At 27.6% G+C, this 57,671-nt stretch carries 55 protein-coding genes, 7 tRNA genes and 2 pseudogenes (2 of these 64 running past the window's edge); 16 read left to right on the forward strand and 48 right to left on the reverse strand.

The window, feature by feature from the left end:
• The 4 genes in view from kdsB to ACD570_RS04990 are tightly spaced (each overlapping or abutting the next) and all read right to left on the reverse strand, a layout consistent with a single transcriptional unit that may run on beyond the window.
• Positions 1–459: the 5' portion of a 3-deoxy-manno-octulosonate cytidylyltransferase gene (gene kdsB, locus ACD570_RS04975; RefSeq protein ID WP_337206475.1), read on the reverse strand. It extends 273 nt beyond the left edge of the window; only the first 459 of its 732 coding nucleotides appear in the window; it begins with the start codon at positions 457–459; its stop codon lies beyond the left edge, outside the window.
• Positions 456–1,865 (reverse strand): threonine synthase, encoded by a 1,410-nt coding sequence (thrC, locus tag ACD570_RS04980; protein ID WP_417904189.1) that lies wholly within the window; start codon positions 1,863–1,865, stop codon positions 456–458. The genes kdsB and thrC overlap by 4 nt, the downstream gene beginning before the upstream one ends.
• On the reverse strand, positions 1,862–2,785 hold the full coding sequence (locus ACD570_RS04985) for a tetraacyldisaccharide 4'-kinase (protein ID WP_200282137.1): 924 nt from the start codon (positions 2,783–2,785) through the stop codon (positions 1,862–1,864). The genes thrC and ACD570_RS04985 overlap by 4 nt, the downstream gene beginning before the upstream one ends.
• On the reverse strand, positions 2,782–3,534 hold the full coding sequence (locus tag ACD570_RS04990) for an NAD+ synthase (RefSeq protein WP_337210176.1): 753 nt from the start codon (positions 3,532–3,534) through the stop codon (positions 2,782–2,784). Before ACD570_RS04990 ends, ACD570_RS04985 begins: the two co-directional genes overlap by 4 nt.
• A 64-nt stretch (positions 3,535–3,598) precedes the next feature.
• Between ACD570_RS04990 and ACD570_RS04995 the strand changes: the two genes are divergently transcribed.
• A complete protein-coding gene (locus ACD570_RS04995) occupies positions 3,599–4,195 on the forward strand; it encodes an MBL fold metallo-hydrolase (protein ID WP_417904190.1) in 597 nt (198 codons plus the stop codon).
• A gap of 9 nt (positions 4,196–4,204) precedes the next feature.
• Positions 4,205–4,513, forward strand: coding sequence for a hypothetical protein (locus ACD570_RS05000; protein ID WP_239820648.1), 309 nt, complete (start codon positions 4,205–4,207; stop codon positions 4,511–4,513).
• Between the two features lie 28 nt (positions 4,514–4,541).
• Here ACD570_RS05000 and ACD570_RS05005 read toward each other — a convergent pair whose 3' ends face one another.
• From ACD570_RS05005 to murJ, 8 genes and pseudogenes are all read right to left on the reverse strand, one after another.
• Positions 4,542–4,712, reverse strand: a complete 171-nt coding sequence (locus tag ACD570_RS05005; RefSeq protein WP_417904191.1) for a hypothetical protein — start codon at positions 4,710–4,712, stop codon at positions 4,542–4,544.
• A gap of 99 nt (positions 4,713–4,811) precedes the next feature.
• Positions 4,812–5,591: an enoyl-ACP reductase gene (locus ACD570_RS05010; RefSeq protein WP_200279171.1), complete on the reverse strand. Its 780-nt coding sequence runs from the start codon at positions 5,589–5,591 to the stop codon at positions 4,812–4,814.
• The gene (gene dapA, locus ACD570_RS05015) at positions 5,591–6,487 is read right to left on the reverse strand and encodes a 4-hydroxy-tetrahydrodipicolinate synthase (RefSeq protein WP_239820646.1); all 897 of its coding nucleotides are present in this window, start codon (positions 6,485–6,487) and stop codon (positions 5,591–5,593) included. The genes ACD570_RS05010 and dapA overlap by 1 nt, the downstream gene beginning before the upstream one ends.
• Positions 6,488–7,729: a pitrilysin family protein gene (locus ACD570_RS05020; RefSeq protein WP_337196555.1), complete on the reverse strand. Its 1,242-nt coding sequence runs from the start codon at positions 7,727–7,729 to the stop codon at positions 6,488–6,490.
• Positions 7,726–8,775 carry a quinone-dependent dihydroorotate dehydrogenase gene (locus tag ACD570_RS05025; protein ID WP_417904192.1) on the reverse strand — a complete coding sequence of 350 codons (1,050 nt, stop codon included), beginning with the start codon at positions 8,773–8,775 and terminating at the stop codon, positions 7,726–7,728. The genes ACD570_RS05020 and ACD570_RS05025 overlap by 4 nt, the downstream gene beginning before the upstream one ends.
• A 58-nt stretch (positions 8,776–8,833) precedes the next feature.
• Positions 8,834–10,570, reverse strand: a complete 1,737-nt coding sequence (locus tag ACD570_RS05030) for an ABC transporter ATP-binding protein (RefSeq protein WP_337199651.1) — start codon at positions 10,568–10,570, stop codon at positions 8,834–8,836.
• Positions 10,563–11,945 carry a cysteine--tRNA ligase gene (gene cysS, locus ACD570_RS05035; protein ID WP_337209035.1) on the reverse strand — a complete coding sequence of 461 codons (1,383 nt, stop codon included), beginning with the start codon at positions 11,943–11,945 and terminating at the stop codon, positions 10,563–10,565. Before cysS ends, ACD570_RS05030 begins: the two co-directional genes overlap by 8 nt.
• Positions 11,929–13,396 (reverse strand): annotated as a pseudogene (gene murJ / locus ACD570_RS05040) (murein biosynthesis integral membrane protein MurJ). The gene cysS and the pseudogene murJ overlap by 17 nt, the downstream one beginning before the upstream one ends.
• 115 nt (positions 13,397–13,511) lie before the next feature.
• On the opposite strand from murJ, the gene ACD570_RS05045 reads away from it, so the two are divergent.
• From ACD570_RS05045 to ACD570_RS05070, 6 genes are all read left to right on the forward strand, one after another.
• Positions 13,512–15,374, forward strand: coding sequence for a flagellar assembly protein A (locus tag ACD570_RS05045; RefSeq protein ID WP_337205287.1), 1,863 nt, complete (start codon positions 13,512–13,514; stop codon positions 15,372–15,374).
• On the forward strand, positions 15,347–15,898 hold the full coding sequence (ruvA, locus tag ACD570_RS05050) for a Holliday junction branch migration protein RuvA (RefSeq protein WP_200279195.1): 552 nt from the start codon (positions 15,347–15,349) through the stop codon (positions 15,896–15,898). Before ACD570_RS05045 ends, ruvA begins: the two co-directional genes overlap by 28 nt.
• 14 nt (positions 15,899–15,912) lie before the next feature.
• Positions 15,913–16,953, forward strand: a complete 1,041-nt coding sequence (locus ACD570_RS05055) for a D-alanine--D-alanine ligase (protein ID WP_337199647.1) — start codon at positions 15,913–15,915, stop codon at positions 16,951–16,953.
• A 62-nt stretch (positions 16,954–17,015) separates the two neighbouring features.
• A complete protein-coding gene (locus ACD570_RS05060; RefSeq protein ID WP_200279201.1) occupies positions 17,016–17,231 on the forward strand; it encodes a type II toxin-antitoxin system Phd/YefM family antitoxin in 216 nt (71 codons plus the stop codon).
• A gap of 1 nt (position 17,232) precedes the next feature.
• Positions 17,233–17,955 (forward strand): alpha/beta hydrolase, encoded by a 723-nt coding sequence (locus ACD570_RS05065; protein WP_337198317.1) that lies wholly within the window; start codon positions 17,233–17,235, stop codon positions 17,953–17,955.
• A 2-nt stretch (positions 17,956–17,957) separates the two neighbouring features.
• On the forward strand, positions 17,958–19,379 hold the full coding sequence (locus tag ACD570_RS05070) for a UDP-N-acetylmuramoyl-tripeptide--D-alanyl-D-alanine ligase (RefSeq protein ID WP_337205286.1): 1,422 nt from the start codon (positions 17,958–17,960) through the stop codon (positions 19,377–19,379).
• Positions 19,380–19,382: 3 nt separating this feature from the next.
• Here the strand turns inward: ACD570_RS05070 and ACD570_RS05075 are convergent, their stop codons facing one another.
• Together ACD570_RS05075 and ACD570_RS05080 are read right to left on the reverse strand one after the other, a co-directional pair.
• The gene (locus ACD570_RS05075) at positions 19,383–20,402 is read right to left on the reverse strand and encodes a sensor histidine kinase (RefSeq protein ID WP_200279212.1); all 1,020 of its coding nucleotides are present in this window, start codon (positions 20,400–20,402) and stop codon (positions 19,383–19,385) included.
• Positions 20,402–21,175, reverse strand: coding sequence for a DUF234 domain-containing protein (locus ACD570_RS05080; protein ID WP_337202031.1), 774 nt, complete (start codon positions 21,173–21,175; stop codon positions 20,402–20,404). Before ACD570_RS05080 ends, ACD570_RS05075 begins: the two co-directional genes overlap by 1 nt.
• Positions 21,176–21,323: 148 nt before the next feature.
• Between ACD570_RS05080 and ACD570_RS05085 the strand changes: the two genes are divergently transcribed.
• A complete protein-coding gene (locus tag ACD570_RS05085) occupies positions 21,324–22,592 on the forward strand; it encodes an aminotransferase class V-fold PLP-dependent enzyme (RefSeq protein WP_337202032.1) in 1,269 nt (422 codons plus the stop codon).
• 15 nt (positions 22,593–22,607) lie between these two features.
• Here the strand turns inward: ACD570_RS05085 and ACD570_RS05090 are convergent.
• The 8 genes from ACD570_RS05090 to ACD570_RS05125 form a co-directional block, all read right to left on the reverse strand.
• Positions 22,608–22,684: transfer RNA gene (locus ACD570_RS05090), tRNA-Asp, on the reverse strand.
• A gap of 9 nt (positions 22,685–22,693) precedes the next feature.
• Positions 22,694–22,769 (reverse strand) — tRNA-Val (locus ACD570_RS05095).
• Positions 22,770–22,777: 8 nt separating this feature from the next.
• A tRNA-Arg gene (locus ACD570_RS05100) sits at positions 22,778–22,853 on the reverse strand.
• Positions 22,854–22,868: 15 nt separating this feature from the next.
• Positions 22,869–22,944 (reverse strand) — tRNA-Lys (locus tag ACD570_RS05105).
• 5 nt (positions 22,945–22,949) lie between these two features.
• Positions 22,950–23,026: transfer RNA gene (locus ACD570_RS05110), tRNA-Asp, on the reverse strand.
• 17 nt (positions 23,027–23,043) lie between these two features.
• Positions 23,044–23,119: transfer RNA gene (locus ACD570_RS05115), tRNA-Val, on the reverse strand.
• A gap of 4 nt (positions 23,120–23,123) precedes the next feature.
• Positions 23,124–23,199 (reverse strand) — tRNA-Lys (locus ACD570_RS05120).
• A 61-nt stretch (positions 23,200–23,260) separates the two neighbouring features.
• Complete coding sequence (locus ACD570_RS05125; protein ID WP_337196563.1) at positions 23,261–24,040, reverse strand: amino acid ABC transporter permease; 780 nt, start codon at positions 24,038–24,040, stop codon at positions 23,261–23,263.
• 111 nt (positions 24,041–24,151) lie between these two features.
• Between ACD570_RS05125 and ACD570_RS05130 the strand changes: the two genes are divergently transcribed.
• From ACD570_RS05130 to ACD570_RS05140, 3 genes and pseudogenes are all read left to right on the forward strand, one after another.
• Positions 24,152–24,526, forward strand: coding sequence for a hypothetical protein (locus tag ACD570_RS05130; protein ID WP_417904193.1), 375 nt, complete (start codon positions 24,152–24,154; stop codon positions 24,524–24,526).
• 154 nt (positions 24,527–24,680) lie between these two features.
• Positions 24,681–25,535, forward strand: a pseudogene (locus ACD570_RS05135) (hypothetical protein).
• Positions 25,520–26,116, forward strand: a complete 597-nt coding sequence (locus tag ACD570_RS05140) for a C39 family peptidase (protein ID WP_417904194.1) — start codon at positions 25,520–25,522, stop codon at positions 26,114–26,116. The pseudogene ACD570_RS05135 and the gene ACD570_RS05140 overlap by 16 nt, the downstream one beginning before the upstream one ends.
• Before the next feature lie 259 nt (positions 26,117–26,375).
• Here the strand turns inward: ACD570_RS05140 and ACD570_RS05145 are convergent, their stop codons facing one another.
• The 6 genes from ACD570_RS05145 to secA form a co-directional block, all read right to left on the reverse strand.
• Entirely contained in the window at positions 26,376–26,951 is a 576-nt protein-coding gene (locus tag ACD570_RS05145) for a hypothetical protein (RefSeq protein ID WP_337204185.1), read from the reverse strand.
• Positions 26,952–27,071: 120 nt separating this feature from the next.
• The gene (locus tag ACD570_RS05150) at positions 27,072–27,659 is read right to left on the reverse strand and encodes a Cj0814 family flagellar-dependent secreted protein (RefSeq protein ID WP_337199210.1); all 588 of its coding nucleotides are present in this window, start codon (positions 27,657–27,659) and stop codon (positions 27,072–27,074) included.
• 319 nt (positions 27,660–27,978) lie between these two features.
• Positions 27,979–28,425 (reverse strand): hypothetical protein, encoded by a 447-nt coding sequence (locus tag ACD570_RS05155; RefSeq protein WP_337199211.1) that lies wholly within the window; start codon positions 28,423–28,425, stop codon positions 27,979–27,981.
• Positions 28,426–28,430: 5 nt separating this feature from the next.
• Entirely contained in the window at positions 28,431–28,919 is a 489-nt protein-coding gene (locus ACD570_RS05160) for a bacteriocin (protein ID WP_417904443.1), read from the reverse strand.
• A gap of 332 nt (positions 28,920–29,251) precedes the next feature.
• Positions 29,252–30,457: an ABC transporter permease gene (locus ACD570_RS05165; protein WP_337199639.1), complete on the reverse strand. Its 1,206-nt coding sequence runs from the start codon at positions 30,455–30,457 to the stop codon at positions 29,252–29,254.
• Positions 30,454–33,042, reverse strand: a complete 2,589-nt coding sequence (secA, locus tag ACD570_RS05170) for a preprotein translocase subunit SecA (RefSeq protein ID WP_417904195.1) — start codon at positions 33,040–33,042, stop codon at positions 30,454–30,456. Before secA ends, ACD570_RS05165 begins: the two co-directional genes overlap by 4 nt.
• A gap of 92 nt (positions 33,043–33,134) precedes the next feature.
• On the opposite strand from secA, the gene lolA reads away from it, so the two are divergent.
• A complete protein-coding gene (gene lolA / locus ACD570_RS05175) occupies positions 33,135–33,644 on the forward strand; it encodes a LolA-like outer membrane lipoprotein chaperone (protein WP_337199214.1) in 510 nt (169 codons plus the stop codon).
• Positions 33,645–33,648: 4 nt separating this feature from the next.
• On the opposite strand, the gene ACD570_RS05180 is transcribed toward lolA, so the two are convergent.
• Both ACD570_RS05180 and ACD570_RS05185 read right to left on the reverse strand, forming a co-directional pair.
• The gene (locus ACD570_RS05180) at positions 33,649–34,389 is read right to left on the reverse strand and encodes a hypothetical protein (protein ID WP_200279250.1); all 741 of its coding nucleotides are present in this window, start codon (positions 34,387–34,389) and stop codon (positions 33,649–33,651) included.
• Positions 34,390–34,398: 9 nt separating this feature from the next.
• Positions 34,399–35,736, reverse strand: coding sequence for a DEAD/DEAH box helicase (locus ACD570_RS05185; protein ID WP_337202040.1), 1,338 nt, complete (start codon positions 35,734–35,736; stop codon positions 34,399–34,401).
• Positions 35,737–35,785: 49 nt separating this feature from the next.
• Here ACD570_RS05185 and ACD570_RS05190 point away from each other — a divergent pair, with 49 nt between their 5' ends.
• Complete coding sequence (locus tag ACD570_RS05190; protein WP_337209047.1) at positions 35,786–37,123, forward strand: SH3 domain-containing C40 family peptidase; 1,338 nt, start codon at positions 35,786–35,788, stop codon at positions 37,121–37,123.
• Here ACD570_RS05190 and ACD570_RS05195 read toward each other — a convergent pair.
• The 14 genes from ACD570_RS05195 to rpmH all read right to left on the reverse strand — a co-directional run bounded on the left by ACD570_RS05195 (position 37,113) and on the right by rpmH (position 51,134).
• Entirely contained in the window at positions 37,113–37,985 is an 873-nt protein-coding gene (locus ACD570_RS05195; protein WP_200279259.1) for an N-carbamoylputrescine amidohydrolase, read from the reverse strand. The two genes, ACD570_RS05190 and ACD570_RS05195, sit on opposite strands and share 11 nt — an antisense overlap.
• Positions 37,982–38,869 (reverse strand): cation diffusion facilitator family transporter, encoded by an 888-nt coding sequence (locus ACD570_RS05200; protein ID WP_337199216.1) that lies wholly within the window; start codon positions 38,867–38,869, stop codon positions 37,982–37,984. Before ACD570_RS05200 ends, ACD570_RS05195 begins: the two co-directional genes overlap by 4 nt.
• Positions 38,866–39,843, reverse strand: a complete 978-nt coding sequence (locus ACD570_RS05205) for an agmatine deiminase family protein (protein WP_200279264.1) — start codon at positions 39,841–39,843, stop codon at positions 38,866–38,868. Before ACD570_RS05205 ends, ACD570_RS05200 begins: the two co-directional genes overlap by 4 nt.
• Positions 39,844–39,922: 79 nt before the next feature.
• Positions 39,923–40,354 (reverse strand): META domain-containing protein, encoded by a 432-nt coding sequence (locus tag ACD570_RS05210; RefSeq protein ID WP_417904196.1) that lies wholly within the window; start codon positions 40,352–40,354, stop codon positions 39,923–39,925.
• Between the two features lie 10 nt (positions 40,355–40,364).
• A complete protein-coding gene (locus tag ACD570_RS05215) occupies positions 40,365–41,957 on the reverse strand; it encodes a methyl-accepting chemotaxis protein (protein ID WP_417904197.1) in 1,593 nt (530 codons plus the stop codon).
• 93 nt (positions 41,958–42,050) lie between these two features.
• Positions 42,051–43,583 carry a bifunctional phosphoribosylaminoimidazolecarboxamide formyltransferase/IMP cyclohydrolase gene (purH, locus tag ACD570_RS05220; RefSeq protein ID WP_417904198.1) on the reverse strand — a complete coding sequence of 511 codons (1,533 nt, stop codon included), beginning with the start codon at positions 43,581–43,583 and terminating at the stop codon, positions 42,051–42,053.
• Positions 43,584–43,647: 64 nt separating this feature from the next.
• Positions 43,648–44,418, reverse strand: a complete 771-nt coding sequence (locus ACD570_RS05225; protein ID WP_337207025.1) for a DnaJ domain-containing protein — start codon at positions 44,416–44,418, stop codon at positions 43,648–43,650.
• A complete protein-coding gene (gene purL / locus ACD570_RS05230) occupies positions 44,415–46,601 on the reverse strand; it encodes a phosphoribosylformylglycinamidine synthase subunit PurL (RefSeq protein ID WP_417904199.1) in 2,187 nt (728 codons plus the stop codon). Before purL ends, ACD570_RS05225 begins: the two co-directional genes overlap by 4 nt.
• Positions 46,602–46,615: 14 nt before the next feature.
• The gene (mnmE, locus tag ACD570_RS05235) at positions 46,616–47,944 is read right to left on the reverse strand and encodes a tRNA uridine-5-carboxymethylaminomethyl(34) synthesis GTPase MnmE (protein WP_417904200.1); all 1,329 of its coding nucleotides are present in this window, start codon (positions 47,942–47,944) and stop codon (positions 46,616–46,618) included.
• Positions 47,937–48,761, reverse strand: coding sequence for a Jag N-terminal domain-containing protein (locus ACD570_RS05240; RefSeq protein WP_200279292.1), 825 nt, complete (start codon positions 48,759–48,761; stop codon positions 47,937–47,939). Before ACD570_RS05240 ends, mnmE begins: the two co-directional genes overlap by 8 nt.
• Before the next feature lie 15 nt (positions 48,762–48,776).
• Entirely contained in the window at positions 48,777–50,342 is a 1,566-nt protein-coding gene (gene yidC / locus ACD570_RS05245) for a membrane protein insertase YidC (RefSeq protein ID WP_337198337.1), read from the reverse strand.
• A complete protein-coding gene (gene yidD / locus ACD570_RS05250; protein WP_337204695.1) occupies positions 50,339–50,689 on the reverse strand; it encodes a membrane protein insertion efficiency factor YidD in 351 nt (116 codons plus the stop codon). Before yidD ends, yidC begins: the two co-directional genes overlap by 4 nt.
• Positions 50,677–51,003, reverse strand: a complete 327-nt coding sequence (gene rnpA / locus ACD570_RS05255) for a ribonuclease P protein component (RefSeq protein ID WP_200279301.1) — start codon at positions 51,001–51,003, stop codon at positions 50,677–50,679. The genes yidD and rnpA overlap by 13 nt, the downstream gene beginning before the upstream one ends.
• Positions 51,000–51,134, reverse strand: coding sequence for a 50S ribosomal protein L34 (gene rpmH, locus ACD570_RS05260; RefSeq protein WP_087723277.1), 135 nt, complete (start codon positions 51,132–51,134; stop codon positions 51,000–51,002). The genes rnpA and rpmH overlap by 4 nt, the downstream gene beginning before the upstream one ends.
• A 164-nt stretch (positions 51,135–51,298) precedes the next feature.
• On the opposite strand from rpmH, the gene ACD570_RS05265 reads away from it, so the two are divergent.
• Complete coding sequence (locus ACD570_RS05265; protein WP_200279304.1) at positions 51,299–51,910, forward strand: uracil-DNA glycosylase family protein; 612 nt, start codon at positions 51,299–51,301, stop codon at positions 51,908–51,910.
• Positions 51,907–53,103 (forward strand): hypothetical protein, encoded by a 1,197-nt coding sequence (locus ACD570_RS05270; RefSeq protein ID WP_337204692.1) that lies wholly within the window; start codon positions 51,907–51,909, stop codon positions 53,101–53,103. The genes ACD570_RS05265 and ACD570_RS05270 overlap by 4 nt, the downstream gene beginning before the upstream one ends.
• Here ACD570_RS05270 and ACD570_RS05275 read toward each other — a convergent pair.
• The 4 genes from ACD570_RS05275 to ACD570_RS05290 form a co-directional block, all read right to left on the reverse strand.
• Complete coding sequence (locus ACD570_RS05275) at positions 53,095–53,469, reverse strand: YbgC/FadM family acyl-CoA thioesterase (protein WP_337198340.1); 375 nt, start codon at positions 53,467–53,469, stop codon at positions 53,095–53,097. The genes ACD570_RS05270 and ACD570_RS05275 overlap by 9 nt on opposite strands.
• Positions 53,470–54,130: 661 nt before the next feature.
• On the reverse strand, positions 54,131–56,074 hold the full coding sequence (gene abc-f / locus ACD570_RS05280) for a ribosomal protection-like ABC-F family protein (RefSeq protein ID WP_417904201.1): 1,944 nt from the start codon (positions 56,072–56,074) through the stop codon (positions 54,131–54,133).
• A 40-nt stretch (positions 56,075–56,114) separates the two neighbouring features.
• Positions 56,115–56,609 (reverse strand): hypothetical protein, encoded by a 495-nt coding sequence (locus tag ACD570_RS05285; RefSeq protein ID WP_239820615.1) that lies wholly within the window; start codon positions 56,607–56,609, stop codon positions 56,115–56,117.
• A protein-coding gene (locus ACD570_RS05290) for a 30S ribosomal protein S1 (protein WP_200279316.1) crosses the window boundary here: on the reverse strand, positions 56,609–57,671 show its 3' portion. It continues 611 nt past the right edge of the window; 1,063 of the gene's 1,674 nt are visible here — the last part of the coding sequence; the start codon falls outside the window, past its right edge; its stop codon occupies positions 56,609–56,611. The genes ACD570_RS05285 and ACD570_RS05290 overlap by 1 nt, the downstream gene beginning before the upstream one ends.

A 57,671-nucleotide genomic window follows, 5' to 3' on the forward strand; every position in this document is an offset into this window, starting at 1 on the left:
TGAAAAATATAGAGCAAAATCGTCTTTATCGCAAACCACTTTAACCAAATTAGAATCATTAGCTTGTTTTTGATCAATGATCTTATAACAACTCGCCATAAAAGCTTTTTCACCCAGACAAGAATGTGCAAATTCTTTAAATAAAAATAAATTCTTGCTTTCTATAAAAGGTTCATCTGCTTGCACATTGATAACAATTTCATCTTCTTTTAAAGCAAGTTTTTGACAAGCTTCATTGATTCTATCTGTACCACTCTCATGATCTTTTCTGGTTAAAACAGCTTTAAAATGATACTTTTTAGCAAGCTCTAAAATTTCTTCATCATCGACTGCTATACAAACTTCATCAATATCTTGTACTTGCTTAGCAGTCGCAATAAACATAGGAACACCACCTATATCACAAAGAATTTTTTTAGGAAAACGTGTTGAATTTAATCTTGTAGGTATTATAATCATTTTTTTATCCATTCTAAAATTTCATTTTCGATTTCTTCATTTTTATAAACTTTTTTATTTTTTAAATTTAAATCAAACAGTTTAGAAATTTCTTCCTTGATCTCTAAATTAAAATTTTTAGCCAAAAGTTTAAAATCTTCTTTTTCATCTTTGCAATCTCTATTAAAAATTGCCTTAATCATGCTTGGAGTAAATTTTGTCCATTCGGCCGTTGAAGTAATAATGCTCGGTTTTGAAATATCTAGCATTTTAAAACAAGTAGCAGTATGTGGATCGATTAAAGTTTTACTCTCTTTTATAAATTTCATGCACTCATTATCTTCACAAAAATCAGCTTCAAAATCTTCTTGCAAACTTTGTAATTCTTTTTGTTCAAGAATAAAATAATTTTGATTTTTAAGCAAATTCATCAATTCATTGGTTCTTAAATCACCAAATTTATCAAAAAGTAGTCTTTCTATATTAGAAGAAATAAGAATATCCATAGCCGGAGATATAGTTTTTTTAAGAATTTTATCACGCAAATCATAAATACCTTTGTTAAAAAATTCACTTAAAATATTATTTGCATTAGATGCAATTTTTATTTTTGCAATTTTAGCACCCATTTTTTTTGCATAATAAGCCCCTAAAGCATTTCCAAAATTTCCGCTAGGGATGATAATTTCAACTTTTTCTTTAAATTCATCCCATAGTTTTAAGCTTGCATAATAATGATAAATAATTTGAAATAAAATACGTCCAAAATTAACGGAATTTGCAGCACAAAGCTCATAATCTTGTATTTTTAAACTTTTTCTAAATTCTTTCTTTGCAAGTAAATTTTTTAAAATACGTTGAGTATCATCAAAATTTCCTTTAACGGCTAAAACTTTTAAATTACCTTTATCTAAAGCTCTCATTTGAAGTTCTTGCAAAGAACTTGTTCCACCATTTGGATACATACAAATAACTTTAATATTTTCCAAATTTTCGAAGCTTTTAAGCGTCGCAGGACCTGTATCTCCACTTGTAGCACACATAATTAAAATTTTTTTATCTTTTGAAAAATCATTTAAAAGCACTCCAAAAGGTTGTAAAGCCATATCTTTAAAAGCCCTTGTAGGCCCATGCCAAAGCTCATTAATATAAACTTTATCTTCAATTTTCTTTAAATTTATTGCGCAACTATGATCAAATTTTTCATAGCTTTTAAGAGCTTTTTTAAATAATTCTTCATAACCAAATTCAAAGCTTTCTATTAACTTTAAAGCAAATTCATTATAAGAAAATTGGCTATATTTTTCTCCATCAAAATAAGGTAAATTTAAAGGTGAATAAAGTCCACCTTCTGGTGCGCTTGGATTAATTAATGCTTCTTTAAAATCTGTTTTATTGTTTATATTTCTACTTTCAACTAAAATCAATCAAAACTCCTTACATATTGATGTAATTTTTCTTTAAAATTTTCTTTTAATTCTATATTTAATTCTATAATTTGACACTTAAAACCAAAATCTTTTACTTTAACATAATCTTTAAAAGTAAGCATCAAGGTATCGCAATTATGTTTTTTAAGTAAATTTTCAAGTTCATCTTTTTTAAATTCGTAATGATCTTTAAAAAAATAACAAGCCCTAGCCTTTATAAAATGCTCATAAAGTCTAAAAGGCTTTGCAATTGCTGTTATTAATATAGCTTTAGGATTTTCTTTAGTATAAGAATAGCGGATGAAATCTCTATTTTCAAGTGCCAAAAAATCAGCTTTTTTATTGTAAAATTTTGGCAAACGATATGCCCCGCTAGGCAAAGTAAAATTAAAATAAGGCCTTACTTCACTCTCTAATAAAATGTTAAATTTTTGAATATAAAATTTTGAAAAAGCATCGTCTAATAAAACTATCTTTGCGCCTAAATCAAAAGCTTTTTTGATCCCCTCTACCCTATTTTCACTGACAATCACACCTGAAATTTTATCCTCAAAAGCATATTCCATAGCTTCATCACCACTTTGCAAAACATCTGTTAAAATTTCATGCTTGTATTTAATTACAATCAAGCCTTTACTCTTTCTTTTATAGCCTCTAAGTACGATAAAAACATCTTCAAATTCTCTCGCTATTGCTTTGCAAAGAGGTGTTTTTCCATTACCTCCAAAACTTAAATTTCCAACGCTGATTACAGGTCTTTTGAAGTCTATTTTTTTAAAAAACCAAGTATTTACAATCGCTAATAAAGCATAAATAAAACTCAAAGGCAACAATAAATACGCTAAACATTTTTGAAAAAAATTAGGTTTAAAAAAATAGTGATCTAACCAAAGTTGATATTTTTTATCTTCACTCACTTAAAATCCATTAAATTTGCGATTTTAGGCATAGATCTTTTAAAGGCATTGTTTTTAATACGAGTTTTTAGCATTTTGAGTAAATTTTCATCTAATTTATCCATAGTTTGCTTATCATTATTTTCTATTGCTTTTAAACCTAAGTCTATTTGCTCATAAGTAAAACCTAATTCTTTTTCATCACTTTGATTTTCCCAAAGATCTGCACTCGGACTTTTTTTAATAAAATTTTCATGCATCTTTAAAAATTTAGCCATTTCATACACTTGCGTTTTATAAAGATCACCTATAGGATTAAAAGCACAAGCTAAGTCCCCATAAATTGTTCCATAACCTAAAAGCAATTCGCTTTTATTTGAAGTGCCAATCACAAGAGCATTTTTAAGCACAGAATAATCATAAAGCAAAGCCATTCTAATACGTGCTGCATAATTACCTATACGAATTTTATCTATATTTTGACTTTGTTCAATAAAGGTATTAAGAATTGTCTCAATAGAAATAATTTTATAATCTATATTTAAATCATGGCAAAGCATCAAAGCATCATTTAAATGTTCTTTGTTTGAATATTGCGTAGGCATTAAAAGTGCAAAAACATTTTTATCTAAAGCTTTTTTACAAAGTGTAGCTACTAAAGCAGAATCAACACCTCCACTAAGTCCTAAAATAACATTATTTTTACCACTTTTTAAAAGTTCCTCTTTTATAAAAATACACAAATTTTCTAAAATTTGTTTACAATTCATAACTTACCTTTACAATAATTCGCTAATATAATTATATATAAAAATTCAAAAAAAAGGCTAAAAAATGCAAATAACTCAACAAGCTTGTGGCCCTTATATGACCAATTGTTATATTCTATCAACGCAAAAAGGTGAAATCATCATAGATCCAGGTTTTGAGGCTTTAAAATTTATCAAAGAACATGTTAAAAATCCTTTGGCAATTTTAAATACTCATGGGCATTGTGATCACGTATGGGATAATGCAAAAGTTAAAAGAGAATATAATATCCCTATTTACATACATAAAAATGATGAATTTATGCTAGATGATCCTATGGATAGAGGATTTGAACCAAGTAAAGCAGATTTTTTAGTCGAAGATGAAAATATTCTTAATATTAACGGAACTGAATTTAAATTCCATTTTCTACCTGGACATACACCAGGATGCACCATGATAGAAGTTATAGGGCAAAATTTAATGTTTAGTGGAGATTTTTTATTTTATAGAAGTATAGGAAGATGGGATTTTCCTTTTTCCAATCCAGAGCTTATGAAAGAAAGTTTACAAAAAGTATTAAAATATGAAAATGATTTTAGACTTTTACCTGGACATGGAAAAGAAACAACATTAAAAGCTGAGCAAATACACATTCCTTCTTGGTTAAGATATTTTTAGGAATAAATTTTGGACGATTTAGATCTATTTTTAGTTTATCTTTTTATATTTTTAAATATTTTTGCTCTATTAGGCTTGTTTTTTAGAAAAGGTAAAAAAAATCAATTTAATGAAAAAAAATTTTCTAGAATTTGTCCTTGTAAAAAAATGGCAGAAAATGGTTCGCTAAGCACAATTTGTATTTATTGTGCTGTAGGTGGGCTTTTTTATAGTGTTCTTTCTATTGGGTTTATAGGATTTCAAAATTGGGCTTTAGATCTTATTTTAGCCCTTTCCCTCTTAATGGCATTTTTAGGTTGGAAATTAAAAATTGACTAAATATATACTAAATTTTGTTTCATTATTTTCATTGCTCACCGATAAACTGCCTTTGAATTTTTTCAATAATCACTTTACTCATATATAAGCCTATATCTGTTCCTATATTAGCATGCTTACTGCTGATATAGGGTTCAAAAATTTTTTCTATTTTTATAAAACTAAAAGAACTTTCTAGTAACTTTAAAGTTTTATTCAAAAACTCATCTATATATAAAAACCCAATAAGACCAAATTTAAGCGATTTTGTTATAGGATCTAATGCAAGACAAGCATTTATAGCAAAAATAGAAAAAATTTATTTAAAAGTAGTCCCGCCGTCAACAATGAAGGTATGTCCAGTTACCCAACTTGCTTTTGAAGAACAAAGAAAAAGACAGGCACCGGCTAAGTCTTCAGGCTGCCCCATACGATTAAGCGGACTTAAATTAATTGTAGCTTGTTTAACTTCTTCGTAGTTTGTAAAAGCCCTTAAAGCATCAGTTTCAATAGGACCACCACTAACTACATTAACACGGATATTTTTTTCTCCAAGCTCAGTTGCTGCATACCTAGCCATAGCCTCAACTGCTGCTTTTGCTGTACCATGTCCTGCATAATTTTCTATGTAAACTAAATTTCCAGTAGAGGAAATAGAAATAATACTTCCTCCACCGACCTTCTCCATTCTTTTAGCTGCTTCTTGAGCGCCAACGACAAAAGCATTAACTGTCGCTGTAAAGATATTATTAATCCCTTTAGGTTTTAATTTCATAAATTTAGTATATCCACCAACAACTGCACGACCTGAAATAATTGCATTAGAAATAAAATAATCTATACGATCAAAATCTTGATCAATCTTTTCAAAAAGTTCTTTATAGGTTTCAGGTTCTAAAATATTAAACTCGTAAGCCTTTGCTTTAATTTTATAAGTTGTTTCTAAATCTTTTATCATTTCTTCTGCGATTTGTGCATTAGAATTATATGTAAAAGCTATATTTGCACCTACTTTTGCAAATTCATACACAATAGCCTTACCAATTCCACGCGTTCCACCGCTAATCACTAAAGTTTTTCCTTGAAATTCTTGATTCATTAAAATCCTTTAATATTATATTGCTTCATTACTTCTTGTATTTTAGCATAGTTTTCTTTACCAGGAGGACAAAGAGGAAGTCTAAATTCTAAATTTTCTATCAAACCAGCTATATGCATTGCTGTTTTTATAGGGATTGGATTACTTTCGCAAAATAAAATTTTATTAATATTATAAAGTTCATCATTGATTTGTTTTGCTTCTTTATAGTTTTCTTCCAAAGCTTTGTGAGTTAACATACTAATTCTATCTGGTAATAAATTTGAAGTTACCGAAATCACGCCTTTTCCGCCATTTGAAAGTATAGGATAATTAATAGCATCTTCTCCGCTGATTAAAACCATATTAGGTTCATGTGCAAGCAAATCTACACATTTATCAATGCTTCCACTTGCCTCTTTAATTCCATAAATATTATCACAAGTTCTAAAAAGTTTAATAGCAGTTTCTGTGGCAATATCACAACCTGTTCTTCCTGGAACATTATATAAAAGAACAGGGATATCTACACTCGTTGCAATCGCTTTATAATGTTCATAAAGTCCTTTTTGCATTGGCTTATTATAATATGGAGCCACACTTAAAATACCATCGGCTCCACAATCTCTTGCAAATTGTGCTAAATCTACCGCTTCATGCGTTGCATTACTTCCAGCTCCTGCCAAAACCTTAACTTTTGTATTTTTACAAACCCCTACTGCAATTTCAATACAAGCTTTATGTTCATTATGAGTTAAAGTGGCACTTTCTCCAGTTGTACCTACAGGTACTATGGCATCAATTCCATTATCAATTTGTCTTTGGATAAGTTTTGCATAACATTGTTCATCAATTTTATTATTTTTAAAAGGAGTAATGAGTGCAGTCATTGCTCCAATGATGATATTTTTATCCATTTAATCCTTCCTTAAAATTAAAGTCGTGGAATTTTCTTCACTAAAATATTTTTTAGCACATTTTTTCAAATCTAACAGAGTTAATTTTTCAATTTTTTCTTCATAATTTAATAATGGTCTTAAATCACCTCTTGCCAAATAAGAACCATAAATATTAGAAACTGCACTCGCTGTATCAAGTGAAAAAATAAAATCACTTTTAATATTATTTTTCACTTTTTGCAAATCTTTTTCTAAGAATTCACCTTTTTTAATTTTTTCTAATATTTTCCAAAGTTCTTTTTCAACCTCTTCAGCTTTAATTCCTATATTACAGTTGCAAATAAAAATAAATAAATTTTCATCAATGCAATCATTAGCAAACGCATAAAAATCATTAATTAAATGAAGTTTATCTATCAAAATTTCATTTATAATTGAACTTTTTCCACTTCCTAAAAGCTCTGATAGAGCATTTAAAGTAGGTATATCTTTATGTTTAAAATTTGGAATTTTAAATCCTATGGCAAGAATTTGAGTTTGAGTTTCTTTTTTTATAATAATTCTCTTTGCACCGTCTTGTTTAGGCTCTTGTGTATGAAGTTGTGGAATGGTTTTTGTATTTTTAATATTTTCAAAATATTTTCTAGAAAGATTGAAAACTTCTTGATGCTCTATGTCGCCACTAACAACCAAAATAGCATTTTGTGGTTGATAATATGTGCTATGAAATTCCCTAATATCCTCAATAGTCCAATTTTCTATATCTTTATAAAACCCTATTGGGGTCCAGTGATAAGAATGATACATAAAGGCATGATTAAAAAGTCTAAAATACAGATAACCAAGCGGATTATTATCTGTTCTCCATCTACGTTCCTCTAAAACAACATTTCTTTCAGGCTGAAATTCTTCATCTTTTAAATTTAAATTGGCCATCAACTCAGCAAAGAGTTCTAAAGCTTTATTTAAATTTTTTTTAGCACATTTTATGTAATAATGCGTATAATCAAATCCTGTACTTGCATTATCCAATCCTCCAAAACTTTTAACAATTTCATCAAATTCTCCAGCTTTGAGATTTTTTGTACTTTTGAAATTTAAATGTTCAAGCATATGGGCAATTCCACTTTTACCCATTGTCTCATTTCTTGAGCCAACTTTATAAAAAATATCAACACTAATTACATCACTATTTTTATTAACAGGAAAAGTATAAACTTCAAGTTTATTTTTTAAACGAATTTTTTCAAAATGAATCATTTAAGATTAGCTCCTACAGCTTCACTAATATGCATAAAATCATCTTGCCTTAATAAAGAAATTAATTCTTGATTAATATTTTTAACTATACTTGGACCTTTAAAAATTAAAGCGGTATAAATTTGAATCAAATTAGCTCCATTTTTTATACGTTCATACGCTTCTTTTCCACTGTCAATACCTCCACAAGAAATTAAAAGAGTATGCGAGAAAAGTTCTTTAGCCAATTCTTTAAAAAAGAGACCATTTTTCTTTTGAATAAGCTTTCCGCTAATGCCCCCAAAAGTTCGTCCATTATCAATTAAAGAATAATCTGTACTAGTATTAGCAATGATAAAACCATTTGCGCCTTTTTCTATGGCTTTTTGACAAAGAGCTATAGCTATAGAAATATCTAAATCAGGTGCTATTTTTATAAAAATAGGCTTTGAGGTGATTTTTTTTGCTTCTATTAATAAATCACTCAAGAAATGATCATTTTGCAAATCTCTTAAATTTTTAGTATTTGGAGATGAAATATTAATAGCAAAATAATCACATAAATCTTTAAATTCTTTTAATAAAATAAAATAATCCTCTAAGGCATTTTGACTGTCTTTATTTTTACCTATATTTGCACCTAAAGGCAAGGCAAAAGGATAAACTTTTGATACATGCGAACGAACTTCATATGATCCTTTATTATTAAAACCCATAGCATTTTGTATACTCTCTTGTTTTACTAAACGAAATACTCTTGGTTTTTCATTTCCTTCTTGAGGTTTAGGAGTGAAAGTGCCATATTCTAAAAAACCAAAACCTAAAGCACTTAAAGGCTTAATCATGGTTCCATTTTTATCAAAACCACCTGCTATGCCCACTGGGGAATGAAAATCAAGTCCTAATAAATTTTGTTTCAAGCTTGCATCATTTACAACAAATTTCTTAGCCATTAAACCTAATGCAGCTGGAAAAATAGCATTAAGCCCCCTTAAAGAATGCTCTACTAAATAATGAGCTGATTCTGGTTGAAGTTTAAAAAGTAAAGGCTTTATTTGTTCATACATTGTTTTTCCTTAGAAATAAAAAAAATAATATAAAAATTTTAACAAAATTAAAATAAAGTTAAGCTTTCATTTCTTTTTCTTTATTTTTAAATTTACGATAAAGTTCGCAAGTTTTTAAAAGCTCTTCATCTTTTCCAATAGCTAGAACTTTTCCTTTATCAATAATAACAATTTTATCAGCATTTTCAACCGTACTTAATCGATGCGCAATCATTAAAATCAATCTTTCTTTTTTTAAACTTTCTATAGTTTGCATTATAGCCTTTTCACTTTCATTATCAAGAGCTGAAGTTGCCTCATCAAAAATCAATAAATCAGGATTTTTATACAAAGCTCTAGCAATGGCAATGCGTTGTTTTTGCCCTCCGCTTAAATTTTTGCCATGCTCTTTTATTTCGGCATAGATTCCACCCATTGATTCTACAAATTCATAGGCATTAGCAAGCTTTAAGGCTTCAATCACTCTTTTTTCATCTAAATTTTCACTATATGCTACATTTTCAGCAAAACTATCATTAAAAAGATAAATATTTTGAGTAACAAGTCCAATTTTATCTCTTAAGCTTTTAATATTAAAATGATGAATATCTAAATCATTAAATAAAATTTCACCTTTATTTTTTTCATAAAAATACATTATAAGATTGATAATAGAAGATTTTCCACCACCACTCATTCCTACGAGTGCGAGTGTTTCTCCTTTACTAAATTCAAAATCAATTCCGTTTAAAACTTTTTTAGAAAAATCATCATAGGCAAATTCTACTTCTTTAAATTTTATATTTTTTATACTTTTTAATTCTTTATCTCCACCTTTTATTTTAGGCTCTAAATCCAATAAATAAAAAGTCCTTTCGCTCGCTGCTATAGCCCCTTGGATACTTCCATATAAATTTGAAAGTCTTTTTATAGGCGTATAAGCCCAAAAAAGTGCTGAAATAAAAGAAAAGAAACTTCCAACGCTCATATTTCCTTTAATCACCTCACGTCCACCGACTATAATCACAACAGCAACACCGATAGAACCTATAATCTCCATTAGAGGGCTCGTTAAGGATCCTATTCTTGTACTTTTTAAAATAATTTTACAAAAAAATTTATTTTCTTGATCAAATTTTTGTCTTTCTTTTTCTTGTGCATTATTGGCTTTAACTAATTCTATATTTGAAAAGATTTCTCCCAAACGAGATAAAAGATCGGAATTTTTTTCTTGAATATTTCTTGCATAAAGTTTTAGTTTTTTAACAAGATAAAATAAAGGAATAATAGCAATTGGTAAAACAATCAAAGCAAAAAAAGCTAATCTTGGACTTTGAATCACAACCACGCTTAAAAGGCCTATAGCTGTAATTAGTTGAGTTAAAAAATCTGGAATAATATTAGAAACTATACTTTGTAAAGCACCTATATCATTAGTGCAACGACTTATCAATTCTCCGCTTCTATGCTGTTTAAAAAAATCCATATCTAAACGTAAGATATTTTTTAATACCTTAGAACGCAAAACTCTTAACATATCTGTACCAATATAAGAGATATAATAAGTTTGCAAATAAGAACCAGCATTTTTAAGAAAATAAACCAAAATAAATAAAAAAGGGACAATATAAAGCATTGTTTCCTTTTTTTCTATAAAAATTTGATCTAAAATAGGTTTTATCATATAAGCAGTTGCTGAAGTACCACCACTTGCTAAAAGCATACCTATACCAACAATAACAAATTGTCTCCAATATCTTTTATAAAATGGCTTAAAGCGAATTAAAACCTCTTTTAAATTCATTTCTTTATGCATTTTCATACTCCCAAATCGTTCCACTTGGTGTATCTTGTAGTAAGATACCTTCTTTGGCTAGATTTTCTCTTATTTCATCAGCTTTTTTAAAATCTTTTTCTTTTTTTGCTTCATTTCTTTTTAAAATTTCATTTTCAATAAAAGCTTTTTTATCTTCACTTACTCCCCATTGAAAATATTCTTTTACACCCATAAAACCGAAACCAAAAATTTTAGCTAATTCATTTAAAGAATTTTCAATATCTTGTTTTAAAGTTTTATTTTTTTTATCTAATTCTAAATTAGCATTATTAATAAAATCATCCAAACAAGCCAAAGCTTTAGAAATATTTAAATCATCATTTAAGATTTCTAAAATTTTTTGCGCAATATCACTTTTAAACGCTATGTTTTGTGTTGTATTAAAATCTAAAATACTATCAATATTTAATCTTTTTTTAAGTCGATAAAATTTATCTAAGCGTTTTTTAGCAGCATATAAATCTTCTAAAGAGTAATTAAAATGTGCTCTATAATGTGAATTTAAGAGATAAAATCTCAATACTTCTCCCATAAAATCTTTAAGTGCATCTTTTATAAAAAAGCTATTATTAAGACTTTTACTCATTTTTTCACCATTTATTTTCACAAAACCATTGTGAAGCCATATTTTTGCTAAAGATCTTTCGCAACCACAGCGACACTGTGCAGATTCATTTTCATGATGAGGAAAAAATAAATCAATCCCTCCTGCATGAATGTCGAGTGTATCTTTAAAAATAGAATCAATCATAGCCACGCATTCTGTGTGCCAACCTGGACGACCTTTGCCAAATTTACTCTCATAAAAATTTTCATCAAATTTCCAAAGCACAAAATCACTTTCATTCTTTTTCTTAATATCATTATTAAGACGAGAAATATTTTCATCTAGTCCTCGATTGGAAAGACTTAAATAATCTTTATCCTTGCTTGTATCAAAATATAAACCATCCTCCAGAGTATAAACAAAACCTTTTTTATCTAATTGCGAAATCAAATCTATCATTTCTTGTATAAAATGAGTTGCCCTAGGCTTTAAATTAGGATCCAAGACATTTAATTTTCTCATATCATCTTCATAACTTTGTATATAAAATTCAGTAAATTCTTCAATGCTTTTTCCATTTTCGGATATTTTTTTCAAAATCTTATCATCAATATCTGTATAATTTCGAACAAAATTTACTTCACAACCCTGCGCAATCAAAACCCTACGTAATAAATCAAAACAAACACTACTTCTAGCATGCCCTAAATGTGCATTATCATATACAGTAGGACCGCACAAATAGATATTAATTTTTTTTTGATTTAAATGAATTTTTTCTTTTTTAACGCTATCCATTAGTTTCATCAAATATCCCCTTAAATCCTATTGTAAATCCAAATAAATATATTTAAAATATAAGGCTTTGTTAAATAAAGCATTGTAGTAAAAATTACTAAAGCAATTATGATTAAAAAGCAAATTTTAAATGATATTAAACCAAAAAATTTCTTAAAACCAAATTCTTTAATATTAGCTCCAAGCAAATAAAAAGCACTTAAAGAACTTGAAAAAGCTACCCCTATAACTTTTAAATTTTCATCTTTAATAAAAAATATAAAAGCAACTGAACATAAAAGACTTATAAATAAAGCTTTAAAAGCTATAAAAGCAGCAATTTTTTGTTTAAATTTAGCATAGAGCCATAATGAAAGAAGCTTTTGTAAGCCAAATGGAAGAAGTCCTATAAGATAAGCTATTAAAACATAAGCTGTTGTGATACTATCTGAATGAGTAAAATTACCCCTTTGAAATAAAAGTTGACAAATCTCTAAAGAATAAACAGAGCCTATAATACTTGAAATAAGCAACAAAACACTTAAAAATATCATTGCCCTTTGCATAAATTTTAAAGCTAGATTTTCTTGTTCGCTTTTTAAATGTTTTAAAATTTTAGGAAAAGAAACTTGAGTTAAAGCTATAGCAAAAAGCGCCAAAGGAAGTTGAAAAACTCGATTGGCATAATACAAATAAGAAATACTCCCGCTAATTAAAAAACTCGCTATTGTAGTATCTAAAAGAGAACTGATTTGAGTTGCAGAAGAACCTAAAACTCCATGAAAAAAATTTCCATAAAATGATTTCATTTTTGTTTTAGCTTTTTTTAGTCTTATGCTTAATATCATTGCCTTAATAACAGGATTATTTTTTAAAATGATTAAATGTAAAATCAATTGCGCTAAACCACTTAAAACCGTTGCATAAGAAAAATAATAAAGTGTTTTTAAAGGTTCATTTTTATCAACAAAAAATGCGGCAATAACTATGCTTAAATTAAATAACGCTGCGCTAAATGAAGTAATAAAAAATTTTTGCTTATAATTTAAAATTGCACCGAAAAAAGTAACTAAAAAAATAAAAAATAAATACCAAAAATTAATCGCTACCAAAGGAGATGCAATATCAATAGTTTTTTGATCAAAACCAAAGGCAAAAATTTTAGTAAAAAAGGAAGAAAAAAAACTTACCAAAAGACAGCATAAAAAAACAATGGAGCTAAATTGAATCATGATACTAACACAAAATGCTCCTTTTTTTGGAGCTTTTACAAAATTTGGTAAAAAACTTTGCCCAAAGGCCCCTTCTGCAAAAATTCTTCTAAAAAAAGCAGGCATTTTTAAGGCTACAAAAAAAATATCGCTATAAAGTCCAGCTCCTAAAAAAAGAGCGATTAAGATATCTCTAACTAATCCTAAAATACGGGAACACAAAATTCCCAAAGCATTGATAATAAAATTTTTAAATACTAAATTTTTCATTGTTTTTTTGAAAATTTTTCATTGTTTTTAAAATATAAAGATTTTATTTTAACTAAAATTGATTAAAAATTGACTATAATTTCGCTTTAAAATGATTTAATTACAAGGAAAAATTTTGGGATTAGAAGAAAAAATTATTTCTTATACTGAAGATCCAAATCAAGAACTTTTAGAAGTATCATCTAGAACAAATATTGATTTAAATGAACTTGATTTTAATCTTTTGGCATTTTCAACTCAATATTGTTTTAACGATAATCAATGGGAAAAAATTTCAGAAAAAGATTTAAATCTTTTTGAAAAAGATGAAATATTTTTAAAAAATGATTTAAAAATAAAACAAGAATATAAAATAGAAATTTTTCATCGAACAAATGAAGATAAATTAGCGCATGCGATAAAACTTATTGCTAATAAAAATCTTACAAAAATAGTCGCCCAAATTGATTTTAGCTCTTTAAAATTTCACGAAAAATTAGCCCTCGAGCTTTTGCAAAATATCTATAAAAAGATGCTTAAGCTTAAATTTTTAATAGGAATTCGTATTTTTGATTTTAAAAAAGAACTTCTTAGTGTTTGTAATAAACATAAATCAAATACTTTAAATCAAATTGTGCAAATTAACATAGCTAGGGGTATTGATCCTATTCAAAGTCAGGATGAAAAATTGATTTTGCTTTACAAAGAAAAAGCTAAGAATTATACCGTTGATGAAAAAAGATCGGGCATTATAGCTGTAGATGAAAATGAAGTGGTATTAAAACACACCAAATTTAAACAAGGAAAAGAAGGTAAAGATCTAAACTTAAGAGTATTAAAAGTTTTAAGTACCAATGAAAATAAAATCAAATTCACCTGTTCTTCTGCCTTTAAAGCGGTTGAGCATGAAGATTTTACAGATTATATCGCTTTAAAAAAAGGTTTTGTAAGTGAAGAATCTGATCGTTTTGATATTAATAATTTATTAGAATTTAATGGAGTTGATTTTAAAAATATAGGTATTATACGTGCTGGACTTGATAAAAATGTAAAAATTAATATAAAATTTATCTCTGATATGCAAGATGCTGTTAATTCTGGAGTTGGAATAGAATGCGAAGAACTAAATATAACTGGAAGTGTAGGCAGTAATACCCACTTAAAAGCTACAAAAATGAAGATTGAAGGAATTACTCATTCTAAAGCCTATATTAATGCAAAAGAAGGTTATATTAAAACTCATAGAGGATTTGTAGAAGGTGAAATTTTAAATATAGATTTACTTGAAGGTGGCACAGTTAAAGCTAAAGAGGTGAGAATAAAAAAAAGTTTAGGTGGAACAATACAAGCAGAAAAAGTTTATATAGAAAGCTTAGAAAATAATAATACTTGTATTTTTTATAATTGTGCTGTAGTTGAAAATATGAAAGGCCAAAATAATAAATTTAATATTAAAGTAAAAACACTTGATAAAGATTATGATAAAGAACTTTTTGATATTAAAAACAAAATATCTACACTTAATCTTAAAATTAGCAAATTAAAACAATTTATTTCATCCAATAAAAATAGCATTTTAAGCATAGAAAAGAAAGTAATGCAACTTAAAAATCAAGGACAAAACATACCTTCTCAATATGAAAAAGCTTTAAAAGAATTTTCTTTCCAAAACCGTGAATTAAATAAAATAATAAATGAAGAAAAGGATCTCTTAGAGCTTAAAAAACAACTGCATTCTGAATTAGCAGTGCTTGAGCAAAGTCTATTTGAAGCTAAATTTATAAACAAAAGCGGAAAATGGAATGATATGAATGAAATAAAATTTTCATTGATAGAGCCTAAAAAAGATATCTTATATTCCTCTTTTAGTAACGAAAGTGCTAAATTTATAGGTTTAGAAAAAAAGACAGAAAATAATCAAGAATTTATAGAAATTCATAAAAAACTCGATTACGATAAAAAGGATACGGAATGGTTGTTGCCATCGAAGGAATCATAACAAAAAAAGAACCAACTTTTGTAGTATTAAAATGCTCTAGCGGGCTTAGTTATGGGATTTTTATATCTCTTTTTTGTTCAACTAAACTCCAAAATAATGAAAAATGTGAGCTTTTAATCACACAAATTATTAAGGAAGATTCTAATAAATTTTATGGTTTTTTAGATAAAAATGAACAAAAAATGTTTGAAATGCTTTTAAAGGTTAATGGTGTTGGAGCAAATACCGCTATGGCAGTTTGCTCAAGTTTAGATGTAAATTCTTTTTACCAAGCTTTAAATATGTGTGATGAAACTTTATTAAAAAAAGTTCCAGGAATTGGAGCAAAAACCGCAAAGAGGATTATAGTCGAATTAAGCGATAATAAAAAGAATCTTGAAAATATTAGCAACGAGAAAAATGAAGCACTTGCGGCTTTAATTTCTTTAGGTTTTAAACAAGATAAAATTCTAAATATTTTACGTGATTGCACTGGAACAAATACTAGTGATCTTATCAAAGAAGCACTTAAAAAACTAGCATAAGGAGAAAAAAATAAATGAATTTTGCAATACTTTTTGGTGGAAATTCATATGAACACGAAATTAGCATCGTAAGTGCTATAGTCTTGAAAAAAGTTCTTAAAACAAATTTAACTTTTATTTTCTGTGATGAAGATAGAAAATTTTATCTCATTCCAAATGATAAAATGCATTCAAAAACTTTTAGCACAAGATCTTATATCAAAGAAAAAGAATTATTTTTAAAGCAAAAAGGATTTTATGTTAAAAATTTTATAGGTGAAAAAAAAATTGAAACAGAATGCGTTATTAATCTTATTCATGGAAAAGATGGAGAAGATGGAAAAATAGCTTCTTTGTTAGAATTTTTTGATATTAATTTTATTGGACCAAGACTTGAGGCAAGCGTTTTATCTTTCAATAAAGAATTAACTAAACTTTATGCGAAAAATATAGGTGTTAAAACGCTTGATTATTTTATGCTTAGAAAAAATTCCAATAATAATTTTATTCCAAAATTTCCTTTAATTTTAAAACCATCAAGACTAGGTAGCAGTATAGGTATAAGTATAGTTAATAATGAAAAAGAATTTGAATACGCAAAAGATGTAGCTTTTGAATTTGATACAGACATTCTAATAGAAGAATTTAAAAGTAATATTAAAGAATATAATCTTGCTGGTTGCATGATTGATGATGATTTTGTTTTTTCTATTATAGAAGAGCCTAAGAAAAAAGAATTTTTAGATTTTGAGCAAAAATATCTTAGCTTTTCTGGCAATAACGAACTTATTGAAGCTGATATAAATGAAGAATTAAAAACAAAACTTAAAGATAATTTTAAAAGAATTTATAATCCATTATTTAAAGGTGCCTTAATTCGATGTGATTTTTTCATTTTAAACAATGAAGTTTATCTAAATGAAATCAATCCAAATCCTGGCTCATTAGCTAATTATCTTTTTAAAGATTTCAACGCTCTTTTAATGAAACTTGCCAAAAATGTTAAAAATGAAAATAAGATTAAAATAAATTATAATTTTCTTCACTCAATTAATGGACAAAAGGGCAAATTATAAACTTTTAAGTCAAAATACGTTAAATTTTACATAAAATTTAACGTATTTATTAGGAATATGGTATGCTCACCTTTCAAAAAGATGAAATTTACACAGCTACAGAAGTTGTTAGAAATTTTAGCCCTATTATGGAAAAACTCAAAAAAAGTCAAACGGGAAAAATTGTTATTTTAAAAAACAATAAATTTGAAGCTGTAATGCTTAGTATGACAGAATATGAACGTTTGCAAAATGCCATACAACTTTTAGAGAATATTTATAAAAATCAAAAGGTTTAAAATGGCATTAACTCAAATTATTTATGAAAAAAATACTTATGATTTAAGTTATGAAATTATCCATCCTAGTCAAAAAAAAACCTTGCTTATTCTTCATGGATGGGGAGCTAATAAAGAATTAATGAAGCAAGCTTTTGCTAAAGAATTTCCAGATTTTTGTCATTTGTATCTTGATTTGCCTGGTTTTGGAAAATCTAATATCATAAAAGCTTTTCAAAGTAAAGACTATGTTAATATTATAAAAAAATTTTTAAAAGAAAAAAAAATCCATGTTGATATTTATATGGGTCATTCTTTTGGTGGAAAAATAGCTGCCTTACTTGCTTTAGAATTTAAAAATTCAAAATTAATCTTGCTTTCTAATTCTGGAATTCTTGCTCCAAAGTCCTTAAAAATTCGCTTAAAAATTATTATTTTTAAATTTTTAAAAATTTTTGGATTAGGTAAATTGTATCGCTATTTTGCAAGCAAAGATGCTGCAAATTTAAATACTATAATGTATCAAACTTTTAAAAATGTAGTAGATGAAGACTTAAAAGATGTTTTTTCAAAAATTGAAACAAAAACTTATATTTTTTGGGGTATTGATGATCAAGCCACCCCATTATCAAGTGGAGAAAAAATGCATCAAATTATTAAAAATAGTCAATTTTATCCTTTAGAAGGAGATCATTTTTTCTTTTTAAGACATTCTGCTTTTATAGCTAAACAAATACAAGGATAAAAATGCTTAACTCTCTTTATTTTATTAATTCATTATTGTTTAATTTTTGCGTTTCTTTTTATCTTATTAGTGCTTTACAATGGTATTCTTATAAATTAAATCGCATTGTTTTTCATTATCATAAACCTTTATGGCATTTATATTTTTTACTTTGCCCTTATTTGATGTTTTTAGTTTTTCCTTTATATTCTTTAATTTATTTTATTATTCTTGCTCCGATTTTATATTTTTGGAATAAAAGTATCGATAAAAAACTTATCTTTACTAATAAGGTAAAATGGTTTTTTGTTTTTGTTTTTATTTACAATACTCTTTTTGCTATCTTGGCTCTAAGATTTTCATTTCTTTTCAATCTTTGCACCCTTATTTTGGCACTTTTAAGTCTAAAAATTTACGATCTATTTTCAAAAATATATTATAAAAAGCAAGCCAAATCAAAATTAAACAATCTTTCAAATTTAAAAATCATCCTTATTACAGCAAGTTTTGGTAAAACAAGTATTAAAAATTTTCTTTATGAGTTATTAAAAGATGATTTTAAAGTTTATAAAACTCCAAGATCTGTAAATACCCTTATGGGAATAGTTGCAGATATCAATAATAATCTAAATCAACAAACTCAAATTTATATCGCAGAGGCAGGTGCAAGACTTAAAGGAGATATTGATGAAATCACTCGCTTTTTAGAGCCACAAATTTGCATCATAGGGGAAATAGGAAATGCTCATTTAGAATATTTTAAAAATATAGACAATATCAGACAAACAAAACTTGAAGCTCTAAATTCTAAAAGATTGGAAAAAGCTTTTCTTCATACAAGCACACTAAAAAAAGAAAATGAAATTATCACTCTTTATGACAATAAAATAAATAATATTAATTCGAATTTAGAAGGTTTAAAATTTGAAATATCATTTAAACAAGAATTGCACACCTTTAAAAGTCAAATTTTAGGAGAATTTAATGCTCAAAATTTATGTGTTTGCATACTTTGTGCTAATTATTTAGGTGTTAATTTTGAGTCTATTAAAAACAATATTTTAAACATTAAATCCGTAGAACATCGTTTGCAAATAATTTCTAAAAAACCAAAATTTATTATTGATGATGGTTTTAATGGCAATTTTAAAGGAATGAGTGAAAGTTATCGTTTATGCAAACTTTATAAAGGACGTAAAGTTTTAGTCAGTCCTGGTATTATGGAAGTTAGCAAAGAAGAAAATATCAAACTAGCTCAAATTATTAATGATTGTTTTGATTTAGCTATTATTACAGCAAATGTAAATGCTGAAATTTTTGAAAAAGAACTCAGTATCACAAAAATCATATTAAAAGAAAAATCTGAGCTTGTAAATGTTTTAGCTAAAGAAACTAAAAATAACGATTTGATCTTATTTTCCAATGACGCTCCTAGCTTTATGTAAAAATTAAGATAAAGGTAAAATAAAATAAAAATTTTTAGGCTCTTTCTCAAAGCTTAATTCTCCTCTATGAGCATTAATAATTTCTTTAGAAAGGGACAAACCTAAACCATTTCCTTTAAGTTTTGTTGTTTTAAATGCCTCGAAAACCAAATTTTCATCTTTAATACTGCAGCCATTATCAAAAACTCTCAAAATCAAATTATTTTCTTTAACTTCTGCTATGATTTTTATTTTAGGATTTTCGCATTCATTTTCTTCTATAGCATCAATGGCATTGTAAATTAAATTTTGCAATACTAAACCTAAAAGTGCTTTATCGGCACAAATATTTACATCTAAAAAATTTAATTCAAATTGAATTGGTGCAGAAAAATTATAAGAATTAATTGCACTTTCACATTCTTCTTTTAATTCTAAAATATTAAAATTTAAAGTATTTATATGCACACCTTTTGTAAATAATAAAGTTGAATTAACTATACGCTCTACCCTATCTATAGCCTTTTTCATCTCAAGTACTATATGTTTATTTTTAAGCTCACTCCGAGAAAAAAGAGTAGAAGCAAGTAAAGATATAGATCCTATTGGATTTCTTATCTCATGTGCTAAATGCGCAGCAACACTTCCCATGCTTGCAAGTCTTTCATTGCGTTTTTCATCGCTAATATCTGTAGCTGAAATAATAGTTTTTTCATTATGTGCGATAATCTTTACAGCATAAAACCTTCCTTCAAATTCAAGTTCATCGCGCATTTTTTCAAGACTGATACTATTTAATAATTTTGGATTTTTCAAAGCTTCTTTGTTTTGCAAAATAATATTTTTTTCTTTATCCAAAATCCAAAGTGCGCTAGGTAAAACTTCGATAATTTCATCAACCATGGCACGCAAAGAATTATAATTTTCATTTAAAACTTTATACTCATTTTCTATAACATAGGTTTGTTCTATCAAACTTTCCAAACCTTTTTGCAAAGTTTCTTTCTCAGTTGCATCTAGACTTTTTAAAATATTTTCATTCATTATCTTTCCTCTAATAAAATTTTAAAATCATTCATATCCATTAAAAGCAAATTTTGCTTAGCTATTTTGCAAAATTCTTTACTAAAACCATTTTTTGAAATTATAATATAATAATCAGGAGTTAAATTTAAGTTTTTTGATTTCATTTCCAAAAGATTTAAAATATTTTTACAAATTTTTTTATTTTTAAATTTAACTTCTCCGACTAAACTTAAATTTTCATCTTGGTAATACAAATCTATTTCTAAATCTTTATTCCAATAGCTTTGAACTCCTAAAATATCTAATTTTTTTTCAATCAATTCTCTTGAGAGTTGCTCAAAACAAAAACTTTGATAAAGTTCAAATTTTTCTTTAATGATTTCTAAAACTCTATCATATTTTTGCTCTAAAATAAATTTTTCATTGGGTTTTAAAAAATAAAAAAAGAAGCGTGTAAAATGATTTTGAAATATAAGCTTATCTTGTACAACATAAGATCTTAATTCTTTTTTTAATTTTTCTCTTTTATTTTTAGCTTTTTTAATTTCTTTACTATGCTCAAGTTTTAAAATACCATTTTTTAAAAGATATCTTAAAATAGCCCAAGCCTTAAAATGCTGTATATTTTTATTAATAGAAAAGCGTTTTCTATTGTTTTTAGCTAAAAGAGAAAGTGCGTATGAAGTGGTTTCATCATAATTAAATTGAGCATTTATTCTAAGGTAGTCTTTAAGTAGCAAATTTTCTATATTATAAAAAATATTTTGCTCAAAATCAATTTTTTCTAGCATATCAAAACCATCAAAAATGCTATAAAAATCAAAAATATTTCCTAAAGTTAAAGCGCTACAAAAACTTGCAAAATGATTAAATTTAATATTTTTCCTTTAAATAAATAATTTATAGTATAATTCTATCAAATTTTTACAAGGATTATAATTGCAAATTTCAGATTTAAAACAACAAATTATATTAAAAAAAGGCGTTTTGCATTTTGATTTTACTGCAAGTGCCTTAGCTTTAAAATGCATAGAAAAACAAATCGCTAAAATATTGCCAACCTATGCAAATACACATTCTGATAGCTCTTTAAATTCTTTTAAAACTCAACAATTTTATGAACAAGCTAGAGATGATATTAAAAAAAGTCTTAAACTAAATAAAGAATTTGCTCTTATTGCTTGCGGAACTGGATCTAGTAGCGCCATAAAAAAATTTCAAGAATTACTTGGAATTTATTTACCTCCATTGATAAAAGAAAAATATTTTACCCAAATACAAAAAGATACACTACCTTTGGTAATTGTCGGGCCTTATGAACATCATTCTAATGAATTATCCTTTAGAGAAGGCTTGTGTGAGTGCATGAGAATACCTTTGAATAAATTTGGAGAAATAGATTTTGATTTTTTAGAAAAAACTTTAGAAAGCAATAAAAAAAGACAAATTATCGCTAGTTTTTCCTTGGCTTCTAATGTAACTGGGATATTAAGTGATTACAAACGCATAAGTGATTTAGTACGTAAATACAAAGGCATAGTGGCATTTGATGCTTCTAGTTTTATCCCTTATAAAAATATAGCTTGTAAATATTATGATGCTTTGTTTATAAGCTCACATAAGCTCATTGGAGGTATTGGCGGTTCTGGACTTTTAGTCATCAAAAAAAATCTTTGCGGAAACAAGCCTAGCTTTGCAGCTGGTGGCACTGTAGGATATGTTTCAAGAACTTCACAATGTTATCTTTGCAATGAAGAGATTTTAGAAGAAGGTGGAACTCCTGGAATTTTACAACTTATCCGTGCTAGTTTAGCTTTTAAGATAAAGGATTCTTTAGGAATTTCCCAAATAGAAAAAAAAGATGAGGAATTAAAAAAATATTTTTTAAAGGAAATTGAAAAAATACCTGATTTGATACTTTATGCTAAAAATTTAACCTATCGCTTACCTATTTTCTCTTTCAATATCAAAGGAATTTCTCCTTATGATCTTGCTTACGAATTAAGTAAAACTCATCATATTGAAACACGTGCAGGCTGTGCATGTGCTGGACCTTATGGACATGATTTGCTTGGTTTAAAGGATAATCAAAAACTTAAAACAAAACCAGGATGGTTAAGGGTTAGTTTGCATTATACACACGAAAAAGAAGATATTGATTATTTTATAAAAGCTCTAAAGCAAAGTATAAAAAAACTTAAATTCTAAAAAATATTATGGAAGTGGCGCAGCGGACGGGGCTCGAACCCGCGACCTCCGCCGTGACAGGGCGGCATTCTAACCAGCTGAACTACCGCTGCACCTAAAAATGGTGGTCACTATAAGACTCGAACTTATGACATCCACCTTGTAAGGGTGGCGCTCTACCAACTGAGCTAAGCGACCAAAAATAATGGCGACCCCTAGAGGATTTGAACCTCTGTTTCCACACAGAGAGAGTGTTGTCCTGGGCCACTAGACGAAAGGGTCTAAACCCAAAAAAAGTGGTGTCTCGTGTTGGATTCGAACCAACGGCCCCCTCCTTAAAAGGGAGATGCTCTACCGGCTGAGCTAACGAGACATAAGTGGCGCAGCGGACGGGGCTCGAACCCGCGACCTCCGCCGTGACAGGGCGGCATTCTAACCAGCTGAACTACCGCTGCACCTAAGAAGTAAGAAATGGTGGTCACTATAAGACTCGAACTTATGACATCCACCTTGTAAGGGTGGCGCTCTACCAACTGAGCTAAGCGACCGAAGTGGTGTCCCGTGTTGGATTCGAACCAACGGCCCCCTCCTTAAAAGGGAGATGCTCTACCGGCTGAGCTAACGAGACATAAACTAAAAATGAAAATGTGATTATGCCAAAATATATACTCATTTGTCAAGGATTTTTTTTATTTTTGATATTTTCTTTCTAAATAACGTGAAAATAAACTAATCGGTAAAGTTAATATAAGATAAGCTATAGCTAAGATTATATAGCCTTCAAGCGTAGCAAATACATAAGAATTAACCTCTTGAACATTTTGTGTTAATTCATTTACAGCGATCACACTCAATAAAGAACTATCCTTGATCAAATTAGCCAATTGCCCGCTAATAGGAGCTAAGATATTTTTTAAAGTTTGTGGAAAAACCACATAAAATAAAATTTGCCTTTCGCTTAGTCCCAAAGCTCTTGCACTTTCTATTTGGATCAAAGCAATGCTAAGAATTCCTGATCTAAAAATTTCAGCCAGATACGCCCCAGAAAACAAAGAAAGGATAAATATACCTACAAAATATCTATTATCAAAACCTAAATTATTGGCAATAATGTAATAAATCAACAACACCTGAACAAGCAAAGGCGTTCCGCGAATGATTTCTATATAAAATAAAGCAAAAAATCTCAACACTATAAATCTACTCAAGCTAAAAAAACAAATCACTAAACCAAAAAAAATACTACTTCCTAAAGCAAAAAAGCTGATCAATAAAGTATTTAAAAATCCATTCAAAATTGTTTTTTTGTATTCTAACAATAAAGCAAAATCAAAATGATAAACACTCACTTTAAAGCTAAAATAAAAAAATAAAGTCAAAAGACAAAGCAAAAGCGTCGCATTTAATAAATAAGCTATTTTAGAAAGTGGTTTTATAGGCCTAAAGTTTTTACGCTCTTGAATAAACAAAATATCCCCCTATTCTTCATAAAAAACATTTTTATAATTTCAAGTATGCAAATTTTTTTATAAGTAAAATTTAACTAAAATTTTTAAAAATCATTTTAAAGGTGAATTAATATGCTAATTTTTGGACATCCTCTAGCAAAAAATTTGAATTTTAATTTTATAGAAAAAATTGAAAATTTGCAAAACGATCAAATTTCTTGTTTTTTTTATGATGAAAAAATTATCCAAAAAGCAAAAAATGAAAATTTGGATTTTGCTATTTTTATAAAAAATAAAAATGAAATTTTTTTAAGCAATGCATTTGAGGCAAAATTTTTAATCTTTAAAGATGAAAAATTAGCAAAATTTGCTTCAGAAGTAGCTGAATTTTACCTTTTTGATAGCAAAATTTTAATGATGGTAGAAAACTTTGATGATTTGGAAAAAGCTTATAATTTGAGAGTCGATGGGGTTATTTTAAAGGATTTTATAAAGAATTATCATTAAAATATTTAAATATTTATCATATTTACTATTTTCTTACAGTAGCAAATAATTTATTATTTTCATTAGTTTAAAAATATTTAATATTTTTATCCTTAAACTTGGAACAATCTTTGCTTAATCTTTTTCTAAGCAATGATCTTTGAAAGGAATGATAATGAGAAAAATTTTTCTTATTTTGGCAGTTTTAACAAGCTCTTTGTTTGCTAGTGATGAGTTAAACATCGATACACTCTTTAAAAAGCAAATTGGATTAAGAAGTATTACAAGCTTTTCACTTCTTAGCACAGGTAATGCAAACTCGTATTCTCTTTATCCTAATATAACAATAGGCGGAGATCCTACAATTTGGAATGATACAAAGCAAGTGTTTTTAACTCAAACTTTCATTTATACCATAACACCTAAGTTTGACATACTTATTTCAGGAGGCGGAAGTTATGCAAGACAAGAATATACAAACTTTTTTACAAATGAGTATTCTAGAAAAACAGAATAGGTTTTGATAGTTTATGGCTAGGTTTTATTTATACAGGCGATAGCATAGCAGATTTTGTTCCACAAATCACCTTTCAAACCGCTATTGTTCAAAGAGAAAAAGCGATCAATCAAACAAAAAACTTTTATTTAAAATCACAAAGCTTGCAAGCTAGTTTAAGAGGATATAGCGATCCTGTGGTATATAGTATTTATACAGGATTTGGTTATAACCAAAAAAGAAAATTTAAACAATTTGACATAGAATATGGACATAGCATTTATATAGGTGGAGATTTATCTATAATCTTAAGTCCTAAAATCACTTTAGATCTAGGAGCAGAGCAAAGATTTCAAACTGAACAAAAAATCAATGGCTACCAAAATTCTGAAGTGCGTTCTATTCCAACTCTAAGTTTAGGATCAACCTATAGCATAAACTCTGATACAGCGGTATCTGTAAGTGCTAGTTTTGGAGGGGAGTTCTGCAAGCCCTGACAGTGTGTTTGGATTAAGCTTATGGAAAAAATTCTAAAATTATTATCAATACTCATTATTTTGCCTTTATTTTTAAAGGCAAACTTTATAGTTAAATCCTATTCTGAAATTAAAAATAAAAACGTCATAAGACAAAGCTATGAAGAATCTTGCGGCGCTTCATCTTTAGCAACACTTATTAATATACTTGATGATAAAAAATTAAGCGAACTAGATCTTTTAAAAACTATGAGTGGGCAAAAACTATATACAGATATGGTAAGTTTTGCAGACTTAAATGATGCAGTTAAAAAACTAGGCTATGAAAGCAAATCTTATAGGATAGATAGAAAGAGTTTAGAAAAACTTGCAGGAATTCCTATTTTAGTAAAGATTGAAGATGATCCACGTTTCCCACATTTTGTGGTGATTATAAATCATAGGGGTGATTTTTTACAAGTGCTTGATCCAAGTTATGGAGAATATATCAGTTCTAAAAGACAATTTTTTAGTGTATGGGATAGATATAAAAAAGGAGGATATGCCTTAATCATTGCTCCTAAAAAGAAATTAAAAGAATATAAGCTTAATATACCTAAATCTTTGAATTTTGATTTTAATCCTTTTAGCTTATATTAAAGATTATTTATAGGAGTTAAAACAACTCCTATAATTTAAATATTTAATCTTTAAAAACAAAAAAAATAAATACTTGCAATAAAACTTAATAAACTTCTAAACCTTAATATTTACACTTCTATGTTTAGCTTTAGAATTCAATTTGTTAAGATGATTAGAGTTGGAATTGTTTTCATTAGAATTATTGTTATTTGTATTGTAATTATCTATTTTTACATTAAAAAGAATTTCTAATTCTTTTGCTAAATCAAATTTATTTTCAAGAAGTTTTTTTTATGAGTTCATTTCTTATATTATCATCTTTATAAGTTTCTTTGTTTTTGCTTTCTGCTTGGATGGGTTTAAAAGATTTTTGACTTGTGTTTTTTTTATTTTTATTATTTGAAATGCTTTGTCCGCTAGCAATATCTATGCTATAATCAATTCCTTTAGCTTTTTCTTCTGCTTCTAAATTTTCTATAAAACCATCATATCTTTCTTTAAAATCTAGATATTTAGTTTTAAACTCATTTAAACTTATATTAGAATTGATTAATTCATTATATTCTTTAGCAAAATCTCTAGCTTGTTGTGCTAGTTCAGTATTACCTACATTTTGACTTCTTTTAATGTAAAGTTGTATTGAAAGACGTTCTTCAAAAGGATTCCATTCATCAGGATTGCTTGAATCTTTATAAAAAGCACTTTGAATTTTATTTTTATTCATAAAATTTTGAAAATCATTACGTTCTGCTTCACTAACATTTTTATCAACTAAAATTTTTCCAAGCAATTTGGTATCGCCCTCTAAAAAATTAGTTGTTGCACCATAAAGTTGGGAATTTAAAAAGCCCATTAAAACTCCACCCTTATCTATACTTCCATCTTCATTAATATAAGCATTTTTGTTTAATCTTGTATCTCCATTATTACTAAAAATATTATCAGTATTAATATCTTCAAAATATGAACCATTTCAAGTATTGAAACTAGCATATATTGTGTCTTGAGAGAAATCTATTTTTTCATATTCGTCTTTAGTGTAAATTTTAGTTATATTGTAATTTTTATCCATACTAAAACCATAAGGAAGGTTTTTTAACTCTTCTTGAGAAAAACTTGAATTTGAAGTTTGAGGTATGAGTTGTGAAAAAGCTTTATAAGCATTTCCTATAGTTTTGGCTATATCAACCTTATAATGTGTAGAAAAAATAAAATTATCATTTTCTTGAAAATTCACAAAACTTTCCATATCTTTAGCATAAATCTTATAATCTTTAGGTATTCCTGCAGCTTCATTGAAATCGCTGGTAAAAAAACCATCTTCATCTACACCATAACCTAGTATTTTATTAACAGCCTTAGATTTATCACTTACTAAATTTGAATTTGTTTGTTTTAATGAGGTATTGTTTGAAATATTATTATTGTTATTTAAATTTGTATTGTTGTTTATTTCTTTATTATTATCTACTAAATCATTTGTTTTAGAATTCTTTTTATTAGAATTTAAAGTATTTGTATAGTAATTATAATTTGAATAAGAATTTATACTGTTTATCATTTTACTACCTTTTAGTATATTGATCATTTCTACCTTATGTATTGGTAGAAGTGATGAGAAGTTTATGTTATAGAAATAATGATGTATTCTATAAATTTGTTTTTTTAATAATTTTAAATTTTAAAATTATTTTTTAAATTCTTTTGTCTATACCTTTTTCATTAAGTTTTTCCATAAGTTCTAAAATATCTATTCCGTTTTCTTTTTGAATTTTTAAAAATTGTTCCCAAAAATTTGCTTTTACTTCATCCTTATAGGTTTGGCTTTTACTTTCTGCTCGTATAGGTTTAAAAGTTTTTATTTCTTGTTCTTGTGCAGTTTACATTTCTTGCTGAATATCTTTTCTGCTTTGCTCGGCAATTTCGCCAAATCTAGCTTCGTGTTTGGCTTGAAGATCTAACCATTTTTGTTTAAATTCTTCTACACTCATACTTGTGTGATAAATTTTTACATATTCTTTTTGTAAGTCTTCATCCAACCAATGTACCGAAGCTTTATTTTTTGCTTTAAAATCTTCAATTTCTTTAAAATCTTCTTGGCTTAATTCACCCTTTAAAATCTGATCTTGTATAGAGCCTTTAGCGATAGGAATTTCTTTTGTAAGTTCATCATAATAATCTTTGTAAGATTTTAGAAGTTCATCTAAATTTGCAACATTTGACTTGTTTTTATCATTTGGAATTTGAGCGGTATTTTTATCGCCAAAATTCCAGTTATTTGTTGTGCTTATTCCAAAAATGCTTAAACTCGAATTTATAGTATTCATATTTTTTACCTTTTAGGATACCAACCACCAAGAGCACTTTCCATTTGCTCTTGGTATTTACCCGCTAACTCTTTAATAATTATATTATTATTTAAAACAGCACTAGAATTTATTCTATAAGCAGTTTGTGATGAATAATTATATACAATAACTCCATAAGTGAAAAGCACATAAGGTTGTCCTAAGTCAGAAACTTTTACTTGTCTTTTAACTGTATATCCTAAAGCATTTAGGACAGGATCTCCAGCAACTTGCATATATTCTTGCAATTTGTTTTGACTTGGAGCACTACAAGTAGCAACACCTATACCACATAATCCACTTTTTGATGGAACATAATTACCATTTTTATCGTATTTGATTTCACTTCCATCGCGATCGCCAAAATCAACTCCAGCATCGTGAGCATTTATTGTCGTAATAGCTAATGCACCAATTTCGTTATCCCCTATGTTAATAAAACCGACTAAATACCCACCCTTAACATCTTTCATCTCATTAAGACTAAGAACTTTAACACCTGCACTATTAATCACTGAGTGCACCATTACTGACTTTAGCTAGAAAATCATCCCCAAAGGCAGAACTTGCCAATAAAGCACCTAAAGCTGTAACGCTAAATAACTTTTTTATCATGACTTCTCCTTTTTGTTAAAGTGTATTTATTTTATCACGATTGATTATTTAAATCAAATTTTTAAAAGTTCTATTTTGTAGAGATTTGAATAATGTTTATAATGAATTTTAGCGTTTTAAAAGTTTTTTATTTTTTAATATGTTTTCATGATAATTGTGTAAATTGGTAATAAATTAAAAACTTAAAAAATTATTCATTCCTTAAAGTATCTAAAACATTGATTTGAGTTGCTTTTTTAGCCGGATAAAAAGACGATAAAGCGATGATAATCAAAGCCCCTATAACCGTCAAAGTAAAATCCATAACCGATAAATCAAGCGGTAATTTGCTCGTCCCATAAACATCAGCCGGTAAGGTAACGATATCGAAATTTCCTAGAAGCCACAAAGCGATAAAAGCAAGTAAAATACCCACTATCATACCACCACCGCCTATAAGCATCCCTAAAGCAAAAAAACTTTTTTTAACCTCTGCTTTACTTGCTCCCAAGGCAAATAAAAGAGCGATTTCGCTACGACGATTCATAACGATCATTAAAAGAGAACTGACTATATTTAAACTTGCAACCAAGATAATCAGCATTAAAACTATAAAAAGTGCCCTTTTTTCAAGCTTTAAAGCTGAAAAGAAATTTTTATTTTGCTCCCACCATCCTATAACGATATAATCATCTTTTAAATAGTTTTTTATTTTTTCCACATCTTTAAAAGCATCATCACTATAAACATGTATTCCATCATAACCTTGATTTTCATTCATTCCAAGAACTTTTCTTAAGGCTTTAACATCAGTATACATATAAGCTTTATCATAAAAAGCAAGTCCAGAAGTAAAACGAGCTTTTACTTTAAAACGTTTAGTTTGTGGGATCAAAGAAAAACCGCTAGGATTAAAATTTGAAAAAATAAGTGAAATCATATCGTTTTTAGATAAGCCATACTCATCCACCAAAGCCGATCCTAAAAGGATATCAAAACCGCTTAAATTTTGATCTTTAACAGCCTTAGCAACGATTTCATTGATCTTAACTTCATCTTTAAAATTAACACCAAAAAGCACTCCGCCTTCAAAGCGATTATCCCCTTTGGCAACAACTTGAGTACTGATATAAGGACTAAAAAGCAATTTTGGAAATTGCTTTTTAAGTTCATTAACCAATTCATCATCAACAGGAGCATAAAATTTTGACACAATGGTAATAGGATAATTCATCACAAAAAAACGTTTTTCAAATTCCTTATCAAAACCATTCATGATAGCCATCGCTACAAGTAAGACACAAAGCCCTACACACACACCTAAAAATGCTAAAAGCATAGATAGATTGATAAAAGGTTGCTCTTTATCAAATCTTAAATATTTAAAAAGTAAATATTTTAAAACGCTTTTATTCAAGCTAAAATTCCCTGTTTTGGACCACTTTTTCCATGGCATTCTTTAAATTTTTTGCCACTTCCACAAGGACAAGGTGAATTTCTAGGAACTTTTTTAAATTCAGGCTCATCAAGCCCATCTTCACTTACTCCAATCTCCACAGAATTTTCAAGTATTTTTTCATTTTCTTTACTAGCCATATCTTCTAAATCTTTAGCTTCTTCTTGAGTAAATTTAACACTAAAAAGAAGTTTTATACTATCAAATTTGATACGATTAACAAGCTCTAAAAAGAGATTATAGCTCTCTTTTTTATATTCCACTAAAGGATCTTTCTGATTGTATCCGCGAAGACCTATACCTGTTTTTAAAATATCCATTTGATACAAATGCTCTCTCCAAGCATTGTCTAAAACTTGCAAATACAAAATACGCTCAATATTGTGTAATTCTTTTTTATCTAATTTTTCCATTTTTTGATGGTAAGAATTTTCCAAAATTTCACTCAATTTATCTTGTATTTCAATGGCATTGAGATTTTCAAAATCGCTTTCTTTAATTTCAGTAGAGCATTCATTAAAAATTTTATTTTTCAAAGTTTCAAAATTAAACTCGGTATTATTTTCATCGATCATAAGCTCATTCATCACGTTAGCACTATATTCAGCAATATTTTGCGATATTTTAGCTTTTATATCATATTCTTCATCTAATAATTCATTACGATAACGATAAATTGTTTTTCTTTGCTCATTGGCCACATCATCATATTCTAACAAATGCTTTCTACTTTCAAAATGCAAACTCTCTACTTTTTTTTGTGCATTTTCAACCGCTCTTGTTACTATACGTGATTCTATATGCTCCCCTTCTTTTATACCTAGGCGATCCATAATTCCTTTCATTCTATCGCCACCAAAAATTCTCAATAAATTATCTTCTACACTAAGATAAAAACGACTAATTCCAGGATCGCCTTGTCGTCCAGCACGACCACGAAGTTGATTATCTATACGGCGACTTTCATGCCTTTCAGTTCCTATAATATAAAGTCCCCCTAAAGCTCTAACTTCATCATCTATTTTGATATCAACCCCACGTCCTGCCATATTTGTAGCTATAGTCACAGCACCTTTTTTTCCAGCATCTTGTATGATTAAAGCTTCTTGTTCATGATTTTTAGCATTTAACACATGGTGTGGAATTCTTTCTTTTACAAGCATTTCATGAAATACTTCACTTCTTTCTATACTCGCTGTTCCTACAAGAACCGGCTGTCCTTTTTTATTGGCTTGTTTTATTTCTTCGATTACAGCTTTAAATTTTTCATTTTGAGTTTTATAGATTAAATCATCTTTATCTTGTCTTTTAATAGGAATATTTGTTGGGATTGAAATCACATCTAAATTATAAATTTGAGAAAATTCAGTAGCTTCAGTTTGTGCTGTTCCTGTCATACCTGCAAGCTTTTTATACATTCTAAAATAATTTTGAAAAGTAATATCAGCTAAGGTTTGACTTTCTTCTTGAATTTTTACATTTTCCTTAGCTTCTAAAGCCTGATGAAGACCTTCGCTAAAACGACGTCCTTCGCTCAAACGCCCAGTAAATTCATCAACAATAATAACTTCTTTATTTCTAACAACATAGTGTATATCTTTTTCAAAAAGATTATGTGCTTTTAAAGCTTGATCAAGTTGATGTGCCAAAATAGCATTATCTAAACTATATAAATTCTCTACACCAAAAAGCTTTTCAGCCTTAGCAATTCCGGCTTCAGTAATCAAAATATTTCTATTTTTTTCATCCACTATAAAATCGCCTTCTGGTTTAGCAGGAGGTAATACCGCCTCACCTCTTTTCATTTTTTTTGCAACTTCATTAGCTTTAATATAACCATCCAAAGTTCTATTAGTAGGCCCGCTGATAATCAAAGGTGTTCTTGCTTCATCAATTAAAATACTATCTACCTCATCCACAATTACAAAATTATGTTCTCTTTGGACCTTCTCGGCTTTTGAAAATTTCATATTATCTCTTAAATAATCAAAACCAAATTCATTATTTGTTCCATAAGTAATATCACAATCATAAGCTTTTTTATGCTCTAAGTCAGTATTTTCAGATGAAAGCACAACCCCGACGCTAAATCCTAGAAAATTATAAATTGAGCTCATTTGTTCAGCATCTCTTTTTGCTAAATAATCATTTACAGTAACCACATGAACGCCTTTTCCACTCATGGCATTTAAAACAACTGGTAAAGTTGCTACAAGGGTTTTTCCCTCTCCTGTTTTCATTTCTGCAATTTTGCCTTCGTGTAAAACCATACCTCCAATTAATTGCACATCAAAATGACGCATATTTAACGTTCTTTTTCCTGTTTCTCTTACTATAGCAAAAACATCATTTAAAATTTCATTTTCTTCTTTTTCACCTGTAAGAATTTGCTCTTTTAATTTTAAAAATTCAGCTTTAAGCTCATCATCGCTTAAATTTTGATATTTAGGCTCAAGCATATTAATCTGTGCCACTCGTTTAAAATATTTTTTTATTTCGCGATCATTTTTTGTTCCAAACATGGCTCTTAAAGCATTTAAAAACATTTTTAAAACCTTTTGCTAAAATTTCAAGCTATCATTATAGCTATTGTTTAATTAAAGTTAGCTAGAATTAATAAAAAATTTTAAGGAAAATAATGAAAAAAATTTTTATATTTTTTTTAATTACTATGGTTAAAATTTGGGCTATTGAACTTGATTTTAACACTTATTCGAGTAATTTTACTCAGCTTGTCAAATCTAAAAATTCAACACTTCGCTATAGTGGATATTTTATCATAAGTAAAGATAAAGCCTTTTGGGAATACACTACACCTAATAAAAAAGAAATTTATATCGATAAAAATCGCGTTGTGATCATAGAACACGATTTAGAACAAGCAATCTTTTCAAAACTTGAAAATATACCCAACCTTAAACAAATTTTTAAAAATGCCAAACCAATATCAGAAAACAAACTTTTAGCAAAATATGAAAAAGTTAATTACACTATTATCTTAGATCAAGATAAAATTCAATCCATTTCCTATAAAGATGAATTTGAAAATGATGTAACAATAACTTTAAGCAATCAAATCAAAAATCCAAAAATCAATCCTAAAATTTTTGAATTTAAAATTCCAAAAAATTATGACATTGTTCAATAAGAAATTATTGAGCATGACTTAAATTATTATCTAATTTCAGATCAAAACCTACATCTGTATTTTCTTTGGAAATATTATTACTTATATTTTTTTCTTGAAAAATTTTTGGTGGATTTTTAATCAAATCTTGTTTAATTTTTTCTTCAAGTTCCAAAGGATTGATTTTGGGGATATTAAGAGAATCAGGACTAATTTCACCATCGTCTTTTTTATCTTCATTGCTATTTCCAAAAAGCTGCCCTATTTGTTTTGCTTCAGGTATATTAGGAATGCTAATATTATTTGGAGTTTTAATCTGTGGAACTTCAGGAACACTTAAATTTTCTAAAACTTTTTTTACTTCATCACTCGCATTATTTTTTTTAGCTTCTGTGCTTTCTAAAAACCTTTTAAACTCTTCTAAATCAAACTTTTCAACCCCGCTTAAAGATAAAATATAAATATCATTAATATTTATTTTATATTTTTTTTCTATAAATTTTTTCAAAACTTTTTTAAAATTATCCTTGCCAATTTCAGTAAATATATCTTCATAAAAAAAGCCAGAAATAACAGTATTGATAGAATCGATAAGCTTAAGTTCATTTTCCTTTAAATTTTCTCCTTCAAAATCTAAAGAAATTTCAATCTTTTTTAAAACATTAGCACCACTTTTAGAATACAAATCTGTTCTTAATTTTGATATTTCAAGGCTTTGTGCATTTAAATTTAAACATAAAAAAATACAAAATAATATCTTTTTCATCATTTTTCCTTAATGGATTATATTTTCTAATTCTAAATCAAAAAACAAATGAGTTTTATAAAATTCAATCACTCTAAAATCAAATTTTAAAATATTTTCAAAATAATTTTCAAATTTCATACCTTTAGTATAATAAATTTTTAAAGTATTAGGGTTAATCGCTCGCGATAATGCTACATAAAGCTGTCCATTTTCAAAAATATGATCTATATCGCAAACTAATTTTTCAATACTCATACCTTGAGACTTATGTATGGTAATGGCATAGGCTAATTTTATAGGAAACTGACTCACACTTGCTAAGGTATTAACAATCAATTCCCCATTATTTTGCTCAATTTCCTCCATAAAAAAAATATAAGGCTCAAGCATAATATTAATTCCATTATTTTTTACAATGCTAATATAAATTTTATCCTCATCATAAATAATATCTTCAATAACCCCTTGCTCTCCATTATAATAATTTTTATCCCAATTATTAATACAAAAAATAATACGAGCTCCAATTTTAACTTTAAGTTCTTCTAAGATATTTAAGCCCTTAATCCAATTTTGCAATCTATCATCTTCTAATTCTTTATTTTCTTTTTGAATTTTAGCCTTAAAATTTACCAAAGGAGTCTCTAGGTGATTGAGTTTACTTTCATTGATTTCATTTGCTTTTTTATTAATCCCACAAAGCAAAGTATAATCATCCTCTAATTTTTCCAATTCCTTTGTATCAATACACATTTGCTTAAATTGTTTAATAATATTTTCATTTAAAAAACCTTGTCTTATTAAAGATAAATTTCTATAAAATTCTAAATTTTGAGTTCTTTTAGGTTGCGAAAGCTTAACATTTTTAAAATTTAATTCTTTCCAAAAAAAAGAGGAAAAAGCATAATAAGAATTTAAAAAAAGCGTCTCTTTTTTTTCTTTAATCACTGGAGGTAGTTGAAAAAAATCCCCTACGACTAGGATTTTACCATCAAATCTTGAATTTTTAATTCTAAAACCTATCATTTCAAAAATATTAGCACTTACCATAGAAATTTCATCTATGATAATAAGATCAATTTTTTTTAAATTCTCATTTAATTTAGCGATTTTTTCCTTTTGTTTGCGATCAAAAACACTTAAAGCTATCATATCTTCACAATAACCTAAACAAAAAAAACTATGTAAGGTAACTCCACCGATATTAAATGCAGAAAGCGCGCTAGATCCCAAAGCAACTACAAATTTACCTCTTTTTCTGTAAGATTTCATTAAAGTATTAGTCAAAAAACTTTTTCCAACTCCAGCACCACCACTTAAAAAAACATTATCATTGGTTAAAATTTTTTCTAGTTTATCAAGCATTATATTTCCTTAGCTTTAATTATAACTACTTTTTTGTAAAAGGTTGATTATGCGATATATTTTAGTTTTTTTTCTATTATTTTTTACAGCTTGTTCGTTTAAAAATCCCATAAATCATTCTAAAGAAGATAAAATAAATTCACATTATGCAAAATTGGAATTTGAACAAAGTGTTAATATATTGCCCAAATTTAATCAATATATTAATTTTAATGCTAAAAATTATAAAAAAATATTTTTTAAACCTTGGCACTCTTCTTTTAAAAATTACAAAAATCAAAATCTATTTTGGGCCTTTCCTATCTATCTAAATCCAAAAAATAAATATTATTTTTTTAATAAGCAAGAAATTCCAATCTCTTGGTTTAAAAAACAAATCGATAATGCTAATATAGAAAATATAGGTCAATTAAATCAAAAGGCCTTAATCATCCAAAATACCTTGCTTAAAAATATTCCTACTCAAAAAGCAATACTTAAAAATCCTTTTTTGGAAAATGAAGGCTTTCCATTTGACTACTCAAATGACGCAATTTTAAATATCGCTACACCTGTTTTAATCTCTCATTATACAAAAGATAAACGATATGCTTTTATATTAAGTGAAACTGGAATTGGTTTTGTAGAGAGTAAAAATTTAGAAATATTTTCCAACTCTAGAGCTAAAATTTATGAAAAACTTCATTTTATCACACCATTAAAAGAAAAAGAAGTGGTCTTTAGTGAAGATCATCATTTTTTCTTTGAAACTAGAATTGGTGCTATTTATCCATACTATAAACAAGATAAAAAATATTTTTATGGAAAAATTGGCTCTAAAAAATATAGAATTTTAAAAAAAGATGTTGCCAAATTTCCTTTAAAATTAAACGATAGCAATTTAAAAAACCAATTAAGCCAAATGCTTAGTTTGCCTTATGGATGGGGTGGATATAATCTAGAAAGAGATTGTTCTTTATTTACTCGTGATATATTTTCAGCTTTTGGACTTTATTTGCCAAGAAATTCAAGAGCACAAAAAAATGCTTTTTATCATTTTAATATTAGTATGCTAAATAATACCCAAAAAAAAGATTTTTTAAATCAATTTGGAAAAGCTTATACAACCTTACTTTATATTCCAGGACATATTATGCTTTACGCCGGAAAAATTGACAATAATGATATAGTAATACATAATATATGGGGACTTAGAAAAGGAAAAACACAAAGACTTATTATAGGAGAAAGCGCAATTACTTCATTAGAAATAGGAAAAAAAGAAATTCTTGAAAAAAATCTATTGCTTTCAAGAATAAAAGAAATAAGCTTTATTGATTTAAATCAAAAAGAAGTTAATGAAATAAATGGTTTTTTAGAAAAAATAAAAGATTTATCTAATCAATAAATCTTTTATTTAAATCATGAAAATATTCTATACGCCTATCTCTTAAAAATGGCCACCAACGTCTTACATTTTCACTTCTTGTTTTATCAATTTCTACAACTTTAACGCACTCATTTTCATTATCTAATAAACAAAGCTCTTCTCCTTGAGGACCAAAAATAAAAGAATTTCCCCAAAATCTTATTCCATCTTCTACTCCACTTAAATCTTTTTCAAAGCCAACACGATTGATCGCAGCAACAAATAAACCATTAGCAATAGCATGCCCTTTTTGAACACCCAACCAAGCATTGAGTTGTTTTTGTTTTTCTTCTTCTTCGTCTTTATCAAACCATCCAATGGCTGTAGGATAAATAAGAATTTCAGCCCCTTGCAAAGCCATTAACCTTGCTGCTTCAGGATACCATTGATCCCAGCAAATTAATACTCCGAGCTTACCTACACTAGTTTGAATTGGTTTAAAACCTAAATCTCCAGGCGTAAAATAAAATTTCTCATAAAAGCAAGGATCATCAGGTATATGCATTTTTCGATACTTTCCAGCTATATTGCCGTTTTTCTCAAAAACAACAGCTGTATTGTGATAAAGTCCGGCACTACGTTTTTCAAATAAAGAAGTTAATAAAACTATATTATGTTTTTTGGCTATATTTGACCAAAATTCAATATCTTTTTCATAATTATTGGCATAATCAAAATAAGCAATATTTTCACTTTGGCAAAAATATTCATTTTGATGAAGCTCGCCTAAACATACAAGTTCTGCCCCCTTTTTTACTGCTTCTTCTATAAATTCACAAGTTTTTTTTACTGTTTGTTCTTTGCTAGAGTGAAATTTTTGCTGCACAAGAGCTATTTTCATTGTCTTTGCCTTTCTTGTTCTTGATCATCATAGGGATCTAAATGAATTTGCATATCCCATTTTTCATCTTTAAACATCAAACGCACGTTATTTTCTATTTCATCTGAAATTTTATGCGCATTTAGAAGCGAAATTATAGGACAAAAAACCAAATGCACACTTAAATAATTACAATTTGGCGTTCTTCTTGTTTTTAACTCATGATAAGAAATAATCTCTGGATGTTTAGAAATTAAAGTACAAATTTGATCAACTTGTTCTTTTGGTAAAGCTTGATCCATTAAAAATGATAAAGCTTTTTTTATAATTTTAAAAGCAGAAAAAGCCGTATAAAGACTAATGACTATCCCGAAAATAGCATCAATAATATATAAATCTGTAAAATAAATAAGTATTAAAGCGATTAAAGTGCAAATATTGGTTAAAAAATCGCTCCTATAATGTAAAGCATCACTTTCTATAATTAGACTTTTCGTTTTTTTTGCTACATAATTTAAAAAAAGAATTAGAAAAAAGGTTATAATAATAGCAAAAATCATAACAAAAATACTTGAATTTAAGTCTATAATTTCTTTTTTATAATAAATTTTCAAAATACTTTCGTAAAAAATAAAAATACCTACGCATACAATAAAACCTCCTTCAAGAAGTCCCATTAAAGCTTCGATTTTAGAAAAACCAAAATTATAATTTTCATTTGCTCTCTGTGTGCTTTTTTTTAAAGCCAAAAAATTAAATGCCGAAATTGCAAAATCCATTAAAGAATCAATTGCACTTGAAAGCACTGCAACAGATCCACTCATCAAACCAACTATAAATTTAATACAAGCTAAACTAAGAGCACACATACTTGCAATTATAGTAGCTTTTTTTTGCAAGCTCATCTTAACCCCTTAAAACGATTTTGACAAGAACAATGTAAAGAGCCATTTTGGCGCACAAATACTCTAGCATCTACACCTATAATTTTTCGTTCAGGTAAAGCTTGAGAAAGTCTTTTTATTACAATCTTATCATTATCATCGTTATATAATGGAACAATTAGAGCATTGTTAACAAAAACAAAATTTGCATAAGTTGCACCCATTCTACGATTATCATAAAAAAAAGGTTTAGGTAAAGGTAATGGTAATAAATTAAATCCTGTTTTTTCAAGTTCTTCTTGCATTTTTTTTAAAGGCAAAAAATGCTCATCTTTTTCATCTTCACAAACACAATGTGCTATTGTATTTTTATTGATAAATCTAGCTAAAATATCCACATGAGAATCAGTATCATCTCCCTTTATAAAACCATTTTCCAGCCAAATAATATTTTTTAACCCAAAAATTTCTTTTAATTTTTTATCAATTTGAAATTTGTCTAAATGAGAATTTCTATTTGTATTAAGAAGACAATTTGTTGTCGTAAGCATAGTATCATCGCCATTAAAATCGATACTTCCGCCTTCTAAAACCATATCAATTTTTTCAAGCTTTTCTTTAAATTTGATATTAAAAAGTTTAGAATTTACAGCATTATCTAATTCACTTTGGAATTTATTTCCCCAAGCATTAAAAGTAAAATCAAGAGCTTGCAAGCGACCATTTTTTAAAATATCTATGGCTCCAAAATCTCGTATCCATGTATCATTTGTATCACATTTAAAAAATTCAACATTCTTTATATTTTTAAAAAGAGTAAAATTTTTTTCTTCTGGGGCAATCAATAAAACTTTTTGAAATTGACTCACAACTCTTATAAATTCTTGATAACTTTTTAAAATTTCATCTAAATAAGGCTTCCAATCTGTTTTTTCATGAGGTAAAGCAAGTATTAAATACTCTTGCTCATTCCATTCTGGAATTGATTTTATCATTATATACCTTTGTTGAATTAAAAGATTTAATTATTTTTGAAATAAATTTAAGAAAGTAGCCCTTAAACAGGGCTAAAAATTATTTAAAAAAGATTTTCATTTTTCCGTTATTTAAAATAAGTTTTCCATTTTCATTTGAAATTTTAAAAGTTCCATTGAAATTAGAAAGAAAAGAATTTTCAAAATTCATTACATCTATTGGATGACAAAGCATTTGTGTAGATGCGGCACCAGCTCCATTAATTTTTATAGAATCACCATTATTAACATATGTTCCAAAAAAGCGATTACATCCTGAATAACCATAGAATTTATCTTTATCAAAACTAATATTTGGAATTTCTTCAGCATTTTTAGGATCAAATGTTTTTCCATCAACAACAATTCTTTCTATTTTTAATTGTTGATTTTGCACTAATTTATTTTGAGTGTTTGCACTAGAAGATACAGAAGTACTTGCGCAACCAGCAAAACAAGCAGCCGCTAAAGTCATTTGTAAAGTTTTTTTCATCTTTTATCCTTTAAATTTGAAATTGCTTTAATTCATTATCAAGATTATGACATACTATTTTTAACTCGTCAGCAACCTGAAGTAAAATTTTTGAAATTTCTTCATTTTTTTCACTTGCTTCAACATTTTCTTCCATTTTTATGAGTAAATTTTGTATATTTTCTTGACTTACTTTTATTTTTTGGCTACATTGATGCACAAGATTTTTTGCATCTTGATTGCAAAATTTAACCTCATTTGCACTATTAGCTAATAAATTAGTATCTTCGTTTAAAGAATAAATTTTTTGAGAATTATCTTTAAGTTCATTAGCTACTTTTTCTATGCTAATTAACAATTCCTTTGTAATGCTTGCAACGCTATTTAAAAATTCTTCACTATTATTAGCAAGCAATCTTATATCTTCTGCAATTACAGAAAATCCTTTTCCATAGACTCCAGCTCTTGCAGATTCTATACTAGCATTTAAAGATAAAAGATTTGTTTTATCAGCAATTTCATTCATCATTTGGGTAGCTTTTTGTATATTTTTTGCTTGATTAACCATGTCTGAAATTTTTTTGGCTAAATTATTTTCACTTTCAGCAAGATCTGTAACTTTCTGTGCAACTGAAAATAGTGATTTAAGCATTTCTTCTAGCAATTCATAAGACTTATCATTAGCAGCATTTGCATCACTTGATAAATTAGCTAATTCTCTCAAATCTGAGCCTATATTATTGCCAAGATGAAAACTTGAATCTACTTTTTTGTGATTTAATTCTGTAATCTCATTTAAAGAAGTTGCATTTGAATTTAAAAGAACACTTTGATGTTCTACATTCTTAGAACTCAAACTCGCTTCGCTTACTGCTTTGTGAGTTTTTTCGATAAATTGGTTTATATATCCACAAGCAGTTGCAATTTCATCGCGTCCTTTGATGCGAATTCGTGCTTTTAAATTTCCACTGCCTTGGGCTAATTCTTTGGCATGATTTAAAAGTTCTAAAATAGGACGACCTACAACAATCTTTAATATAAAAAGCACAACGACTAAAGTTAGTATTAAAGCAATTGTAAAAATCACTATATAGGTTTGACTTGTTTTTGAGATATCTTTCTCAACACTTTCTAAAGAATGATATACATCCATAACTCCTATTACACTGCCTTCTTTTGCATTTGCATGACAGGATATACATGTTTTATTCGCAACCAAGGGGCGAATAAGTCTTAAATGATCTATTCCGTTAATATTTTGCTCTAAAGAAACTAAACTAGGATTAGAAAATTGATCTAAGATAATATTTTCATTGGAAACTAAAGGATTTTTAATATCAAAAAATTTTATCGTCTCTTTTGATGGATAAATTTTTATATCACTAATCCCTTTAATGCTTTTAGCATCATTAATTGCTTCTTTTATCTTATCTGGATCTCCTAAATTCATAGCCATTCTCATAGTTTGAAAAGCTAAATTACTAACTATATTGAGATTTTCTTTACTAATTTTATTAGTCGTATTTTTAAAATCAAAGCTAACAATAATTTGCATAATCACAAAGCTAAACAATAAAACAACAAAAACCGCCGAAGAAACTTTAAATCCAATAGTTTTAAACATTTTAATTGCTTTCAATAAAAAATATCATAAAAACCATTGTACTTAAAATTATTTAAATTAAATTAAATATTTTTTTAATTATTAATAAAAATTTTAATGTAAAAAATGTCTTACTCCAGTAAAATAAAGAGCCATATCACATTCATCTGCAGCCTTTATCACTTCATCATCTCTTATACTTCCACCAGGCTCAACTATAGCCTTAACTCCAACTTTACTTGCCTCATCTATACTATCCCTAAATGGAAAAAAAGCTTCACTTGCTAAAACACATCCTTTTAAATCAAGTCCCATTTCATTAGCCTTAGCAATAGCTGCTTTTGCCGCATCAATTCTACTTGTCATTCCCATACCTATAGCTACCATAGCTCCATTTTTAACATAAACGACATTATTTGACTTGGTAAATGCAGCAATTTTCATAGCAATTTCTAAATCTTGAAGTTCTTCTTTGCTTGCTTCTCTTTTAGAAACAAGTTTAGCATTTTTAAATTCATCAATACCTATTTCATCACTATTTTGATACACAAATCCACCATCAATATGTTTAAAATCATACGCATCAAAACTACGCACCAAATAAGGGTTTTCTTGAGTAAAAATCTTAATACGTTTTTTACCCTCAAATATATCCAAAGCCTCTTTACTTACATTTGCAGCGATTATCACTTCAACATAAATTTCATTTATTTTTTCAGCTAATTTTTTATCAAGTGTTCCATTGATTGCAACTACTCCGCCATAAGCACTAACACTATCACATTTTAAAGCACTGATATAACTTTGCAAAAGATCTTCTTTGATTGCAAAACCGCAAGGATTTCCATGTTTTACTATTGTAACTGCTGGAGCATTACCAAAACTACTAGCCAAATTTAAAGCAGCGTTAATATCGGTAAGATTATTGAAACTAGCCTCACCTTTAAGGGCTTTAAAATTGATACTAAAAAAAGAATCGAACTCATATAAAGCACCTTTTTGATGAGGATTTTCTCCATATTTAGTATCAAAAACCTTTTGCCCTACTATAAATTTACTTGATCCAAAACCTCCATTAAAACGCTCGTTCATATAATTTGCAATATAAGAATCATAATTTGCTGTATGTTCATAAGCTTTTATCATTAAATTTAAACGAAATTTTTCATCATTTTTTCCAGTTTTTAAAACCTCAATCACTTCTTCATAATCAAGAGGATTGCAAATTACCATTACATCTTTATAATTTTTTGCAGCAGATCTGATCATAGCAGGTCCACCTATATCAATATTTTCTATAATTTCATCAAAATCATCACTTATAATAGTAGTTTTTTTAAAAGGATATAAATTCACACATACTAGGTCAATACCTAAAATTTCATTTTTTTTAGCCTGTTTAACGTGATTTTTATCATTTCTTTTATGCAAAATTCCGCCATGAATTTTAGGATGCAAAGTTTTTACTCGTCCTTCAAAAAGCTCAGGACTTTTTGTAAAATCACTCACTTCCACAACTCTTATCCCATTTTCTTTTAAAGTCTTATAAGTTCCACCAGTGGAAAGAAGTTCAAAACCTAAATTTTCAAGCTCTTTGGCAAATCCTACTATACCTTCTTTATCGCTGACGCTAAGTAATGCTCTCATTTTTTTCCTTTCATTAAACCATAAATATTAAAAATAGAAATAAAATAAAAATATTTTTTTCATTTTATTTTTCTAAATACTTTTTGATTTTTTCATAAGCTTCGTTGATTTTTTGAAATTTTTCTACTCCTTTTTTAATTTCTTCTTCGCTAATATTATTTGCATTTAAAATATCAGGATGATATTTTTTTGCTAATTTTCGATATTGCTTTTTTACAGTATTAATATCAGCATTCTTTGGTAATTCCAAAATTTCAAAAGCTTCATCTAAACTTATTTGCTTCTTAGAAGTATTTAAATTTGAAAAATTATTTATAAAATTTTCTAATTCATTTTGACTTATATCGAAAGCTTGTGCAATTTTACTTAAAATTTCTTTCTTTTTATAGCTAAATTCTGCGTCAATAAAAGCCATAAAAACAAGCACTCTAAATACATTAAAACGTTCAGTTTTTGGCAAAGGAACCTCTTTTAAAAAGTCTTTTGCTACTTCAAAAGCATCATTTAAATTTTCCTTATGCTCATTAAAACTTGCTTTTAAAAACTCTCTTTCTTGTCTATCTTTTGCATTTGCGTCTAAAATTTGAGTGATCATATCAGCTTCATCTTGACTGATTTTACCATCACTTTTTGCAATTTTTGCCAAAAGTGCAATCACATAATAATTCATTCGTCTTTTAAATTCATCCATTCTTTCTTCTGCTATTCCACGCATAAAACCTTTTGCAAAGCCTTTAACACCTCGTGTAGCTGAGTTTAAAAAGTCTTGTTTTTCCCAAGTTTTATAATACCAATAAAAGACCAAAATAACTAAAATAATTAAAATTAAACTCATTGGATTTGCTCTTTAAAACTTTCAAAATAAAGATTATTGAGTTCTTTTTTGCTTAAATTAATTTCATCAAGCTTAAAACAATCCTTATCAGTGCTTATACCTAACTTTTGTGCTTTGATATTAAATTCTTGAATCAATTGTAAAAATTTTTCTTCATATTTTTCATCAACTCCTACTATGGCACGACTAAAACTTTCATCAAAAATCATTTTTTTATCATCAAAACCACTTTCTAAAATCATGCCTTTCTTAGAAATAGCGCACATTTTTGCTAAAGTTATAGCAATACCACCTACACCCACACTATTTGCACACTCAAGTAAAAATTCTTGATTTGCCTTATAAAGAAAATTCCAAAGCATTAATTCTGCTTTATAATCTATATTTTTAAGATTTCCTGCTACTTTTTTATCTTGAATTTTCATTACCAATGAGCCAGCAAAATTTCCCAAAGTTTCCCCTAGAAGATAAATTTTAATTCCAGTTTTATCAAAACTTGCTTTTAAAACGCGATTGGAATTTTCTAAAACGCCTACATTTACAATAGTAGGACTTGGGTAAATACTTACCCCTTCTGTTTCATTATATAAAGAAACATTACCACTAACTACAGGAGTATTTAATTCTTTACAAGCTTCTTTAATACCTTCACATCCCTGTGCAAATTGCCACATTACTTCAGGATTTTGTGGATTTCCATAGTTTAAACAATCGCTAATTGCTAAAGGTTTAGCTCCTGCACAAGCTACCTTTCTTCCTGCGCTTGCTACAGCAGCACTTGCACCAATTTTTGGATCAATATAATTTAAACGAGAATTGCATTCTATAGCCATTGCTATAGCTGCATTATTTTCTTTTACGCGTATAACACTCGCACCTAATTTTCCATCAGCTTTGATTGTATTTGTTTGCACACTTGAATCAAATTGATCATAAATAAAAGCTTTATCATTAACATTTTCATTTTTTATCATCTGGATAAATAAATCCTGTATATCATTTTTTAATTCAAATTGGTAATCTTTAATGCTATCTAGATATTTTGGCTTGCTTATTGGACGATCTAAAATAGGTGCTTTTTCACTTAAAGGCTCAATAGGTATCATTCCTACGAGCTCATTATTCCAAAAAAGCTCCATATTTCCTGTATCTGTGACTTCACCAATTACAACAGCATCTAAATCCCATTTTTTAAAAATTTCTATAACTTGATTTTCACAACCTTTTTTTGCACAAATAAGCATTCTTTCCTGAGATTCACTAAGCATTAACTCATACGGCGTCATCCCGCTTTCACGCATAGGAGTTTTCTCTAAATAAAGCTTCATCCCACTTCCACTTCTTCCTGCCATTTCAAAAGAACTAGAAGTAAGTCCAGCAGCTCCCATATCTTGAATTCCTATAATCAAATCACTTTTAAAAAGCTCTAAACATGCCTCCATTAAAAGTTTTTCACTAAAAGGATCCCCTATTTGCACAGTTGGCCTTAAACTTTTATTTTGTTCATTAAAGCTATCACTAGCCATAACAGCACCGCCAAGTCCATCTCTGCCAGTTTTTGATCCTACATAAATCACGGGATTTCCTATACCTTCAGCCTTAGCATAGAAAATATCTTCTTTTTTACAAATTCCTAATGCAAATGCATTGACTAATATATTTCCATTAAAACATTCATCAAAAGAACATTCTCCGCCTATAGTCGGCACCCCTATGCAGTTTCCATAATGAGAAATTCCACTTACAACACCTTTTACAAGATATTTTTGATGATTTCCATATTTTTCATCATGAATATTCCCAAATTTTAAAGAATTAAGTCCAGCAACAACTCTTGCACCCATAGTAAAAACATCACGTAAAATTCCACCTACTCCAGTTGCTGCACCTGCAAAAGGCTCAATAAAGCTAGGGTGATTATGGCTTTCAACCTTAAAAACTGCTGCCATATCTTTTCCAATATCAATAACTCCTGCATTTTCACCAGGTCCTTGGATCACCCAAGGCGCTTTAGTTGGAAAGCCATTAAGGTATTTTTTACTTGATTTGTAAGAGCAATGTTCACTCCACATAGCAGAAATAACGCCTAACTCAAGCAAATTAGGTTCTCTTCCAAGAATTTCTAAAATTTGCTTATATTCCTCATCGCTAATTTTATGTGCTTTTATGATTTCTTTATCCATATTCTTATTACCTTTCATTTTCCTAAACAGAAATTGCTAAACATTGCATCTAAAATTTCATCTCTTTCAAAATCTTTAGTAAATTTTGAAAGCTCACCTATAGCTAAATTTAATTCAAATGCAAAAAGCTCTAAAGAGTTTTCTTGCAAAAGAACTTTTGCTCTTAGCATAGCCTCACTTGCAATTTTGCAAGAGTTAATTAATTCTAAAGAACTTATTATGGTATCTTCAGCATCAAAAGAATTAAGATATTTTTCCAATTCCTCTTTGAGTAAATTAATGTCATTTTGAGCACTGAGTCTTATAAAATCTATATTTTTACTATTTTCAAAAACCTCATATAGATCAGTTTTATTTAAAATCCAAAATATTTTTTTATCGCTATTTTGTAATAAATTATAAATTTCTAGATCTTCTTTATCTTCTTCTTTGGAAGAATCAAAAACAGCCAAAATAATATCTGCATCTTTTAAACTTCTTTTACTTAATTCTACGCCTATTTGTTCTATTTCATCTTTACTTTCTCTAATGCCTGCTGTATCAATAATACGAAGTAAATAAGAACCTAATTTAAAATTTTCCTCTATGGTATCACGCGTTGTTCCTGCTATATCCGAAACTATAGCTCTTTTATAAGAAAGTAAGGCATTTAAAAGAGAGGATTTTCCAACATTAGGTTTACCCACTATAGCTATTTTAAAACCTTCTATGAGACCTTTTTTGCTTTGAGAAATTGTATAAATTTCTCTTAAAATTTTAGCATTATCTTGACACATAAGACTAATTTGTTCTAATAAATCGAGTGGCAAATCATCATCAGCATAATCAATACTTGTTTCCACAAAAGCTAAAGTTTTAACTAAGTCTGTGCGAATTTTATCTAAAAGCTCTCCTAGATCACCTCGCATATTTCTTGCAATAACCTTAGCTGCAAGAGCAGATTTTGAAACAATTAAATCTTGTATATTTAAAGCCTTTAAAGGAGTCATTTTTCCATTTAAACATGCTCTTTTGCTAAATTCTCCAGCTTGAGCCAATCTAGCTCCTAAATTCACAAGTTCATCAAGCAAAATTTCACTTACGCTAAAACCGCCATGAATTTGAAATTCTACTATATCTTCGCCTGTGAAACTAAAAGGAGCTTTAAAATATATAAGTATAGCTTCATCTAAAAATTCATCTTTATGATTATAAAGCTTGGTAAAAGTAGCATAACGTGGAATTAATTCTTTTTTTTTGCTTATCTTTAATGCGATTTCTAAAGATTTTACACCACTTAATCTTATAATAGAAATGGAACCTATTCCATGTGCTGTTGCAATAGCTACTATAGTATCATTCATCTTTTTTTAAAAAATCATTTATAACTATAAATCTTTGATCGTTATTTTGCTTAATACCTACATATTTATGTGGAAATTCACTTCTTAGTCTTTCCAGGGCAATTTTAATTAAAACACCATCCAATGGTTTTGTTTGACCACTTCCATAAATTTTAATTTTTTCAACAATGCTTTGAAGATAACCTTGCATACCTTGAATTTGATCCTCTAAAAAATGAGATATTTCAAGACGCACCAAAAGATTATATCTTGTATTAATCCAACTATGTAAAAGATAAGAAATAGCCTTATAACGATGAGCTTCTTTTCCAATAAGCAAAGCTGCATCTTCACCATCTAGATGGATAAAAACGCTTTCTTCGTTATACATTTTTAGTTCTTTTAAAGAAATATCAAAACAAGTAGAATTAAGTAATTTTTCAAGCTGAATCTTAATTTCATCTAAAATATTTTGTATATTTCTAGTATCTTTGCTTTCACGATGAAAACTATCAAAAATCTTATCTTCTTTAACAACATAACTTTCTTTGGGTTTTACATTTTCTATTTTGTCATTTTTGATATTTTCTTTTTTTTCTTCTACTTTTTCGCAAGAATTTTTTTCTCGAATTTTACTTATTTGAAAATTATTTTTTGAATGTTTTTTAACTTGTTTTTTCTTATTCTCAACTTCAATGATAATATTTCTACAACCAAAACCTAAAAAACCTTTTTTAGGAAGTTGTACAATAGTATATTCTAGATCAATAACCGAGCAATCTAGACTCTTAGAAGCTTCAATCAATGCCTCTTCAAGATCTTTAGCCTCGACTCTCATTTTTTGCACTCCATTTTATTTTTTATGATGCTCTTTGGCAAAAATTTTATTAATGATCAATTGTTGAATAAAAGAACAAAGATTATTAATAAACCAATAAAGAGTTAATCCTGCAGGAAAAGTTACAAAAAAGAAAGTAAATATTACAGGTAAAAATTTCATAATTTTAGCTTGCATAGGATCTTGAATTGTCATTGGTGTAACAAGTTGTTGTACAAACATTGTCGCTCCCATTAAAATTGGAAGAACAAAATAAGGATCCATAACTGATAAATCATGTATCCAAAATATCCAAGGCGCAGCTTTTAATTCAATAGCATTTAACAACACACGATAAATTGCAAAGAAAATTGGAATTTGTAAAAGTATAGGCAAACACCCGCTCATAGGATTTGCACCGTGTTTTTTATAAAGCTCCATCATATGAACATTCATTTTTTGAGGATCACCTTTGTAACGCTCTCTTAGTTCTTTCATTTTTGGAGCTAAATCTTTTAATTTATTCATAGAAATCATAGATTTATAAGTCAAAGGAAATAAAATAACACGAATAATCAATACCATTATAACTATAGACCAACCCCAATTTCCTGTATGATTATGCAAGAAATTTAAAAATACAAACATTGGTTTTGCAATAAAAGTAAACCATCCATATTCAACCACAGCTTCAAGTCGTGGATCTATACTTCTTAATATTACATGTTCTTTTGATCCTATATAACCCCCTGCTTCAAATTTATTATCACTAGAAGCAAACACTAAAGGATTTTCATGCGCATCTTTTCCTATAGTTATGTTTAAAGGTTTTTCAAAATTATAAAAGAAAGTAGCGTAATACCTATCAAAAGCTGATGTCATCCAAATATTTTGCATATTTTGTTCTTTATCTACTTTCCCGTCTTCAAAAGTATGAATAGTTTCTTTATCATCCATAACTAATGCACCATGCACAGTGTAACTATCAACTGCTATATTAGGGCGAGAACCTGGGCTTATAAAATAATGGCTATTTTTATTAAGACTCACTTCGATTTTATAATTTCCAAAAGGATAAAAAGTTATATTTTTTTCAATCATTAAACCAGAGGAAAGTTTTTGAGTTAATTTTATCGTTTTGCTACCGTTTTCATCTACAAAAAGCTCTTTAAAATTTGAGATATAAGGCGTTTTAAAAGCATCAGCATTAATAGCTTCATCGCTAAAACGCATCTCTAAAGGATAAGGAAAACTATTTTTAGAAACTAAATTAATGAATTCACCATTTTCATTTTGATATTTTTTATCTTTGAGGTAAAAGCTTGAAATTCGACCCAAGGCATCAATCTTAGCTTCAAAATGATCACTTTTAATATCTGCTATAATCTGATCTTGTAAAACATTCTTTTGAATTTCTACAGGCTGAATATTATGTTTTGGTGCATCAAATTGTGCATTACTTTCAACTTTTGTAATATTTTGATTTAATTTAGGAGGATTTTTTGGTATAAAAAAATAATCATACACAATGAAAAATAAAAAAGAAAGCACTACTGCTAAAAGTATGCGTTTTTGCTGAAAAAAATTATTTGTATTATTCACTGATTTATCCTTTTAAATATAATTCTAACAAAATAAAAAGTTTTATCATTATAAGGTATATAAAAATAATAAAGTTTTTTTTGCGATAAAAAAATTGGTTTAAAACAAAAATTATAAGGAGTTATTTTTCTTGTAATTTTTGGATAATCAAATCCACCTTTAAAAAATGGGTTGCATTTCAAAATTCTCATAAGAGTAAAACAAAAAGCTGAAAAAAAATCTTTTTTTTGAAATTGCCAATAAGCATATTCTGAACAAGAAGGATAAAATCTACATACAGAAGGCTTAAGCGGGCTTAAAAATTTCTGATAAATTAATAACAATTTTAAACATGCTATTTTAAACATTGTAGCTTCTTTAAACCCCATTTTAAGCTTCTCTCTAATTTAGAAAAAGAAAATTGAGTGATTTCGCTTTTTGCAACAAAAATATATTTCCCTTTATAAATTTCTGTTTCAATTTTAGAAAATAAAGCTCTTAAAATACGTTTAGAGCGATTTCTAATCACTGCCTTTCCAACTTTTCTACTTGCAACAACTGCCATTTTTTGCTCATCGCATTTGAGATAAAAAACAATAATGCCATCGCAATACCATTTTTTTCCCAACTTATATACAGTCGAAAATTCTTCATTTTTGCTGATTTTTTCAAAAAATTTCACACAGCGAGTCTTTTTCTACCTTTAGCACGTCTTGCATTGATTACCTTACGACCATTTTTACTTTTCATTCTAACACGAAAACCATGAGTGCGTTTTCTTGGAGTACCATGCGGTTGATAAGTTCTTTTCATTTTAAAATTTCCTTAATTTTATTTTTGAAAATAAAGAATAAAAGCGAATTTTATCTCAATCTTACTTATAAATTGCTTTTGCTAAGTAAGATTAATTTTTTTTTGCTAAATTTTTAAAAATAAATTAGTATTTTTAATTTATAAATAATTTTTAAGTTGTAGCAATGATAAGAAGTTTATATTATTTAAAAGCTATAGGATATAATTTTATAGATAACAAAGCTAATAATATTCAATTAAAAATAAAAAATTTTAAAGACTTAAGATCAAATATACAAAAATGCAATTTATGTCATTTTTCAAAATTTCGTCGTTTTACCTTAATGGAAAATCATTTAAAATCAGTTAATCTAATGATTTTAGATACTTTTGGACAAAAAGTTGAAAATGAAAACGGTTGCATTTTGGAATCAAAAAAAGGTAAAGCATTACAAAATTATATTTATAACATTTTAGGGCTCAACAAAGAGCAATTTTATTTTTCATATCTTTTTAAATGTTTTTCTAATAGAAAATTTGATGATTTTTCGCTACAATCTTGCTTACCATTTTTTTGGAATGAAGTCATGCTGGTTCAACCTAAATTTATCCTTTGCTTAGGAGAATATGCTTTTAATAGCTTGGGTTTTTCTAATTTTAATAGCCTAAGGGGAGAAATTTTCACCTATAAAGATTTCTTTTTTATGGCAAGTTTTGAACTTGAATTTATAGAAAAAAATCCAAGTTATGAAAAAAAATTTATAGAAGACCTAAAAAAAATTAAAGGATTTTTATGAAAAAGATATTATTAATTTTAGGATTATGCTTTTGTTTTCTTATAGCTAGAGAACAAAGATTAGTAGATATACCACCTTCTGAAAATTTCTACCCTAATCTAAATACCCAAGAATGTGGGATTAATTGTCTTTTTGATCTTTTAGAATCAAGACTTTATCTTAGTTTTTTAAGTGAATTTAGCGATCAAAAAGATCAATTTTTATCCAACGTTTATGCAAAACTTTTAAATTCTATCACAGATTTTGATCAAGCTGTGCAAAAAATTACAGCGGTTAAATTAGCCATTGTTATTCCAGAAAAAACAATTAAAAGCTATTCCAATACTATTGTAAATTCTAGCATTGCTTATCTTTTAAGACAAAGAGCAGACATTAAAGTCAAAGTATTTTTAATAGGCACAGAAGATGAAAACAAAATACGTCAAACTCTTGATCAAATAGAATCTCAGGGTTATCAATATGTTATTGCAGCTTTTACCCTAAAAGGTATTTCCGCGCTTAAAGATTATTCTAAAAATATGAAGATATTTATCCCAACCCTCCATAAAAATTTTGCCTCAAATTTAAATCAAAATATAATTTTTGGTAGCATAGATTATGATGCTCAAATTATGGCTCTTTTGCAAAAAGCCAACTCAAATATAGCAATTTTTGGAGATGGTTCTACATTATCAGATAACTTAAATGCACGTATATTGCTCAATAGTAAAAATCAAAATGTAAGAATTTATAAAATTGATGGAGATAAACTTGATTTTTACAAGTTGCTAAAATCTCAAGGAAGTCTTGATCAAACTTCTATTTTTTTTAATACACCTTTAGTAAAAACAGCACTTACAAGCTCTCAATTACGCGTTTATGATATATATCCTTATATAATGTTATCCACTCAGATAAATTACAATCCTGCATTTTTAAATCTTACCCAAGAAGCCGATAGGAAAAATTTTATTATTGCAAATTCTATCAATAATCATGACGATAATTTATCCTATTTAAATGAAATTTTTAATCAAAATATAGACTATAATTGGGTAGCTTATGCAACAAGCATTGGAACTGATTATTTTTATACGAATTTTCTAAATAAAGAAAGTAAAAGTATTTTTGATGAAAAAATTGAAAACTCGCAGATTTTATATAAAGTCCGTCTCATGCAAAGCGTCAAAGCAAATTTTGAAGAATTAAAATAATTCTTCAAAAAGTTTTTTAACTTCTGGTTCCATTTTGGCAGGTTTTTCTTTTTTGATATAAGCAAGAGTTCCAAAAAACTTAAAAATTTTGTTTTTATCTTTATAAATTTCTTGTAAAATTTCTATAGAAGCATTTTTAATTTCTAAAATTTTTGTTTTAACTTCGATTATATCTCCAAGTTTAGCAGGTTTTATAAAATTACAATTTGCTTTTGTAAGTAAAAAATGTCCATCAATGGCATCAAATATTAAAGCTTTTTTAGAAAATAAAACTTCACTTCTAGCTCTTTCGCAAAATTTCAAATAATTACTATGATAAACTACCCCGCCAGCATCTGTATCTTCATAATAAACTCTTATCTTCACCCTACTCCTTTTTTTGATATCTAATTTTTATTTTACTTTAAATTTATTAAAAAAAATCAAAAAATAAAAATCTTTCTTTTAATATAAAGTCTTAATATTATTTTTTATTAAAACTTTTAAAATCTTAATAAGCTCAAACTCATTTTTTATTTTTTACTCTTTAATTCCACATTTTTTAATAAGCTCTTATCTTAGCTCTTCAGAAAAATTAGCTTAGTATAGAGCGAAGATTCTAAGAATAAGATTAGCATCTAATTTTACTTTTTTATAAAGAAAATCTAATCTTTTAAAGCCATCCTTTCTTTCATTTCCGAATTTGCAACATATATAAATCTAGCAGAGAAAACAACAGGATATTTTTTTACCTTTACGCTCAATCCATATAAGATCTTACTTTTTCTAAGCTTATCTTCTTAGAGTTTGTCATCAAAATTAAAATTAGATTCATCTATTTTTATAATTATAATTATCACGATAATATTTATAACCATTAAAAAAGACTTGAGATAAAATTTTTCTTCTTTACTTTTTTAGAGTTTAAAAATACTAAGACTAAAATTGCTAAAATGATTTTGATTTATAGTCCTTGGTTTTTAAGAATATAGTCATTGATATAAAAATTTAATTTAGTTATATTTTTACAAGCAATCAAAGTACATTTTTATATTTCTTTTTGCAAATTTTCACTTTTTTCTAAAACTTCAAAATATTCTTTTTCAAATGCTTCCAATGTTTCTTGAGCTTTTTGCAACTCTTCATAAAGTTTGTTAATACCGATATTTTGATAAACACTTGGATTTGATAAATCTTTATTTAATTGTGCAATTTGTTTTTCAATAACTTCTATTTTTTCTGGATGATTGTTTAAAATTTCATTTTCTTTATAACTTAGCTTTTGATTTTTTTTCTCTTTTTGATTACTATTTGAAATTGAATTTTCAAAACTTAGAGTAAAATTATCAAATTCGCGCAATTCTTTTTCATTTTCAAGATATTCTGTATAAAGAGTGTGTAAAATATTGATCGAATAATCTCCCTCAAAAGCATAAATTTTGTTGGCAATTTTATCAACAAAATACCTATCATGAGATACAAACAAAATTGCTCCTTCAAAATTTAACAAATATTCTTCTAAAATATTAATTGTTGAAATATCTAAATCATTGGTTGGCTCATCAAGTACTAAAATATCATAAATTTGAGTAAAAAGTAAAGCCAAAGCCACTCGATTTTTTTCTCCACCGCTTAATACAGAAACACTTTTATCTAAAAATTCTTTAGGAAATAAAAAATTTTTCAAATATCCATAAACATGCATATTTTTATCTCTGACTTGAACCCTGTCTCCACCATTAGGACAAAAAATCTCAAGTAAGGTTTTATCTGAATTTACTAAATTTCTAGCTTGATCAAAATATCCTATCTTAATCTCTCCTCGTTTAATCTCTCCACCATCTTCTTTTATTTGTCCTAACAGCATTTTTAAAAAAGTAGATTTTCCACAGCCATTTTTTCCTACTATAGCTATACGCTCTCCTTGCAAAATACGAGCTGAAAAATCTTTAAAAAGTATTTTATTTTCTATACTTTTGCTTACATTTTTAATTTCAAATAACATTTTTTTTCGATTCATTACTTTATCAGCATTAAAATTAAGTGTAGATCTTGAAATTTCAAGTCTTAAGCGCTTTATAGCCCCTGGATTTTTTTTAGCCTCTTCTCGCATTTTTAAAATACGCTCTTTTCTTCCTTCATTTCTTTTTAATCTTGCTTTGACACCGCGTCTTAACCATTCTTCTTCATTTTTTAATTGCTTTAATAAAGTCTCATGGCTTTTAGTAAGACTTTCTAAAATTTGCGCCTTTTTTTCAAGATAATTTACATATCCTCCTTTAAAAACACTTAATTTTCCATTTTCAATTTCTATACACTTATCAGCAATAGCATCAATAAAATAGCGATCATGGGAAATAAAAATAACGCACATTTTTGATTCTTTTAGCAATTCTTCTAAAAAACTTGTCATATAAACATCTAAATGATTTGTTGGCTCATCGAGCAACAAAATATCAGGATTTTTAAGTATAAGTATACAAAGTCCTACCCTACGTATCTCACCACCACTTAATGTGCATACTAAGCGATCAATATATTTTAATAGATCAAATTCTTTCAAAACACGTTTTATTTTAGCTTCTATATTCCAAGCATCCTTGCTTTCTATTAAAGCCATAATTGAATCCATTTGTTTTAAATACTCTTTATTTTCTGGATTTTTTTCTAATTTTAATTGAAGTTTTTCATATTCATCCAAAGCGGTATAAATTTCTGAAAGTTCTTGCTTAATAGCATCTTTAATACTCAAATTTGTCCCAAAATCTACATTTTGCGAAAGCATCGCGATGCTTTTTCCATTTTGTCTTACAACGCGACCACTATCCAAATTTAAATTACCAAATAATATTTTTAAAAAAGTTGATTTCCCTTCTCCATTTTTACCAATAATAGCTATTTTTTCACCATTATTGGCACTAAAATTGGCTTCATTTAAAACAATCTTTTCATCAAATCTTTTATTTGCGTCAATTAAATCAATCAGTGCCATTATAATACTTCCTAGAAAAATAAATCGATAATTAAAAAAATTAAAGCCAAATTTCTTTAGCTTGAGTATTAATCTTATATTTTTTTAGCTCTTTAATAATTTCATCAATAAGTTCTTTATTATCAGTATCTAAAAAAATTTCTGGACTATCACTAGATTTTAATAAAAAATATTTCACATCAAAAGATTTTAAAGTTTGTTTTAAACAAAATACCGAATAGATATCATTTTTATCTATAATAAGCTGATAATATTTGCTTTTTTCTTTTAAATCACTAGTATCAACATCAACATAAAGATTAAATTGTTCTGCTGCAGGAGTAAAATCTTTACTTGGCCATTTAGCAAGTTCTTCTTGCCAAGTAAAGTTTTCATTGTTTTTTTGCTTATTTTCTTTTTCTATATTTATATTATGAGCAAATTCAGGAATAAAATTTGAATTTGCTTTAAATTTAGAGACTAATATCAAAACAACTGCAAACAAACTAAGCAACAGTAAACTTAAAATGCCTACAGTTAGATATTTTTTAATCATTAAGCTAATTGATCTTTTATAATATCACCCAAAGTGATTTTATCATTATCATTTATTTCATTTAAAACTTCACGTTCTTTCATTTTAACTAAATTTTTAACACTTAAGCGAATTCTATTCTTCTTTTCATCGATAAAAACAATAGCTGCTTCAATTTCATCATCTATTTTTAGATTTTCCAGAGTTGAAGTACTAATATCCTCTTTATGAATAAGCGCATCAACATTTTGACTAAGCTCTACAAAAACACCAAAATCTTTGATATCTCTAATTTTTCCTTTAACAATATCTCCAACTTTATGATTTTTGGCATATTCTTGAACAGGTGATTCACAAAGTTCTTTCATGCTAAGAGAAATTTTTTGATTTTCTGTATCTATTTTAATAATTTTTACTCTAACCTTATCGCCAACTTTAAATTTATCTTTACATTTATCAGTTCTTGACCAAGAAGCATCTTCATTATGCAATAAACCCTCAATCATACCAAGATTTATAAATGCTCCAAAAGCAGTTGTCAAAGTAACTTCACCTTCTAAAATATCTGATAATTTATATTTTTTCAAAAATTCATCAAAAGGCTTTGTAAGTAAATTTCTCAAAGAAACTCTTAAGCGTCTTTCTTCGGAATTAATTTCAATAACTTCCACATCAATTTCTTGTCCCTTGCTTATATGGTCTTTTGGATTTTTAATATTTTTATCCCAAGAAATTTCACTGATATGTAAAAAACCTTCGATATCATTACCTAAATCTACAAAAGCTCCATAAGGTTCTATATTAGAAACAATAACCTTAATTGTATCACCTACTTCAAGATTATCTTTTATTTCACTCCAAGGATCAGGTAAAGCTGCTTTAATAGATAAGGAAAGGTGTTTGCGTTCTTTATTATAACTAATAATTTTAACTGGAACTTTATCACCCTCTTTATAAAAAAGACTTGGATTTACTGGGCCTTTATAAGAAATTTCACTATAATGAACCAGACCGTCAATTCCGCCTACATCAACAAACATACCATAAGTTGTGATTTTTTTTACTGTACCTTCAATAATGCCC

This window comes from Campylobacter sp. LH-2024 (assembly GCF_048270605.1).
Classification (GTDB): domain Bacteria; phylum Campylobacterota; class Campylobacteria; order Campylobacterales; family Campylobacteraceae; genus Campylobacter_D; species Campylobacter_D molothri.

Coding starts and splice junctions, on each gene's coding strand:
- ACD570_RS04990 (WP_337210176.1), bottom strand. CDS start 3,534: ATGAATTGTAAACAAATTTTAGAAAATTTGTGTATTTTTATAAAAGAG.
- ACD570_RS04995 (WP_417904190.1), top strand. CDS start 3,599: ATGCAAATAACTCAACAAGCTTGTGGCCCTTATATGACCAATTGTTAT.
- ACD570_RS05010 (WP_200279171.1), bottom strand. CDS start 5,591: ATGAATCAAGAATTTCAAGGAAAAACTTTAGTGATTAGCGGTGGAACG.
- dapA (WP_239820646.1), bottom strand. CDS start 6,487: ATGGATAAAAATATCATCATTGGAGCAATGACTGCACTCATTACTCCT.
- ACD570_RS05020 (WP_337196555.1), bottom strand. CDS start 7,729: ATGATTCATTTTGAAAAAATTCGTTTAAAAAATAAACTTGAAGTTTAT.
- ACD570_RS05025 (WP_417904192.1), bottom strand. CDS start 8,775: ATGTATGAACAAATAAAGCCTTTACTTTTTAAACTTCAACCAGAATCA.
- ACD570_RS05030 (WP_337199651.1), bottom strand. CDS start 10,570: ATGCATAAAGAAATGAATTTAAAAGAGGTTTTAATTCGCTTTAAGCCA.
- cysS (WP_337209035.1), bottom strand. CDS start 11,945: ATGAAACTAATGGATAGCGTTAAAAAAGAAAAAATTCATTTAAATCAA.
- ruvA (WP_200279195.1), top strand. CDS start 15,347: ATGGTTGTTGCCATCGAAGGAATCATAACAAAAAAAGAACCAACTTTT.
- ACD570_RS05055 (WP_337199647.1), top strand. CDS start 15,913: ATGAATTTTGCAATACTTTTTGGTGGAAATTCATATGAACACGAAATT.
- ACD570_RS05060 (WP_200279201.1), top strand. CDS start 17,016: ATGCTCACCTTTCAAAAAGATGAAATTTACACAGCTACAGAAGTTGTT.
- ACD570_RS05065 (WP_337198317.1), top strand. CDS start 17,233: ATGGCATTAACTCAAATTATTTATGAAAAAAATACTTATGATTTAAGT.
- ACD570_RS05070 (WP_337205286.1), top strand. CDS start 17,958: ATGCTTAACTCTCTTTATTTTATTAATTCATTATTGTTTAATTTTTGC.
- ACD570_RS05075 (WP_200279212.1), bottom strand. CDS start 20,402: ATGAATGAAAATATTTTAAAAAGTCTAGATGCAACTGAGAAAGAAACT.
- ACD570_RS05080 (WP_337202031.1), bottom strand. CDS start 21,175: ATGCTAGAAAAAATTGATTTTGAGCAAAATATTTTTTATAATATAGAA.
- ACD570_RS05130 (WP_417904193.1), top strand. CDS start 24,152: ATGCTAATTTTTGGACATCCTCTAGCAAAAAATTTGAATTTTAATTTT.
- ACD570_RS05140 (WP_417904194.1), top strand. CDS start 25,520: ATGGAAAAAATTCTAAAATTATTATCAATACTCATTATTTTGCCTTTA.
- ACD570_RS05145 (WP_337204185.1), bottom strand. CDS start 26,951: ATGGGCTTTTTAAATTCCCAACTTTATGGTGCAACAACTAATTTTTTA.
- ACD570_RS05150 (WP_337199210.1), bottom strand. CDS start 27,659: ATGATAAACAGTATAAATTCTTATTCAAATTATAATTACTATACAAAT.
- ACD570_RS05155 (WP_337199211.1), bottom strand. CDS start 28,425: ATGAATACTATAAATTCGAGTTTAAGCATTTTTGGAATAAGCACAACA.
- ACD570_RS05160 (WP_417904443.1), bottom strand. CDS start 28,919: ATGAAAGATGTTAAGGGTGGGTATTTAGTCGGTTTTATTAACATAGGG.
- secA (WP_417904195.1), bottom strand. CDS start 33,042: ATGTTTTTAAATGCTTTAAGAGCCATGTTTGGAACAAAAAATGATCGC.
- lolA (WP_337199214.1), top strand. CDS start 33,135: ATGAAAAAAATTTTTATATTTTTTTTAATTACTATGGTTAAAATTTGG.
- ACD570_RS05180 (WP_200279250.1), bottom strand. CDS start 34,389: ATGAAAAAGATATTATTTTGTATTTTTTTATGTTTAAATTTAAATGCA.
- ACD570_RS05185 (WP_337202040.1), bottom strand. CDS start 35,736: ATGCTTGATAAACTAGAAAAAATTTTAACCAATGATAATGTTTTTTTA.
- ACD570_RS05190 (WP_337209047.1), top strand. CDS start 35,786: ATGCGATATATTTTAGTTTTTTTTCTATTATTTTTTACAGCTTGTTCG.
- ACD570_RS05195 (WP_200279259.1), bottom strand. CDS start 37,985: ATGAAAATAGCTCTTGTGCAGCAAAAATTTCACTCTAGCAAAGAACAA.
- ACD570_RS05200 (WP_337199216.1), bottom strand. CDS start 38,869: ATGAGCTTGCAAAAAAAAGCTACTATAATTGCAAGTATGTGTGCTCTT.
- ACD570_RS05205 (WP_200279264.1), bottom strand. CDS start 39,843: ATGATAAAATCAATTCCAGAATGGAATGAGCAAGAGTATTTAATACTT.
- ACD570_RS05210 (WP_417904196.1), bottom strand. CDS start 40,354: ATGAAAAAAACTTTACAAATGACTTTAGCGGCTGCTTGTTTTGCTGGT.
- ACD570_RS05215 (WP_417904197.1), bottom strand. CDS start 41,957: ATGTTTAAAACTATTGGATTTAAAGTTTCTTCGGCGGTTTTTGTTGTT.
- purH (WP_417904198.1), bottom strand. CDS start 43,583: ATGAGAGCATTACTTAGCGTCAGCGATAAAGAAGGTATAGTAGGATTT.
- ACD570_RS05225 (WP_337207025.1), bottom strand. CDS start 44,418: ATGAGTTTAATTTTAATTATTTTAGTTATTTTGGTCTTTTATTGGTAT.
- purL (WP_417904199.1), bottom strand. CDS start 46,601: ATGGATAAAGAAATCATAAAAGCACATAAAATTAGCGATGAGGAATAT.
- mnmE (WP_417904200.1), bottom strand. CDS start 47,944: ATGAATGATACTATAGTAGCTATTGCAACAGCACATGGAATAGGTTCC.
- ACD570_RS05240 (WP_200279292.1), bottom strand. CDS start 48,761: ATGAGAGTCGAGGCTAAAGATCTTGAAGAGGCATTGATTGAAGCTTCT.
- yidD (WP_337204695.1), bottom strand. CDS start 50,689: ATGTTTAAAATAGCATGTTTAAAATTGTTATTAATTTATCAGAAATTT.
- rpmH (WP_087723277.1), bottom strand. CDS start 51,134: ATGAAAAGAACTTATCAACCGCATGGTACTCCAAGAAAACGCACTCAT.
- ACD570_RS05265 (WP_200279304.1), top strand. CDS start 51,299: ATGATAAGAAGTTTATATTATTTAAAAGCTATAGGATATAATTTTATA.
- ACD570_RS05270 (WP_337204692.1), top strand. CDS start 51,907: ATGAAAAAGATATTATTAATTTTAGGATTATGCTTTTGTTTTCTTATA.
- abc-f (WP_417904201.1), bottom strand. CDS start 56,074: ATGGCACTGATTGATTTAATTGACGCAAATAAAAGATTTGATGAAAAG.
- ACD570_RS05285 (WP_239820615.1), bottom strand. CDS start 56,609: ATGATTAAAAAATATCTAACTGTAGGCATTTTAAGTTTACTGTTGCTT.